We start from the raw sequence: 57671 nt of genomic DNA, 5'->3' as shown, positions 1-57671 counted from the left end.
TGCGGGATCGAGGCGGCGGTCTGCGATCGCTGCGCGCGCGCCTGTTCGGCATCGAGCGAGGAGACCAGGCCCGCCTGCACCCGCCACTGCGCGATCTGGAGATTCTCGTCCTGGATGGCGAGGCTTTCCCGCGCGTTGGCGAGCTGCGCCTGGGAGAGCCGTGCCTGCACATAGTTGCGCGCGGTTTCGGACTCGACCGACAGCAGCACCGCCGCCCGGTTGAACCCGGCCGCCTCGAAACTGGCCCGAGCGCTGCGGACGCCGCTGCGCACCCCGCCGAACAGATCGGCCTGGTAGCTCGCGTCGAGACCCAGCGAAAAGTTGCTGCTGCCGCCCTGCGAGAAGGAACCGATGGTGCCGTCGGGCAGCTGCGTGGTGATGCTGCCGCCACGCAGCGGCTCGTTGCGCGAATACCCCGCCGAACCGCGCACCGTCGGCAGCAGCGCCGAGCGCGACTGGACCAGCGACTCGCGCGCCTGGCGCAGCCGGATCACCGCCTGGGCAATATCGAGATTGGCGGTCTGCGCCTGGCCGATCAGCTGACCGAGCATCGGATCGTCGAACCTGTCCCACCAGCGCGCCAGATCCTCGCGCGCCTGCTGCTGCGGGTCGACCGAGAAGCGATCTGGCAGATCGATCGGCGCTGGGCTCTGTTGCGGGCGGGCGGAACCGGTGGAGCAGGCTGCAAGCGGCAGTGCCGCACAGAGCAACAGAGCAAGCGCAGGTCGTGCCATAGCGTTTTATATGGCTGATACGGTTTCGTACTTCCACTGAAATATGTTCGCAAAATGTAACGATGTTGCAACGTCGGGTGCCTTGCCTAGCCACCCCTTGCGCTCCTAGATGCCCGCCGACCAGGAGGGGTCTTGATGAGCGAGAATCTGTATCCGGTGCCGGAAAGCTGGGCGAAGACCGCCCGCGTCGATGCCGCAGCGTATGAACGTCTCCACGCCCAGTCGCTGTCCGATCCGGACGGGTTCTGGCTGGAACAGGCCCGGCGGCTCGACTGGATCGTCCCGCCGGCCACTGCCGGCGACTGGTCCTTCGACGAGGCCGATTTCCGCATTCGCTGGTTCGCCGACGGCAAGCTCAACGTCGCCGCCAACTGCCTCGACCGCCATCTCGCGACGCGCGGCGACCAGACTGCGATCCTGTGGGAGCCGGACGATCCCAGGGAAGATCCGCGCCGGATCACCTACCGCGAACTCCACGAACAGGTCTGCCGCTTCGCCAATGTGCTGAAGGCGGAAGGCGTGCGGAAGGGGGACCGGGTCACCGTCTACATGCCGATGATCCCCGAGGCGGCGGTGGCGCTGCTCGCCTGCGCGCGGATCGGCGCGATCCATTCGGTGGTGTTCGGCGGCTTCTCGCCCGAGGCCCTCGCCGGCCGCATCGTCGATTGCGACAGCCGCATCGTCATCACCGCCGACGAGGGCCGGCGCGGCGGCAAGCGCGTGCCGCTCAAGGCCAATGTCGACGCTGCGCAGAAGCATGCGCCCGTGCTCGAAAAGGTCATCGTCGTGCAGGCGACCGGCGGCGACGTCGTGATGCAACCCGGCCGCGACCTCTGGTACCACGAGGCGGCCGCCAAGGTCTCCGCCGACTGCCCAGCCGAGCCGATGGGTGCCGAGGACCCGCTGTTCATCCTCTACACCTCGGGTTCGACCGGCAAGCCCAAGGGCGTGCTCCATTCGAGCGGCGGCTATCTGCTGTGGGCGGCGTACACCCATGAGGTGGTGTTCGACTACCGGCCGGGGCAGGTCTATTGGTGCGCGGCGGACATCGGCTGGGTCACCGGGCACAGCTATATCGTCTACGGCCCGCTGGCCAATGGCGGGATCACGCTGATGTTCGAAGGCGTGCCGACCTGGCCCGATGCCGGCCGCATGTGGCAGGTGGTCGATCGGCACCAGGTCGAGATCCTCTACACCGCGCCCACCGCGCTCCGCGCGCTGATGAAGGAAGGCGACGGCTACGTCACCGCGACCAGCCGGACGTCGCTCAAGCTGCTCGGCTCGGTCGGCGAGCCGATCAACCCGGAGGCGTGGCGCTGGTATCATGACGTGGTGGGCGAGGGGCGCTGCCCGATCGTCGATACCTGGTGGCAGACCGAGACCGGCGGTCACATGATCACCCCGCTGCCGGGCGCCACCGCGCTCAAGCCGGGGTCTGCGTCGATGCCGTTCTTCGGTATCGAGCCGCAGCTGGTCGACGGCGACGGCGCGCTGCTCGAAGGTGCCACCGAGGGCAATCTCGTCATCGCGCGGAGCTGGCCGGGGCAGATGCGCACCGTCTGGGGTGATCACGAGCGTTTCTTCCAGACCTATTTCACCACCTATCGCGGCAAATACTTCACCGGCGACGGATGCCGCCGCGACGGTGATGGCTATTACTGGATCACCGGCCGGGTGGACGACGTGATCAACGTCTCGGGCCACCGCATGGGTACTGCCGAGGTGGAGAGCGCGCTGGTGCTCCACGACAAAGTGGCCGAAGCGGCCGTGGTCGGCATGCCGCACGACATCAAGGGGCAGGGCATCTATGCCTATGTGACGCTCAATGCCGGCGAGGAAGCGAGCGAGGCGCTCCGCAAGGAGCTGCGCGACTGGGTGCGCGGCGAGATCGGCCCGATCGCCACGCCCGACGCGCTCCAGTTCGCCCCCGGCCTGCCCAAGACCCGTTCGGGCAAGATCATGCGCCGCATCCTGCGCAAGATCGCCGAGGGCGATGTGAGTAGCCTGGGCGACACCTCGACGCTGGCCGATCCCGCGGTGGTCGACGATCTGGTCGCCAACCGAGTTGGGTGATCCGGCTCCCCCTCCCGCGCTCCGCGGGAGGGGGAATGCCCATGCGTACAGTTTCGCTTGTAACAAAATTCCATTGCGACGCCCCGCACCCCCCGTTACACTTGCCTAACACACACCGTGGTGGGGAAGCCTAACATCATGAAATTGCGTCGTTCCTTGTTGCTGACCAGCGCCGTTGCGCTGCTCGTCGCGTCGCCTGCGCTCGCCCAGGGCGGCAAGCCCAAATATGGCAGCTTCGGCGTCGACCTGACCGCGCAGCAGGCGGGCGTGAAGCCCGGCGATGACTTCTGGACCTTCGCCAATGGCGGCTGGGCCGCGCGCACCGAGATCGCCGCCGACCGCACCTCGGCCGGTCCGTTCGTCGATCTGGCGCTCGCCGCCGAGAACAATGTCCGCGCGCTGCTCGACGACATGGCCAAGAACCCTGCCGCTTACGGCGCGAGCGGCAAGCAGGTCGGCGATTTCTACGCCAGCTGGATGGACGAGGCCGGCATCGAGGCGCGCGGCACCGCGCCGCTCAAGCCCTATCTCGGCCGCATCGCGGCGGTGCAGGACAAGGGCGCGCTGCAGGTGCTGTTTGCCAGCGTCGGCTATGCCACGCCGGTCGAGGTGGAGATCACCCCCAGCCTCGCCGATCCGACCAAGTATACCGCGGCGGTGGGCCAGGGCGGCCTGGGCATGCCGCGCGACTATTTTCTGAACCAGGGCGCGAAGTTCGATGCGGCGCGCACCGCCTATCGCGCCTATGTGCAGAAGATCCAGGAACTGGCGGGCATCCCCGATGCCAGCGCCAAGGCCGATGCGATCGTCGCGCTCGAGACCGCGATGGCCAAGGTCCAGTGGTCGCCCGAGCAGAGCCGCGACATCGCCAAGCTCAACGACCCGCAGACCATCGCCGGGCTCACCGCCAAGGCGCCCGAGTTCGACTGGGCGCTGATGCTGAAGACTGCCGGGCTGGACAGTTCGCCGCAGATCCTGATGACCCAGAACACCGCGCTGATCGCGCTGGGCAAGATCTTCGCTGCGACGCCCTTGCAGACGTGGAAGGACTATCTCGCCTATCGCTTCGTGAGCGATCACGCGACCTATCTGCCCAAGGCGTTCGACCAGGCGCGGTTCGACTTCTATTCGAAGACGCTGTCCGGCGTGCAGGTACAGCGCGAGCGTTGGAAGCGCGGCGTGCAGATCGTCAACGGCGCGCTCGGCGAGGCGGTGGGCAAGGCCTATGTCGCCAAATATTATCCGCCCGAAGCCGAAAAGCAGATGGCCGAGCTGATCGAGAATCTACGCGATTCCTATCGCGAGCGGATCGAGGCTTCGACCTGGATGGACGACGCGACCCGCAAGGCCGCACTCGCCAAGCTCGCCGCGTTCGAGCCGCGCATCGGCCATCCGGAGAAGTATATCGACTATTCGGCGCTCAAGGTGGAGCGGGGCGATCTGCTCGGCAACGTGATGCGCTCGGGGGAGTTCGAGCATCAATTGGCGCTGTCGCGCTTCCCCAAGCCGGTCGATCGCAGCCTGTGGGCGATGACGCCGCAGACGGTGAACGCCTATTATAACCCGCTGTCGAACCAGATCACCTTCCCGGCGGCGATCCTGCAGCCGCCCTTCTTCGACCCCTATGCCGATCCGGCGGTCAATTACGGCGCAATCGGCGCGGTGATCGGCCATGAGATGGGCCATGGCTTCGACGATCAGGGCAGCATGTTCGGCCCCACCGGCAAGTTCGAGAACTGGTGGACGCCCAAGGCCAAGGAAGACTTCGCCGCACGCACCAAAGCGCTGGCCGGCCAGTACGACACCTATGAGCCGGTGCCGGGCACCAAGATCAACGGCCGGCTGACGCTGGGCGAAAATATCGGCGATCTCGGCGGCGTCGAGGCGGCGTACGGTGCATACCAGAAGTATCAGGCGAAGCACGGCAAGGCGAAGCCGGTCGGCGGGCTGACCGGCGACCAGCGCTTTTTCCTGGCCTATGCCCAGGCCTGGCGGGTGAAGGTGCGCGAGGATGCGCAGCGCCAGCAGCTGCTCACCGATCCGCACTCGCCGGCGACTGCGCGCGTCAACGGCATCGTTCGTAACGTCGATGCCTGGTACAAGGCGTTCGACATCAAGCCGGGCGACAAGCTGTACCTCGCACCGGAGCAGCGCGTGCACATCTGGTAAGCGCACCCCGTATCTTTACGGAAAAGGCCCGGCAGCGATGCCGGGCCTTTTTGCATTCTGCGAGAGAAAACGTTCGCACTTGCAGCGACTGCAACTGTGGCGGAGGGGCTTTGCAGTTGCGGACTCAGCCGACGACAACCAGATGCGGCGCCCGCGCTGCATTGCAGCAAAGCTGTTTCGAGGTAGTCATGTTTTCGCTGATCGCGCTTTATTTCGCCCATCGCCGTATGGCTGCTACGGGCCAGCTGATTCCGGCGAATGTCCGCGCGCTTGCGGCAGCCAACGAGCAGGAAGCGCTGGCCGTTCTGCCGCTCGCGGCCTGACTTCGAGACTCGTTCGCCTACTCCCCCTCGGGCGAACGACAGGGGCGCCGCTGTCCCCCCATTTCCGCGGCGCCCCGTCCCTCTTTCGGTGACGGTGCTTATTTGACGCCGTGCATCCAGCGCTTGAGCGGCCAGCTGAGCAGCAGCAGCAGAAGCCCAAGCCCGATCGCCCATTCCGAGATCAGCGTGAACACGCTGAGATAGGTCTCCAGGCTGACCTTGAGATTGGTCACCTGGCCGCCCACCGTCTCGACGCTGGCGAACTGCGCGATCACGCCCGCGACATATTGCGCGACCGAGATCGACAGGAACCACACGCCCATCATCATGCCGACGATCCGTGCGATCGAAAGCTTGGTGATCATGCTGAGGCCGACCGGCGAGATGCACAGCTCGGCGAAGCTGTGGATGAAGTAGAGCCCGGCGATCCACCAGACCGAGACCTTGAAGCTGCTGTCGGCCCAGTTGGCGCCCCAGACCAGGAACAGGAAGCCGCAGCCGACCGCGACCAGCGCGATGCCGAACTTCACCGGGATGCTCGGCTCCAGCCCGCGCTTGGCGAGGCCCGCCCACAGCATCGACATCAGCGGTGCCAGCAGCACGATGAACAGCGCGTTGAAGCTTTGCGTCTGCCCTGCGGTCATGGTGAACCAGCCGAAGATCGACAGGTTGGTATTGCGATCGGCGAACAGGGTGAGCGAGGAGCCCGCCTGCTCGAACAGCGTCCAGAACACGACGTTGAACACGATCAGCACCATCGCCGCCATCATCATCTGGAACTCGCGGCGATCGCCCGCGAAGAACGACCAGACGAGGATCGCCGGTACGCCGATCAGGAAGGTGCCGAACAGCAGCTTGCCCATCAGCGACAGCGACGCGACATAGCCGAGCAGGCCCGAACCGGCCGGCGCGGGCTCTGCCGCCATCAGGTTGATGTAGAGCAGATAAAAGAGCGGGATGACGCACAGCGCGCCGATATAGATCAGGATCTGCTGGCGGCCGGTGGCGGCCTTGGCGGGCGGTTCGCCGATGCCGTTGAGCTTGCCCCCGTCCAACTGGATCAGCGCCCAGGAGCAGAGCATGCCGATGGCGGCAAGGCCGAAGCCCGCCCACCAGCCGACCGCGACGGCCAGCCATGGGCAGAGCGCCTGCGACAGCATCGAGCCCAGGTTGATGCCCATGTAGAAGATGGTGAAGCCGGCATCCCGCCGGCTGTCGCCGGGGCGGTAGAGCTCGCCCACCATGGTCGAGATATTCGGCTTGAAGAAGCCGTTGCCCACCGACACCATCGACAGCGCGATCAGCATCACCATCACGTAGAAGGGGCTGCGATCGGCTTCGGATTCGAACCCGCCCTTGGCGATGGTGCGCACCGTCTGGCCATTCTCGCTGAGGGTGATCGAGCCGTCGTCATTGCCCTTGATCAGCTGCTTGTGGCCGGCATCGAGCACATAGCGCTGCTCGCCCGCGGCGGTCTTCTCGATTGCGACTTCATAGCGCTGCCCGTCGATCTTGGCATAGGGCGTCGCGGTCTGGCCGCCGAAGCACAGCACGAAATAGCCGATCGACATCAGGATCGCGCCGAACTTCACCGCGCGCTTGGAGCCGAGGAACTGGTCCGCCAGATAGCCGCCGACCAGCGGGGTGAGATAGACCAGGGCGGTGTACCCGCCATAGAGGCCGGTTGCCTCGCGATCACCGAACAGGAAATGCTGGGTGAGGTACAGCGTCAGCAGCGCCCGCATGCCGTAGAAGCCGAAGCGCTCCCACATCTCGGTGGAGAAGAGGCGCGCCAGCTGGCGGGGATGGCCGAACCAGGTCTTTTCGTCGGCGGGGTTTACGTGGGAGATATCCGGTTCTGCCGGGGAATCGGCAGTGGGTGTGTCGACCATGCAGGTTTACGTCCTAAAGGTGGGATCCGGGCGCATGGGCCCGGTGCATGGGCGCGCAGACTAGAGCCTGCATCGCCGCTGTAAAGTCGCCCGGCTTGGCGGGGGCGGGACAGCACCCTAGATGGCGCGCATGACCTTCAACGATCGCGCCACGCCGCTCCGCCTCCTCCAGACCCGCCGATCAGGCAAGCCGCGCGACCTGGTGGCGCCGGGGCCCAGCGACGAGCAGCTCGACCAGATGGCGGCGATCGCTGCGCGGACGCCCGATCACGGCAAGCTCGCCCCTTGGCGCTTCGTGATCGTGCCGGACGACGCGCGGCCTGCGCTGGCGCTGAAGCTGGTCGAGATCCTGCGCGCCGAAAAGCCCGACGCCACCGCACGCGACGAAGAGGCTGCCGCGCAGTTCGCGACGCAGGCACCGGCGCTGGTGGTGGTGCTCTCCGCCCCCGTCCAGCCGCACAAGGTGCCGCTGTGGGAGCAGGAGCTGTCGGCAGGCGCCGCCTGCATGAACCTGCTCCATGCCGCGCACGCGATGGGCTTTGCCGGCGGCTGGCTGACCGGCTGGCCTGCTTATTCCGACGCGGTGCGCGACCTGTTCGGCAGCGAGGGCCAGCGCATCGCCGGCTTCGTCTTCCTCGGCACGCCCGGCCGTCCGCTCGAGGAGCGCCCGCGCGGCGAACTGTCCCAGATCGTCCATCGGTGGAATCCCTGAGTATGGACTCGAAGGGCATCTGCTGTATTATGGCAGCATGACAGCCCTGGAGCACGAAGACAGCCCGGTCTACCTCAAGCTGCGCGCGATCATCGCCGCGGCGATCCTGCGCGGCCAGTACCGCGCGGGGGACCAGCTTCCCTCGGTCCGCGCGCTCGCCGCCGAGCATGGCGCGAACCCGTTGACCGTGGCCAAGGCCTATCAGAGCTTCCAGGACGACGGCTATGTCGAGGTCCGCCGCGGCGTCGGCATGTTCGTCGTGCCCGGTGCGGTCGAGCGGCTGCGCACGGCGGAGCGCGAACGCTTCCTCACCGGCTTCTGGCCGCGGGTGAGGGACCATATCGCGCTGCTCGGCCTCGATGCGCGCGCGCTGCTCGATGGCAGCCACGAGATCGCCTGAGGCCATGGCCGAGCCCAAGCCGGGCTGGAAGCGCACGCTGGCCGGCTGGGCGGCGACGCTGGGCATCTTCTTCCTGTTCCAGAGCGCGGTGGCGCGGCCCTATTACATCCCCTCGGGATCGATGATGCCCGCGCTGCGCACCGGCGACCGGCTGGTCGCCACCAAATTCCCCTATGGCTTCTCGCAGGCCTCGCTGATGGTTCATGGCAAGAGCATTTCGCCCGTGCGGCTGTTCGGCGGCACGCCGGCGCGCGGGGACATCGTCATCGTCGTCCGGCGCGGCGACGGCGAGGATCTGATCAAGCGGGTGATCGGGCTGCCCGGCGATACGGTGGCGGTGCGCCACGGCGTGGTGATCCTCAACGGCAAACCCGTGCCGCGAGTCGCCGAGGGGCGAGCCCGGATCCCGGTCGACGCGGCGGTGCCGTGCGACGAGGGCCCGATCGCCGCGTTCCGTACGCGGGAAGCGGACGGCAAGCTCTATTGCGAACCCCCGCTCTATCGCGAGACGCTGCCGAACGGGGCGAGCTATAACGTGCTCGACCTGGGGGACACCATGCTGCCGAACGGTTTTCTCAGCCCCGGCGACAATTATGGGCCGATCACCGTACCCGCGGGCCATGTGTTCCTGATGGGCGACAATCGCGACCAGTCCGCCGACAGCCGTTTCGGTTCGGATGAACTGGGGCTGGGCGGTCCGGTGCCGCTGGAGACGATCGCCGGCCGCGCCGAACTGGTGACGCACAGCTTCGACGGCGAGGGGTCGTGGTTCAACCCGCTCGCCTATGTGACCGCGATCCGCTGGGACCGCAGCGTCACCAGCCTGCGGCCCAAGCACGCCGATTGAGCACGATGCTGCAATGGGTCGTCGCGGCGGCGATCGTGGTGGCGATACCGCTGCTGGTCCGCTGGGGCCTTGGCCGCACGCGGGGCAAGGCGGGTGCCGCGGCGCTGATGCTCGGCCTCGCCTTCGGGCATCTGTTCGATCCTGCCCGGGCAGAGGCCACCGAGTCGCTGCAGAAGCGCCGCGAGCAGGGCGAGGCGGCTGGCGAAGAAGCCGGTGCCGCGTCATTGGGTACTTCCCCTAAGCACCTCTCCGAATAGGGGGTTCGCAGGTCCGGGCGCATGCCTCCCGCCGACAGGGTTTCGGATGGAGGAAGCGATGTTCGAACAGGCAATCCAGACCGTGCGGACGCAAGGGCACCAGCCCGCCCGCTATGGCAATTTCATCGGCGGCCGCTGGGTGGATCCCATCGAGGGCCACTGGTTCACCGATCACAGCCCGATCAACACCAGGCCGCTGGCCGAGATCGCCCAGTCCACGCCCGCCGATGTCGAGGCGGCACTCGACGCCGCGCATGCCGCACGGGTGCGCTGGGCCGCCGTCTCGCCGCAGGAGCGCGCGCTGATCCTCAACCGAGTCGCCGATCGGCTCGAGGCGAACCTGGAGCTGCTCGCGCTCGCCGAGACGATGGATAACGGCAAGCCGATCCGCGAGACCCGCGGCGCCGACGTGCCGTTGGCGATCGACCATTTCCGCTATTTCGCCGGCTGCGTCCGCGCGTCCGAAGGCACGATCTCGACGATCGACGAGAAGACCATCGCCTATCACTTCAAGGAGCCGATCGGCGTGGTCGGCCAGATCATCCCGTGGAACTTCCCGCTGCTGATGGCGGCGTGGAAGATCGCCCCGGCGCTGGCGGCGGGCAATTGCACCGTGATCAAGCCCGCCTCGCAGACCCCGCTCAGCCTGCTGCTTTTCGCCGAGCTGACCGCGGACATCCTGCCGCCGGGCGTGGTCAACATCGTCACCGGGCCGGGCGCCTCGGTGGGCCGGGCGATCGCCGCCAATCCGCGCATCGGCAAGGTGAGCTTCACCGGCGAGACCACCACCGGCCGCCAGATCATGCAGTACGCCGCCGAGCATCTGATCCCGCAGACCATGGAGCTGGGCGGCAAGTCGCCCAACATCTTCCTGGCCGACGTGATGCAGGAGGACGACGCGTTCCTCGACAAGGCGCTGGAAGGCTTCGCGCTGTTCGCCTTCAACAAGGGCGAGGTGTGCACCTGCCCGAGCCGCGCGCTGGTGCAGGAATCGATCTTCGAGACGTTCATGGAGCGCGCCGTCAAGCGTGTCGGCGCGATCAAGGTCGGCGATCCGCTCGACCCCACCACGCAGATGGGGCCGCAGGCCTCCGAGGACCAACTCCACAAGATCCTCGGCTATATCGATGTGGGGCGCAGCGAGCTTGCCGAGTGCGTGACCGGCGGCACGCGGGCGCTGCCGGGCGGCGCGCTCGACCAGGGCTATTTCGTCGAACCCACGGTGTTCGTCGGCCACAACAAGATGCGGATCTTCCAGGAGGAGATCTTCGGGCCCGTCCTCTCTGTTACCACCTTCAAGACGGTGGAAGAGGCGATCGAGATCGCCAACGACACCCCCTATGGCTTGGGTGGCGGCGTGTGGAGCCGCAACGGCATCCAGGCCTATCAGATCGGCCGCGCGATCGAGGCCGGCCGCGTCTGGACCAATTGCTACCATGTCTATCCCGCGCATGCGGCGTTCGGCGGGTACAAGGAGTCGGGCTTCGGCCGCGAGACGCACAAGATGATGCTCGACCATTATCAGCAGACCAAGAACCTGCTGGTCAGCTACGACACCGCCGCGCGCGGCCTGTTCTGAAAAGCGGAGAGGAATCCCATGCGCAAGACCATGAAAGCCGCCGTCGTCCGCGAATTTGGCAAGCCGCTGGTGATCGAGGAAGTGCCGGTGCCGCAGGTGGGGCCTGGCCAGATCCTGGTGAAGATCGCGGCGAGCGGCGTGTGCCACACCGATCTCCACGCCGCGGAAGGCGACTGGCCGGTCAAGCCCAAGCCGCCCTTCATTCCCGGCCATGAAGGCGTCGGCCATGTCGCCGCGGTGGGGGCGGGCGTCACCCATGTGAAGGAAGGCGACCGGGTAGGCGTGCCCTGGCTCTACACCGCCTGCGGCCATTGCATGCACTGCCTGGGCGGTTGGGAGACGCTCTGCGAGAGCCAGCAGAACACCGGCTATTCGGTGAATGGCGGGTTTGCCGACTATGTGCTGGCGGACCCCAACTATGTCGGCATCCTGCCCGACACTGTCGGCTTCGTGGAGATCGCGCCGGTGCTGTGCGCGGGCGTGACGGTCTACAAGGGTCTCAAGGTCACGGATACCAAACCGGGCGACTGGGTGGCGATCTCCGGCATCGGCGGGCTGGGGCATATGGCGGTGCAATATGCCAAGGCGATGGGGCTCAATGTCATCGCGGTCGACATCGACGACGACAAACTGGCACTGGGGCGGAAGCTGGGCGCCGAACTGACCGTCAACGCGCTGCACGAGGACCCGGCGGCATTCGTGAAGAAGGCGATTGGCGGCGCGCGGGGCGTGCTGGTGACCGCAGTTTCGACCAAGGCATTCCAGCAGGCGCTGGGCATGGTCGGGCGCGGCGGCACCGTTTCGCTCAACGGCCTGCCGCCGGGGGACTTCCCGCTCTCGATCTTCGACACGGTGCTCAACGGCATCACCGTGCGCGGCTCGATCGTCGGCACCCGGCTCGACCTGCAGGAGGCGCTCGATTTCGCCGGGCAGGGCAAGGTCCATGCGACCGTCGCCACCGAGCGCCTGGAAAACGTCAACAGCGTGTTCGATCGGATGCGCAAGGGCGAGATCGAAGGGCGGATCGTGCTCGACATGGCCTGAAGCGCCATCGACAGGGGCGGCGGCGGTTCCTAAGCTGCCGCGCATGCAGGACAATCTCACGGCCGCGCGGCCGAGCTTCGTCACCCATCTCGAATGCTCGATGACGGGCGAGACCTATGCGGCGGACCAGCTGCACGGGCTCTCGCGCGTCGGGCGGCCGCTGCTGGTGCGCTATGATCTGGCGGGGGTGGGCGCGGCGCTGACTCGCGAGGCGCTGGCGGCGCGGCCGACGGATCTGTGGCGCTGGCGCGAACTGCTGCCGGTGCGGCGGGCGGAGAGCATCGTCTCGCTCGGCGAGATCGAGACGCCGCTGATCGACATTCCCAAGTCCGGGGGGCCGGGTGCGATCGTCAAGGACGAAGGCCGGCTGCCGACCGGCTCGTTCAAGGCGCGCGGGCTGGTGATGGCGGTGAGCATGGCGCGCGAGCTGGGCGTCACGCGCATTGCGATGCCGACCAACGGCAATGCCGGCGCGGCACTCGCCGCCTATGCCGCGCGCTGCGGCATCGAGACGGTGATCCTCTGCCCGGAAGAGACGCCGGAAGTGAACGTCCGCGAGATCGCCGCGCAGGGGGCGCGGGTCTACCGGGTCAACGGCCAGATCGACGAGTGCGGGGCGATCGTCGGGCGCGGGGCGGCGGAGGGGCGCTGGTTCGATTTCTCGACGCTCAAGGAGCCGTACCGGATCGAGGGCAAGAAGACGATGGGGCTGGAGCTCGCCGCGCAGTGCGGCTGGGAGCTGCCCGACGCGATCTTCTATCCCACCGGCGGCGGCACCGGGCTGATCGGCATGTGGAAGGCGTTCGACGAGCTGGAGCGGCTCGGCTGGATCGGATCGAAGCGGCCGCGGATGTATGCGGTCCAGGCATCGGGCTGCGCGCCGATCGTCCGCGCCTTCGAGGCGGGCGAGGAGCATGCCGAGCGCTGGGAAAATGCCGCGACGGTCGCGGCGGGCATCCGCGTGCCGCGCGCGGTGGGTGACTTCCTGATCCTGCGCGCGGTGCGCGAGTCCGGCGGGCGGGCGCTGGCGGTGGGCGATCCCGCAATCCTGCAGGCGGTGGACGACTGCGCGCGCAAGGACGGGCTGCTGCTCTGCCCCGAGGGCGGAGCGACGCTGGCGGCCTATCGGCAGGCGATGCGGGACGGGCTGGTCGATCCGAAGGAGCGGACCGTGCTGTTCAACTGCGCGACCGGGTTGAAATACCCGTTGCCGGAGGCGGGGACGTGGCTGGACAAGGATGCGGTGGGGGATCTGGCGGCGTTGTGAGGAGATGAAGCCCTTTTGCCTGAAGGGCGTGTAGTGTCATGGCAGCGTGCACAGGTGTACGAACGCTATGAGCCTCCGTCAGACTTCTTGAAGGGCATTATCGCGGAAGAGGTGACGCTTGCCGACGGCCCCCTTGCGCAGGCCAACCTCAATCTCCTCATCGAACTCACGCGGGATGCGGATCGCGCAAACCGCGACTGGGCCACCATGCTCCTGAGCCAGGAGGGAGGCGATACGCCTGCGGTGCGAGCGGTTCTTCTTGTTGCTGCGAGAGACGAAGACGCAGTCATCCGAGCGGAGGCCGCGCTGGGGCTGGCAAGCCGCGATCCCGGACTCGCATTGCCGTTCGTGCAGGAAGCCCTGCGCGGGAACACCATTACCCCACCCATGCTGGAGGCGGCCGCGCTTTGCGCGCATCCCTCGCTGATCGAGGATCTGCGCGTCTGGGCGGAACCGTCCGACAACGCGTTCGCGGACAAGCTTGCCGCCGACGCATTGGCGGCCTGCCTGCGCGCTGAGCCGAGAGCGAATCTCTGACCTCCCCCTCCGTCAGGCCTGCGGCGGCACCTCCCCCTGGCGGTGGAGGATTACTCCACCAAGCCCCTCAAGCCGCGAAAGCCTCCGCCTCCATCGCGTACAGCACCGCCGCCTTCGCCATCGCCGCCGCGCGCAGACCGAGCGCCTCGGGCACGATCTGTTCGACATAGAAGCGGGCTGCGGCCTGCTTCATCTTCAGGAAACCGGGCTCGCCGTCGCTCTGCGCCGCCAGCCGGCCGCTCTTCTCCATCAGCCAGCCGCACACCGCGACCGACAGCATCGTCAGGAACGGATAGCTCGCCGCCAGCCGGTCGTCGGCATCGCTGCCCAGCAGGTTGCGGCCGACGTCCTCGCAGGCGTCGATCAGCGACCGCAGGCCCGCATCCTCGGCCTCGGCGCGCATGTCCGCCAGCAGGCCGAGCAATGTCGCGCCATTGTCCATGCTCAGCTTGCGGCCGACCAGGTCGGCGGCCTGGATGCCGTTGGTGCCCTCGTAGATCGGGGTGATGCGGGCGTCGCGGAAATGCTGGGCGGCGCCGGTCTCCTCGATATAGCCCATCCCGCCATGCACCTGCACGCCGAGGCTCGCGACCTCGTTGCCGAGGTCGGTCGCGTGCGCCTTGGCGAGCGGGGTGAGCAGCTCGACGCGCTTGTCCGCCTCCGCGTCCCCGGCGCGGCCGCGATCGAGCTGGCCGAAGGCGTAATAGACCAGCGCCCGCGCCGCCTGGGTCTGCGCCTTCATCCGCAGCAGCATGCGGCGGACGTCGGGATGCTCGATGATCGCGGCGGGGGCACCGCCGCGATAGCCCTGCACCCGTTCGCGGGCATAGGCGACCGCGCGCTGGGTGGCGCGCTCGGCGACCTGGACGCCCTGCAGGCCGACGTTGAGGCGGGCGTTGTTCATCATCGTGAACATCGCGCGGATCCCGCCCAGCTCGGGGCCGATCAGCTCGCCGATGCAATCGTCATGGTCGCCGAAGCTCAGCACGCAGGTGGGCGAGGCATGCAGGCCCATCTTGTGCTCGATCGAGACGACCTTGATGTCGTTGAAATCGCCCGGCGTGCCGTCGTCCTTGAGCCGGTATTTGGGCACCAGGAACAGTGACAGGCCCTTGGTGCCCGCCGGCGCACCCGGGGTGCGGGCCAGCACCAGATGGACAATATTGTCGGCCATGTCGTGGTCGCCGAACGAAATGTAGATCTTGGTGCCCTTGATCTTCCATGTGCCGTCGCCCGCCGGTTCGGCCCTGGTCTTCACTGCGCCGACATCCGAGCCCGCTTGGGGCTCGGTGAGGTTCATCGTGCCGGTCCATTCGCCGGTCGCCAGTTTCGGCAGATACTGCGCCTGCTGCTCGGGCGAGCCGTGGTGGTGCAGCGCCTCGACCGCCCCGACGGTCAGCACCGGGCAGAGGCAGAAGCCCATGTTCGCGGTGCCCAGCGTCTCGAGGACGGCCACCGACAGGCTCACCGGCAGCCCCTGGCCGCCATGCTCGGCGGGCGAGCCGATCGTGCCCCAGCCACCCTCGACATAGGCGCGATAGGCGGCGGCGAAGCCTTCCGGCATCGTCACGCCCTGCTCGGTCCAGCGTGCGCCCTCCGTGTCGCCCAAGCGTTCGAGCGGTGCCCATTCGCCCGCGGCGAACTGGCCGGCGCCGTCGAGCACGGCATCGAGCAGGTCGGGCGTGGCCTCTGCGCTGATCTCGGACAGGCGGACGATATGGTCGAGCACGAAGCGCTGCTCGGCGGTGGCGGGGGTGAACATCAGGCCTCTCTCTTGTGATCTTGTTGCTAGCACTATAGCGCCTTGCCGGTGACCCCAGCAAATCCGCGCATCTTACCCTACGGCGAGGCCGCGCTCGGCGAAGCGGCGGCGCTGATTCGCGCACGTCAATGCGTCGCGGTGCCGACCGAAACCGTCTACGGGCTCGCCGCCGACGCGACCGATTCGGATGCCGTCGCGGGGATTTACGCGGCCAAGGGGCGCCCCTCGTTCAACCCGCTGATCGTGCACGTTGCCGACATGGCGATGGCCGAGACGATCGCGCGGTTCGGCGACGAAGCCCGGGCGCTGGCGGCGCGCTTCTGGCCGGGGCCGCTGACCATGGTGCTGCCGCTGGCGGAGGGCTCGCCGGTCGCCAGCCTGGTCACCGCCGGGCTCGCGACGGTGGCGCTGCGCATGCCCGATCACCGCGCGATGCAGGGGCTGATCCGCGCGAGCGGGCGCCCGCTCGCCGCGCCGTCGGCCAATGCCAGTGGCGGAATCAGCCCGACGCGGGCCGCCCATGTCGCGGCGAGCCTTGCCGGCCGCATCCCGCTGGTGATCGACGACGGCGCGACCACGGACGGCATCGAGTCCACCATCGTCGACCCGGCCACGCGGCGCATCCTGCGGCCGGGGCCGGTCACTGCCGAGCAGCTCCCTGGCTATAGTAGCGGCGCGACGCCGGGGGCAATCACCGCGCCGGGGCAACTCGCCAGCCACTATGCGCCGTCCAAGCCGGTGCGGCTGGGTGCCGTGCGTGCCGAGGCGGGAGAATGGCTGATCGGCTTCGGCGTGATCGTCGGCGACGACACGCTCTCCGCCACGGGCGACCTGCGCGAAGCGGCCGCGCGGCTGTTCGATGCGCTCCACCGCGCCGACGCGTCCAATCGGCCGCGGATCGCCATTGCGGCGGTGCCGCTGCACGGTCTTGGTCTGGCCATTCAGGATCGCCTGGCGCGTGCGGCGCACCCACGACCATAAGCCCGCCGCCACTTCATCTTGTCGGACTAGATACTGGTAAGATACGGAACTTCAACAGATCGGTATACGATCATCCGCTAAAATAGGGCTTTCGCGCGGCGCAAGAGGTGAAGTTGGTCATGACTGGACTGACCTGATCGGCCTGACCCGTCAGCCAATCGTTTGTCTTCGGCATTGTCGATCCAAACTGGATGATTATGCAATAAAGTCTCATTTTGGGTAGGCTGTATACGATCTTGCCTTTACAGGCGCCGCGAAGCGTCTAGGTTCCGGCGCGTCGTATAGCTTGCGCAACAAAGACGAGCGACGCGGCAACTGCTGGACGATCGTCCGCGCCGCCGTCGCCCGTTCCGGTCCGCGCGCAGGAGGGCCGGGCCAGCAGACGAGAGCGGAACCCGAATGGCGTAGAACTGCCCCCGCAGCACCGCGCCTTCGTTCCGCGGCCAGCCTCGCAAGCCGGCCGCGGTCTCGAACACCCCCGTGGGAGGGCGCGGCCTTACGCGGCTGCGCCCTCTTTCGTGCGGTTGGCGAAGCTCTTGCGCAGCTTGCGGAGCTTGGGCGGGATCACCGCCAGGCAATAGGGGTTCCGCTGGCCTTCGCCCTGCCAATATTCCTGGTGATACGCCTCGGCCGGCCACCATTCGCCCAGCGGCTCGATCGACGTGACGATTGGCTGCGGCCAGTCGGGACGGGCACGCTCGATCGCGTCCAGCGCCTCGCGCTCCTGCTCGGCCGAATGCGGGAAGATCGCCGAGCGATACTGGGTGCCGATGTCGTTGCCCTGGCGGTTGAGCTGGGTCGGGTCGTGCGTGGCGAGGAAGATGTCGAGGATCTCGCCATAGCTGACCACATCGGTATCGAAGCTGACGCGGATCGCCTCGGCGTGGCCGGTCTCGCCGGTGCAGACTTCCTTGTAGGTCGGGTTTTCCTTGGTGCCGCCGATATAGCCGCTTTCGACGCCCTGCACGCCGATCACGTCGTTGAACACCGCTTCCGTGCACCAGAAGCAACCCCCGGCCAGCGTCGCCGTTTCGATTGTCATTACCAGGAACTCCTTGCTTGAACCGCCAAGATAGGGTGGAGCCGGGGCGGAACAAAGAGGATGACGTGATGCGCGACGGTGCGGTGATGGTGACGGGTGGGGCAGGCTATATCGGCAGCCATGCGGTGCTGGCCTTGCTCGACGCCGGCTGGCGCGTGGTGGTGGTCGACAATCTGGTGACCGGCTTCGACTGGGCGGTGGATCCGCGCGCGGCGCTGGTGGTGGCGAACATCGACGATGCCGAGGCGGTGCGCGGCGCGATCCGCGAGCATGGCGTGATCGCGGTGATGCACTTCGCCGGATCGGTGGTGGTGCCCGAATCGGTGAGCGACCCGCTCAAATATTATCGCAACAACACCGTTGCCAGCCGTGCGCTGCTCGAAAGCGTGGTGGCGGAAGGCGTGCGCCACTTCATCTTCTCGTCCACCGCGGCGACCTATGGCATCCCCGACCAGGTGCCGATCCGGGAGGATGCGCCCAAGCAGCCGATCAATCCGTACGGCATGTCCAAGCTGATGACCGAGATCATGCTCAAGGACGTCGCCGCCGCGCATCCGCTCAATTACTGCGCGCTGCGCTATTTCAACGTCGCGGGTGCCGATCCGAAGGGGCGCAGCGGCCAGTCGACCGCGGGCGCCACCCACCTGATCAAGGTCGCGGTGGAAGCGGCGACCGGCAAGCGCGACCATGTCAGCGTGTTCGGCACCGACTTCGCGACCGCGGACGGCACCGGGGTGCGCGACTATATCCATGTCAGCGACCTCGCCGCCGCGCATGTCGACGCGCTCGATCTGCTGATCGCGCGGCCGCAGGAAAGCCACACAATGAACTGCGGCTATGGCCGTGGCTTCTCGGTGCTCGAGGTGCTCGACGCGGTGGATCGTGTGACCAACCTTCATATCGAGCGCAAGCTGGAAGGACGCCGCGCCGGCGATCCCGACGCGCTGGTGGCGGACAACAGCGCGATCCTCGCGGCGCTGCCCTGGCGGCCCAAGCACGCTGATCTGGGCGAGATCGTCCGCGATGCGCTCGCCTGGGAGCGGAAGCTCGCCGAACGGGGGCGATAGGCAGCGGCCTTCGCGGCTGCTATTTGCCGGCGACGCCCCGCTGCTCGTCCGGTGTCGCCGCGCGGTGGCCGTAGCTGAGCACGGTCGTGATCCGCCAAGCGCCGTCTTGCTTGGCCCAGACCATCACGAACTTGGCGATGCCTTCGCAGCGGCCTGTCGCCAGTTCGCAGAAGCGATGCTCGCCTTCCTCGATCGCACCATAGTCCTTGATCGGATGTACGCGGAACGAGGTGTCGATCCGCTCGCGCCGCACCTTGCCGCAGATATAGTTGCGCACGCCGTCGACCATCGCCTCGCGGCCGAAGGTCGCCCGCCATTGTCGTGGTAGAAGGCGACCTTGGGATCGAAATAGCTGGAGAAAGCGGGCAGGTCGCAGCGGTTGTACGCGTCGAAGACCCTTGTATCGAGCGCGCTGATTTCCGCCGTCAGTGCATCGGCAGCGGATGGGTCCGTTGCCGCGAGCAGCACGGCGATCAGTGCGATGGCGGTCATGCGTTTCCCCCGATGCACGCCTGACGCGCGCGTGGCGGGAGCCTAGCCCCTGTCGTTCCGCACACAAACAACGCAATTGGCCCGGGGGATCGCTCCCCCGGGCCGATACTGTTTCCCGAAGCGGGGAAGGCTCAGACGTCCGCCGGCGCTTCCTTCTTGCCCTTTTTGGGCTTCTTCGGTGCGGCCGGCGTGATCTCGAACGCCAGCGCATTGTCCTTCAGCTTCACGTTCACCTCGCCGCCATGGACGAGCTTGCCGAACAGCAGCTCCTCGGCGAGCGGCTGCTTGATCTTCTCCTGGATCAGGCGGCCCATCGGGCGGGCACCGTACAGCTTGTCGTAGCCGCGCTTGGTCATCCAGGCCTTGGCCTCCTCGTCGAGCTGGATGTGCACGCCGCGATCGGTGAGCTGCAGCTCGAGCTGGAGGATGAACTTGTCGACCACGCGGGCGACCACTTCGGTCGGCAGATAGCCGAACGGCACGATCGCATCGAGGCGGTTGCGGAATTCCGGCGTGAAGAGATTCTTCACCGCCTCTTCCTGCACGTCCTCGCGGCTGAGGTCGCCGAAGCCCACGCTTTCCTTCGCCATGTCCGACGCACCGGCATTGGTGGTCATGATGAGGATGGTGTTGCGGAAGTCGACGGTCTTGCCGTGGTGGTCGGTCAGCTTGCCATTGTCCATCACCTGCAACAGGATGTTGAACAGATCCGGATGCGCCTTTTCGATTTCGTCGAGCAGCAGCACCGAATGCGGGTTCTGGTCGACCGCGTCGGTCAGCAGGCCGCCCTGGTCATAGCCGACATAGCCCGGAGGGGCGCCGATCAGCCGGCTGACCGAGTGGCGTTCCATGTACTCGGACATGTCGAAGCGCTGGAGCGGGATACCGAGCAGCGTCGCGAGCTGCTTCGCCACCTCGGTCTTGCCGACGCCCGTGGGCCCCGAGAACAGATAGTTGCCGATCGGCTTGTCCGGATCGCGCAGGCCCGCACGGCTCAGTTTGATCGCCGAGGACAGCACCTCGATCGCCTTGTCCTGGCCGAACACGACGCGCTTCAGATCCTGCTCGATATTGGCGAGCACGCGGGTGTCGTCGGACGAGACGGTCTTGGCCGGGATCCGCGCCATGGTCGCGATGACCTGCTCGATCTCCTTGGGGGTGATCACCTTCTTGCGCTTGGACGGCGCCACCAGCATCTGCATTGCGCCAACCTCGTCGATCACGTCGATCGCCTTGTCGGGCAGCTTGCGGTCATTGATGTAGCGCGCCGACAGCTCCACCGCCGACTTGATCGCGTCGGGGGTGTACTTCACCGAATGGTGCTGCTCGAACGCCGAGCGCAGGCCCGCGAGGATCTTTACCGTGTCCTCGACCGACGGCTCGTTGACGTCGATCTTCTGGAAGCGGCGGAGCAGCGCGCGGTCCTTCTCGAAATGGTTGCGGAACTCCTTGTAGGTGGTCGAGCCGATGCAGCGGATCGAACCGCCGGACAGTGCGGGTTTCAGCAGGTTCGACGCATCCATCGCGCCGCCGCTGGTGGCGCCGGCGCCGATCACGGTGTGGATCTCGTCGATGAACAGCACCGCGTGCGGCAGCTTCTCGAGCTCCGAGACGACCTGCTTCAGGCGTTCTTCGAAATCGCCGCGATATCGCGTGCCGGCGAGCAGCGCGCCCATGTCGAGCGAGTAGATCACCGCTTCCTTCAGCACGTCGGGCACTTCGCCCTCGACGATCTTGCGGGCGAGGCCTTCGGCGATGGCGGTCTTGCCGACGCCGGGATCGCCCACATAGAGCGGGTTGTTCTTGCTGCGCCGGCAGAGAATCTGGACGGTGCGGTCGACTTCGGCGGCGCGGCCGATCAGCGGATCGACCTTGCCGATCTTCGCCTTCTCGTTGAGATCGACGGTGAATTGCTTGAGCGCGCTCTCACCCTTGCCCGTCTTCGCCTCCTGCTTGTTCGACTTCTCTTCCTCGGCAGCGCCCTTGGGGGTGCTCGCCTCGGTGGGCGTGGTGCCGCCCTTGCCGACGCCGTGGCTGATGAAGCTGACGGCATCGAGCCGGCTCATGTCCTGCTGCTGCAGGAAATAGACCGCATAGCTCTCGCGCTCGCTGAACAGCGCGACCAGCACGTTGGCGCCGGTCACTTCGTCGCGGCCCGAGGACTGGACGTGGAGGATCGCGCGCTGGACGACGCGCTGAAACCCGCTGGTGGGGGAGGGATCGGTGGCGTTGTCCACCTTCAGCGCTTCCAGCTCGGTATCGAGATAATGCGCGACGGTGGTCTTCAGTTCGCCCAGGTCCACCCCGCACGCGCCCATCACCTTCGACGCATGTTCGTCGTCGATCAGCGCGAGCAGGAGATGCTCGAGCGTCGCATATTCGTGCCGGCGCGAGGACGCAGCCTCGAGCGCCTTGTGGAGGGTGGCTTCGAGAGCGGAGGCGAAACTAGGCATTCGGATACAACTCCAGTCGGGCCGAAAGGGTGCTGAGCCCGTCTTCCCCTATGTCGGGAGTGGCAGGCCCCGCATCAAGCGCTGCGGCCCCGCACCGGAGGATCGTGGCGTATCGCCCGAGTTCCGGTGCCTTGACGCTCATCTCTTAAATAGAGCGTCAGCGCTTGCACGATGGTGAACGGCGCGTTGAATCTTTTCGCGACATCGGACGATCTCGGCTTCGAGCACCAGGATTCGCGCCTCTAGTTCGGCCACCGAAAAGGGGTCGAGGTCCTGGCTGGCCAGCTGCACCGCGAGATCGTCGGATCGACGCGGAAGATTTTCGTCGGCGTCCATGCGACGAAACGTTGACCCTGGGGAGGTCGATGTCAATAAGGCCTCGAAGTTCCCCTTAGGCCAAAAAGCGACGAACCGAATGATCGCAGCCGAAATGATGCTGGCCATCGACCCCGATGCGCCGGGCGGCCCCGAAGTCCTTGTCCCCGTGGCACGACCGATCCCCAAGCCTGGCCCCGGCGAGGTGCTGGTGCGAGTCGCGGCGGCGGGCGTGAACCGGCCGGAAGTGCTGCAGCGACAGGGGAAATATCCGCCCCCGCCGGGTGCGCCCTCGATCCTCGGTATGGAGATCGCCGGCACGGTGATCGCGCTGGGGGAGAGTGTCGACGACTCGCTGCTGGGCAAACAGGTGTGCGCGCTGATCGCCGGCGGGGCCTATGCCGAATACGCGGTCGCGCCGGCTGGCCAGTGCCTCGACGTGCCCGAGGGGCTGAGCCTCGTCGAGGCGGCGGCGCTGCCCGAGACGCTGTTCACCGTCTGGTCGAACCTGTTCGATCGCGGCTGGGCGCAGCCGGGCGAGACCGTGCTCGTCCATGGCGGCACCAGCGGCATCGGCACGATGGCGATCGCGCTCGCCAAGCTGTTCGGGCTGACGATCCTAGTTACCGCCGGATCGGATGAGAAGTGCGCGGCAGCCCGCAAACTCGGCGCCGACCTCGCGATCAACTACAAGACCCAGGATTTCGTCGAGGCGGTAAAGACCTTCACCGACGGCAAGGGCGTGCAGATCGTGATCGACATGGTCGGCGGCGACTATGTCGCGCGCAACCTCCAGTGCCTGGCCGAGGATGGCCGCCACGTCTCGATCGCGGTGCAGGGCGGGGCGACCGCGACGATTCCCGTCTGGGACGTGATGCGCCGGCGGCTGACGCTGACCGGCTCGACGCTGCGGCCGCGCTCGGTGGAGTTCAAGTCGCTGCTCGCGGATGAGCTGCGCCGCCATGTCTGGCCGCTGGTCGCCGAGGGCAAGCTCAGGCCGATCATCGACCGAACCTATCCTCTCGACGAGGCGCCCGAGGCGCACCGGCGGATGGAAGCGGGCGAGCATGTCGGCAAGATCGTGCTGACGATTCCCGACCAGCCCGCCTGATCAGGCGGCGAGAGGGCGCTGCTGCAGCGCTTCCTCGGCCATCGGCAGCAGCAGTTGCTCCTGGTGCGCGGCGCGGCGCTCGCACAGCCGCAGCAGGCGCTGGGCGGCGGCGCGGTGGCCGTGGGGGTCGGCGAGGATCTTGCGCAGCGTCCACGCCGCGCAATGGTCGAGCGTGCGCTGCCGCCACTCCAGGTCCTGCTCGGTGGTGCGGCGGGCCATTGCCTGATGCGCGCAATCGTCGCTCTCGCGGAGCGTGGCGAGCAACAGGCGGTCCTTGGTGAGGGTGTGGACGCGCATCGCATCGAGCAGGCGCTCGCGCGCGGCGTTGAGCGCGGCGGCGGTCGGGCGGGGGTCTAGCTGAGAAAGCGCCTTGGCGGCTTCGGTGAGATCCTGGGTGGCGGCGAACAGCGATTGGAATGGCATGACGCCATTCTAGCGGCGTTTCAGGCGCTTGATCGTTTTAGCGACGAAATGAGTCTGGCGAGCGCGGTGGGGTCGCCGATTCGATCTGCGCCGCTATCAGTACGCAGTCCTTCTTGCCCCCTCCCATTGCGGCCAGGGGATTACGGCGCGTCGCTTCCGATTTCGCTTCATTCCACCGTCCGGCGCGGCTAGCCTTTGCGAGGGATCGGGAGGGGAAAGTGCTCGAGGTCATTACTGCGCCGGGCAGCGTTGCCTTCGTCACGGCGATCGTGCTGATGCTGCTGATCGGCATCGTCCAGCTTCTGGGGCTGGGCGGCGAATGGGCCGAGCTGTCGCCGGAGCTGGACGTCGATGCCGACGCGTCGTTCGACGCGCTCGCCTGGCTGGGCGTCGGGCGTGTGCCGCTGCTGGTCTCGCTGATCCTGTATCTCGCCAGCTTCGGGCTCCTAGGCCTGCTGGGCCAGCAACTTGCGCATGACTGGAGCGGCGCGGCGCTGAGCGGCTGGATCGCGGCGCCCGCCGCGGCGCTGGCGGCACTGCCGCTGTCCGCCTTGGCGGCGCGCGGGGTGGCGCGGATCCTGCCGCGCGATCACAGCACGGCGGTGCCGATCGAGAGCCTGGTCGGCGCCACCGCCCAGATCGTGATCGGCCGGGCGGTGGCCGGGTCCCCCGCACGCGCCCGCACGCAGGATGCCCATGGCCAGGTCCATTATGTGATGGTCGAGCCCGACGGGTCCGGCCAGCAATTCGAGGAGGGCGAACGCGTCCTCCTGATTCGGCGCGAGGGCGACGGCTTTCGTGCCATTTCCTGGGGCGACCATCGTCTGCCCCGTCTGGAGGGGTGAAACCCATGCAAGCCATCGTTCCCCAGGGCGCTACCTCGGTGCTGCCCTATCTCGTCTATGCCGGCATCGTGCTGGTCGCACTGCTGGTGATCGGCATCACCTTCGCGAAGCTCTACAAGCGCGCTTCCAAGGAGGTCGGCTTCGTGCGCACCGGCGCGGGCGGCGAGAAGGTGGTAATCAACGGCGGCGCGCTGGTGCTGCCGGTGTTCCACGAGACCATGCCGGTCAATCTCAACACCGTCCGCCTCGCCGTCGAGCGCAAGAATTCGGATGCGCTGATTACGCTGGATCGCCTGCGGATCGATGTGAAGGCCGAATTCTACGTGCGGGTAAAGCCCGACGCGCAGTCGATCGCGATCGCCGCGCAGACGCTGGGCCTGCGGACGATGAACCCGGAGGCGCTGAAGGAGTTGGTCGAGGGCAAGTTCGTCGATGCGCTCCGCTCGGTCGCCGCGGGCATGACGATGGCGCAGCTGCATGAGCAGCGCAGCGATTTCGTGCAGAAGGTGCAGCAGGTCAGCTCCGCCGATCTGGCGATGAACGGGCTGGAGCTGGAGAGCGTCTCGCTGACCGGTCTCGACCAGACCTCGATCGAGCATTTCAACGCCAACAACGCTTTCGATGCCGAGGGCCTTACCAAGCTTACCGAGCAGATCGAGCTGCGCAAGAAGGCGCGCAACGACATCGAGCAGGATACGCGGGTGCAGATCGAGACCAAGAATCTCGAGGCGCAGCGCCAGTCCTTCCTGATCGGACGCGACACCGAGTTCGCCCGGCTGGAGCAGGAGCGGGAGCTGGAAGTGCGCCGCGCCGAACAGGCCTCCGAGGTCGCGCGCGAGCAGGCGGCGCGGCAGCGCGAGGCCGAGCAGGCGCGGATCGAGGCCAAGCGCCAGATCGACGCGCAGCAGATCGAGGCCGATCGCGCGATCCAGGAAGCGAAGATCGCGCAGGCCCAGGCGCTCGAGCTCGCCCGGCAGGAGCAGCAGATCGCGGTGCAGAACAAGAGCCGCGAAGAGAGCCAGGCCAAGGCGGTCGCCGATCAGGCGCGTGCCCAGGCCGTCGTGGCCGAGGAAGCGGTGCGCACCGCCCGCGATGCCGAGGTCGCCGAGCGCCAGAAGCGGATCGAGCTGATCGACGCGGCGCGCGAGGCGGAACGCGCCGCCATTGCCATCAAGACCCAGGCCGAGGCCGAGAAGGCTGCCGCGGCCGATCGCGCCGAAGCCGCTCGGCTCGCGGCCGAAGGCGAGGCGGAAGCGGCCAAGTTGCGCGCCGACGCCGATCGCGTGCGGTTCGAGGTGGAGGCGGCCGGGCAGCGCGCTGTCAACGAAGCGGCGAACCTGCTCTCGTCCGACCAGGTTTCGCTGCAGACCAAGCTCGCATTGCTCAAGGTGCTGCCGGAACTGGTGCGCGAGGCGGCCAAGCCGATGGAGGCGATCGATTCGATCCGGATCGTCCAGGTCGACGGGCTTTCGGGCGGCGGGGCCGGGGCCGCGGGGGGCGTCGCTAACGACGGCGGCGGGGATCGCAATCTCGCCAACGCCGCGGTTTCGGCGGCGCTGCGCTACCGCGCGCAGGCGCCGGTGATCGACGGGCTGATGCGCGAACTCGGCTTCGAGGGCGGGACGCTCGACGCACTGGTGTCGGGCGCCGCAGCGGGCGCGGCCGAGCAGCCGGCGCGGCCCGCAGCGGCGGAATGACATTGAACGGGCCGGCGGCGGCTGCCGTCGCCGGTCGACTATGACAGTCCGGTGAAATCCCAGGGATTCGATTTGTAACAATGCCGCGCCATAGGCGAGTCCCGGTACAGGCAGCTGCACGGGAACTTGGGCATGGCCACGATCACCAGGCTTTCGTTTGACGTCGCGGGTCTCGCGGACTTCCATGCGACGACTCCCACGATTCCGGAAAGACCGATCGACAAGCGACGCAAGTATCGGGCGATCTGGATCTCCGACGTCCATCTCGGCACGCGCGGCTGCAATGCAGAAATGCTGATCGACTTTCTCGATCATGTCGACAGCGACATCATGTATCTGGTGGGCGACATCATCGACGGCTGGGCAATGAAGAAGCGGCTGTACTGGCCGGCGACGCACAACGACATCGTCTGGCGCGTGCTCAAGCGGGCGAAGCGCGGCACCGAGATCGTCTATATTCCCGGCAATCATGACGAGATGTTCCGCCAGTTCACCGGGCTCGACTTCGGCGGCGTGAAGATCAAGCGCCAGGCGATCCACACCACCGCCGACGGGCGTCGCCTGCTGGTGCTGCACGGCGACGAATTCGACGCGATCACCATGTCGCACCGCTGGCTCGCGCACCTGGGCGACGCGGCGTACGAGATGATGATGACGCTCAACCGCTGGTTGAACGCGGTGCGCCGCTGGATGGGGCTGCCCTATTGGTCGCTGTCCAAATACGCCAAGCAGAAGGTGAAGAACGCGGTGTCCTTCATCTCCAAGTTCGAGGAAATCGTCGCGCGCGAAGCCGGCGCGCGGGGTGTCGACGGCGTGATCGCCGGGCACATCCACAAGGCCGAGATCCGGCCGATCGACGGGATCGAATATTATAACGACGGCGATTGGGTAGAGGGTTGCACGGCGCTGGTGGAGCAGTACGACGGGTCCATGGAAATTCTCCACTGGGCCGACGAGATGGCAGCGCGCGAGTCGCAACCGGAGTCCGAGGCCAGACTGGCGGCGGCGTGACGGCGGCAGGGGAGACTGACGCCGTGCGTATCGCAATCGTGACCGACGCCTGGGAGCCCCAGGTGAACGGGGTCGTCCGCACGCTCCAATCGGTGCGGCGGGTGCTGGAGAGCCAGGGGCACCAGGTGCTGGTGGTCTCGCCGGACAAATTCTACTCGCTGCCCTGCCCGACCTATCCGGAGATCCGGCTGGCGATCACCAGCGTGGCGGCGGTGGGCGCGATGCTCGAGGAATTCGCCCCCAACGCGATTCACCTCGCGACCGAGGGGCCGCTGTGCGTCGCTGCACGCCGCTGGTGCCTGCGCCAGAAGCGGCCGTTCACCACCGCCTATCACACCCAGTTCCCCGACTATGTCTCGGCGCGCTCGGGCGTGCCGGCCGAGTGGATCTGGCGCTATATCCGCTGGTTCCACACGCCGAGCGCGACGATCCTCGCCTCCACCGCGTCGATCCGCCAGTCGCTGGTCGATCACGGCCTGCCCCAGGTGCGGCATTGGGGGCGGGGCGTCGACCTCGCCAATTTCCATCCGGACCTGCCGCCGCACCCGCGCATGGCGGACCTGCCCGGGCCGGTGATGCTCTATGTCGGCCGCGTGGCGGTAGAGAAGAATCTCGAGGCGTTCCTCGGCGTCGATCGCCCCGGCACCAAGGTGGTGGTGGGCGACGGCCCGGCGCGGGCGATGCTGGAGGCCAAATATCCCGACGCGGTGTTCCTCGGCGCGCAGTTCGGCACCGATCTGGCGAGCGCCTATGCCGCGGCGGACGTGTTCGTCTTCCCCAGCCGCACCGATACCTTCGGGCTGGTGATGATCGAGGCGCTGGCCTGCGGCACCCCGGTCGCCGCCTATCCGGTCACCGGGCCGGTCGACGTGCTGACGCCGGAGACCGGCGCGATGGACGAGGACCTGGGCGCGGCGATCGACAAGGCGCTCACGCTCGACCGCGCCGCCTGCGCCGCCTATGGTCGCAGCTTCACCTGGGAGGCGAGTGCCCGGCAGTTCCTCACCGCGCTGGTGCCGATCGGTTGCGAGAAGGCGGCCGCCTGAATCGCGGAAACGCTTGCTCCCACGGGCAAGCTCCCCTACATCAAGACCATGTGTGGCCGCCCGTGATGGGCGGCCCTTATTGTTTCAAGTTCCGGAGATCCACCGTGGCCCAGCCGCTGATGCCGCACGCGACCGCTTCCTGGCTGGTCGACAACACGTCGCTGTCGTTCGAGCAGATCGCCGAGTTCTGCGGTCTCCACATCCTCGAAGTGCAGGCGATCGCCGACGATACCGCCGCGACCAAGCTCACCGGTCGCGATCCGGTGCGCGCGCACGAACTGACGATGGACGAGATCGAGAAGGGGCAGGCGAACCCCAATTACGTGCTCAAGATGCAGAAGGGCCCCGAGCAGGTCCGCCGCACCAAGGGTCCGCGCTACACGCCGGTCTCGAAGCGCCAGGACAAGCCGGACGGCATCGCCTGGATCCTGCGCAACCATCCGGAAGTGTCGGATGGCGCGATCGGCAAGCTGATCGGTACCACCCGCACCACCATCGCGGCGATCCGCGACCGTACCCACTGGAACATCGCCAACATCGTGCCGAAGGATCCGGTGACGCTCGGCCTGTGCTCGCAGCGCGAGCTCGACGCGCTGGTGGCCAAGGCCGCCAAGGCCGCCGGCATCGAGGCGCCGACCGACACCCGCCTGGAAGGCGACCGCGAGGCGCTGATCGAGCAACTCCGCGCCGAGCGCTATGCCGCGAGCCACGTCCAGGAGGACGAGCAGGGCCCGATCGAGCACACCGCGGAAAGCCTGTTCAAGCACTGATTTCGCCTTCCCGGGCGTAAACGAGCGGGCCTCGGCGCATCCAGCGCCGGGGCCCGTTCTGCTTCTTGGGGCAGCTTTGCGGAGGCGATCGGGTGGGGTATCAAGCGTTTGGGTGGTGGACCTGTGCCACCTTCACCCTTCCGGCGCTCCGCGCCTCCTTCCCTTTCCCGCCTGCGGGAGAGGGAGGGGGCCCGCCGCCGAAGGTGGTGGGGAGGGTGAGTGGTGTCGGAGAACGCCCGAACGGAGGAGGATCGCCATGTGTGACGAACATACCGCAGCCGACAACGACCGCGCCCTGGGCGGCCTCACCCGCCGCGGCTTCACCGCCGCCGCCGCCGCGACCGGCATGCTGGCGATTCTGCCCAGCCCCGCCAACGCCGCGACCGTGCAGGGCCGCGACGTCACGATCAAGACGGCGGGCGGCACCGCCGACGCCTATTTTGTCGCGCCGACCAGCGGCAAGCACCCCGCCGTGCTGGTCTGGCCCGACATCATGGGCCTGCGCCCCGCCTTCCGGCAGATGGCCGATCGGCTGGCGCAATCGGGCTATGCGGTGCTGACGGTCAACCAGTTCTACCGCTCGACCAAGGCGCCCTTCCTCAAGCCCGGCCAGTCGTTTGACCAGCCCGAGGTGCGGGCGATGATCATGCCGTGGCGCGAACCGCTCACTCCCGCCGCGATCACCGCCGACGCGAAGACCTTCGCTGCCTTCCTCGATGGCCAGCCCGAGGTGGACGGCAAGCGTGGCATGGGCAGCACCGGCTATTGCATGGGCGGCCCGTTCGTCGTGCGCACCGCCGCCGCGCTGCCGGGCCGGGTGAAGGCCGGGGGCAGCTTCCACGGCACGCCGCTGGTGACCGAGGCGGCCGACAGCCCGCACAAGCTGGTGCCGCAGCTGCAGGGCCGCTACCTGTTCGCCATCGCCGAGAATGATGACGCGCGTGCGCCGGGGGACAAGGAAGCGCTGCGTACCGCCTTCGCCGCCGCCAAGGTGCCGGCCGAGATCGAGGTCTATGCCGGCACGATGCATGGCTGGTGCCCGCCGGACAGCCGCGTCTACAACGCCGCCCAGGCCGACCGTGCCTGGGACCGTCTGCTCGCGATCTTCGCCAGCCTCTGATCGGCTTCTGATCGGTTGACCGGCCGGTCGTTTCGTGTTCCCTTCTTGTTCCCGGCGAGGCGAGTCGGGAACAACAGGGGTGGACGGCCATGGCAGATGAACTGATTCTCTATACCAACCCGCAGTCGCGGGGCCGGATCGCGCGCTGGATGCTCGAGGAAGTCGGCGCGACCTACCGGGTCGAGGTGCTCGACTATGCCTCGACGATGAAGGGCGACACCTATCTGGCGATCAACCCGATGGGGAAGGTGCCGGCGATCGTCCATGGCGGCAAGGTCGTCACCGAATGCGCGGCGATCTGCGCCTATCTGGCGGAAGCCTTTCCCGATGCGGGCCTCGCGCCGCTGCCGCAAGAGCGCGCCGACTATTATCGCTGGCTGTTCTATGCGGCAGGCCCGGTGGAACAGGCGACGACCAACAATTTCGCCAAGTTCGAGTCGGGCGAGCAGTCGCGCATGTTCGGCTATGGCAACTATGATCTGGTGGTCGACGTGCTCGACGGGTTGCTCTCGTCGCGCGCCTATGTGACCGGCGACCGCTTCACCGCGGCGGACGTGTATCTCGGCTCGCAGATCGGCTGGACGACGCTGTTCGGCATGCTGCCCAAGCGCGACTCGTTCCTGGCCTATCTCGAACGCGTGCAGAGCCGCGAGGCGTACAAGCGCGCCTGGGCGCTCGACGACGCGGACGCGGAGGCGCAGAAGGCGGCCGAGCCGGCCTGATCGGCATAGCGGCGGGGTTGCGCGCTGGCCGGGCGCAGGGCGGGGCTGCAGATCCGTCCTTGCCGCCCGGGACGAAGCCCGGCGCATTGCGCGATCCACGGGCGGGGATCACGGCTTCGCAGCCGGGTACGGGAGATGGATATGGCCTTTGGGGGTAGTTGCCACTGTGGTGCAGTCGTCTTCGAGATCGCGGCGGAGGCGCCGAAGGAAGCGATGAGTTGCAATTGCTCGCATTGCCGACGCAAGGGCTTCCTGCTGTCGTTCGTGCCAGGCGATGCGCTGTCGATCGTGCAGGGCGAAGCGGCGCTCACCGACTATCGCTTCAACCAGCACAATATCGCCCATCGCTTCTGTTCGGTCTGTGGGTGCCAACCCTTCGGCATGGGCAAGGGGCCGGGGGGCGCCGCGATGGCGGCGATCAATCTGCGCTGCGTACCTACGATCGATCCGGACGACCTTGCCATCCAGAAGGTAGACGGCGCCAGCTTCTGAGCGCTGCCGCGGTGGCGGCGATGGCGCGCGTTTTGGGCGGGTGCGGAAGCCTTCGGCGCGAGTGCCGCGCGCCTGGGTGCCGCCAGCGTCGGGGCGTCGCGCTGCTGCTGCGATGTCGGCCGCGCGGTTACGATGAAGCGGGGGGCGTGCCGGCGCCAATTGGGTGAGTTCCGGGTGCACCCAGCTCCGGTGTGCGGCACCGAGCAAGGCGCGGACCATGTCGCTCGCTCTTCGTCCCGGCGTTGCAGCCCCGGCACGCCCTTCCACATGGGTTGGTCGGTGCCGGGGACGGCGCTGCTCGAAGCCGCGATCCGGCTATCGGTGCGGGTTCAGCCCTCGATCACGTAGTTGAGGAAGTCCGGGATCGGGCCGTTCCAGCCCTCGTCCGGGCCGTCGTCCTGGTCGCGGCGGCGGCGGCGGTCGTCCCGGACCGGGCGCTCCTCACGGACCGGGCGCTCGTCGCGCTGCGGGCGGGCGCGGCTTTCCTCGCGCGGTGCGGGGGCCGCAGGCGCTTCCTCGCGCGCCGGGGCCGCGCGACGCGACCTGGGCTTGGCCGGGGCTTCTGCTGCGGCTTCCTCGCGGCGCGGCTCGGCCTTCTTGGTGTCGCGCTTGCCGCCGCGCGTACGCTTCGGTGCCGGCGCGTCCTCGGCGCCGTCGACCGCGACCGGGCTCGGTACGCGCTCGATCTTGTGGCCGGTCAGCTTCTCGATCTCGGCGATGTTCTCGGCATCCTCGGGGGTCACCAGCGTGTAGGCGGTGCCGGTGGCGCCGCCGCGGCCGGTGCGGCCGATCCGGTGGACATAATCGTCCGGGTGCCAGGGCGCATCGAAGTTGAAGACGTGGCTCACGCCCTTCACGTCGATGCCGCGCGCCGCGACGTCCGAGGCGACGAGGATGTTGACGTCGCCGTTCTTGAACCGGTCCAGCTCGGCGATGCGGGCCGACTGGTCCATGTCGCCATGGATCTCGGCTGAGCGGAAGCCGTGCTTCTTCAGGCTCTTGTTCAGGTCGCGCACGGTCGTCTTGCGGTTGCAGAAGATGATCGCGTTGGACACTTCATCCTGCTGCAGCAGGCGGCGCAGCACGTCGCGCTTCACATGCGCGGTCGCCGACACCTGGACGATGCGCTGGGTGATGTTGGTGTTGGTGCTGGCGGGACGCGCCACTTCGATCGTCTTGGGATCGGAGAGGAAGCGATCCGCCAGTTTCTTGATCGGCGGCGGCATCGTCGCCGAGAACAGCAGCGTCTGGCGCACCTTGGGCAGCTTGGTGCAGATTTCCTCGATATCGGGGATGAACCCCATGTCGAGCATCCGGTCCGCCTCGTCGATCACCAGCAGGCTGCAGCCGGTGAGCAGGATCTTGCCGCGGCCGTAGAGGTCCATCAGCCGGCCCGGCGTGGCGATGAGCACGTCGACGCCCTTTTCCAGCGCCTTGACCTGATCGCCCATCTGCACGCCGCCGATCAGCAGCGCCATCGAGAGCTTGTGGTTGACGCCGTACTTTTCGAAATTCTCCGCGACCTGCGCCGCCAGTTCGCGCGTCGGCTCGAGGATCAGCGAGCGCGGCATCAGCGCGCGGGTGCGTCCTTCGCCGAGCACGTCGATCATCGGCAGCACGAAAGCGGCGGTCTTGCCGGTGCCCGTCTGGGCGATGCCGATCAGGTCCTTGCCCATCAGCACCGACGGGATCGCCTGGCGCTGGATCGGAGTCGGCTCGGTATAGCCGGCGTCGGTCACCGCGCGGAGAAGGTCGTCAGAAAGGCCGAGATCGGCAAAGCTCATGCAAATGTCCGGAAATAGGGCGCGTTGCTAGGCACCTTTACAGAAGGCATGGCGCTTGCGGATTCAGCCGCAAAAGTCAAGCTCAGCGTGCGCGAACGAGGTTCTTGAACGCCTGAACGGGGCAGGTCCTACCCGATCTGGAACGCAGCGCGTCGCGCCCGGCGCAGAACTTGGCGTCCTTGGTCGGCTTCAGATAGGCGCCCGAGTAGAAGCCGAGCGCCGGGCATTCGGCGCCGAGCTTGGCGCGGAGCAGCGATCCGTCCTCCAGGATCAGGTCGACGCTGTCGGCGGCGTTGACGGTGAAGCCCTGGATGCGGCCGACTGCGACGCAGCTCTTCGCGCGGCGCTCCACCACCGCCGGCGATTCGCGGACGACGATCGTGGTGGTCGTCACCGTCATGCGGGGCACGTGGATCGAGACATGCTGCTGGAAGGACGGCGCGATGGCGGCATCGACGGCCATGGCCGGGCGCGCCGCAGGGGCGGCGAGCAGCAGCGCAAGGCCGGCAGCGGCGATCGGCAGTTTCAACATGGTGGGATCGGACGGTAGATGCATCGGCTTGAACGGTGGATGAACTGCCGCACGCCATGCTAGTGCGCAACCATCATGATGACTCCCGAGCAGCAGCGCATCACCGCCTTTGCCGCCGAACGCTTCGGCCCCAAGGCGGTCACCACCGATCCGCACGATATCGAGCCCTGGCTTATCGACTGGCGTCGGCGCTACCAGGGCGCGGCGCCCGCGATTCTCTCGCCCGGCTCGACCGAGGAGGTGAGCGCGCTGGTGGCGCTGGCCAATGATCTCGGCGTCGCGCTGGTGCCGCAGGGCGGCAATACCGGTATGGTCGGCGGGGCGATCCCGCCAGCGGACGGATCGGCGCTGCTGGTCTCGACGCGCCGGATGCACCGCATTCGCCGCATGGATGCCGATGCCAATCTGGCCGTGGCCGAGGCCGGCGTGATCCTCGGCACCTTTCGCGAGGCGGCCGAGGCGGCGGGGCGCCGCTTTCCGCTCGATCTCGGCGCGCGGGGGAGTGCCACGATCGGCGGTCTCGTCTCCACCAATGCCGGCGGCGTGCAGGTGCTGCGCTTCGGCACGATGCGCGCGCTGGTCGCGGGCGTCGAGGCGGTGCTGCCCGACGGGTCGGTGCATGACGGGCTGTCGGCGCTTAAGAAGGACAATCGCGGCTACGATCTCAACCAGTTGCTGGTCGGCGCCGAGGGTACGCTGGGCATCGTCACCGCCGCGACGCTGCGGCTGGTGCCGGCGGCGGCGGCGCGGGCGGTCGCCTGGGTGGGGCTGGAGAGCCCGGCCAAGGCGCTCAGCCTGCTGCGCCGGCTGCAGGCCGCGACCGACATGGTCGAGAGCTTCGAGATCATGCCCGACGACACCGTCGCGCTGGTGCTCGCGCATGTGCCGGGCACGCGGCTGCCGCTCGCCGGTACGCATCGCTGGCATGTGTTGATCGAAGCGGTGACGAGCGATCCGGCTGCCGAGGCGCCGGCGACGGTGCTGGAGCGGATGTTGGCCGAGGCCTTCGAGGCGGGGCTGGCCGAGGACGCCGTGATCGCGGCAAGCGAAGCGCAGGCCGAAAGCTTTTGGCGTATTCGGCACGCGATTTCCGAGGCCGAGCGCTCGGCCGGGCCAGCGGTGCAGCACGACATCTCGGTGCCGGTGGAGGACATGCCGCGCTTCATGGTCGAAGGGGGCGCCGAGGCCGAGGCGCGCTTCCCCGGAACGCATGCGATCGCCTATGGCCATCTCGGCGACGGCAATGTCCATTTCCACGTCCGCGCGCCCAAGGGGGTGGACCGCAACCGCTGGTATGCCGAGGACGCGCCGCACATCACCCGTCTGGTGCACGACATGGTGGTCGCCGCCGGCGGGTCGATTTCGGCCGAGCACGGCATCGGGCAGATGAAGCGGGACGAACTCGCGCGCCTGTCTACGCCGGCGCGGATGGCGGCACTGCGCGCTATCAAGACCGCGCTCGATCCCAAGCTGATTCTCAATCCGGGAAAGCTGGTCGCGCTTGCGCCTGAAACATTGAGCAAATAGACCCCGGCGCGGTTGAAACGCCTTTCGACGAATAAAGTTCTCAGGAGATCCTCATGGCCAGCGCGCCGCAGCAGTCGCTTCCCTTGTTCTACAATCAGCTCGAACCGCTTTCGAGCCAGGTCCATGCCGATTTCCGCACGCGTTCGACCGACCGCGCTGCCTTCCTCGCCAACCAGCACGCGGTGCCGGTGACCGTCGAGGAATTCCCGCTGGTGCAGCGCTTCATGCCGATCGTCTTCTCGGTGGGCGAGGATCCCGTGCCGCTGGCGCTGATGGGCCTGAACGAAGGCGTGAACACCTTCTTCGACGCCGAAGGCAAGCTGGTCGACCCGAACTTCTACGTGCCGGCCTATATCCGCCGCTATCCGTTCCTGCTCGCGCGCCTGCGCCCGGAGAGCGACGAGCTGTCGCTGTGCTTCGATCCGACCTCGGACGTGATCGGCAAGTTCGAGGAGGGCGAGGCCCTGTTCGAGAATGGCGAGCCGAGCGAGATCACCAAGAACATCCTGCAGTTCAACGAGCAGTTCGAAACCGCCGGTGCCCGCACCAGCCAGTTCATGCGCGAGCTGAAGGACATGAACCTGCTGATCGACGGCGAAGTCTCGATCCAGCCGGACGGCGCGGCGCAGCCCTTCATCTACCGCGGCTTCATGATGGTCGACGAGAACAAGCTGAACGAGATGCGCGGCGACCAGCTGCGCAAGATCGTCCAGAACGGCATGCTGCCGCTGATCTACGCCCACCTCTTCTCGCTGGCGCAGATGCGCGAGCTGTTCGCCCGCCAGATGCGCGCAGGCTGGCAGCCCGAGGTCCAGCTGGTCGGCTGATACTACTTAATCCTCTCCTCCTTGGAGGAGGGGATTGGGCGGAAGGATTTCAGACCAGAAGTCGGTCTCGGTGAGACCCTGCCCACCCCAACCCCTCCCCTTGAGGGGAGGGGCTTAGAGCCTGTTTGGAAATTTGCTCTTTCGCGAATTTCCAAACGGTCTCTTAGATGCTGCGATGATCCGGCATCTCCGGCCGCCTGGCGGCCCCCAAAAAACCACCCCGCCGTTCAATCGAAGAACTTCTGCGATGAGTTGCCTTGAACTCGGTCGCCTGCTCTCTATATCTTGTAGGTACGGCTCGTGTCCCCCCTTTCGCGATGCCGTGCGACGCGCCTTCGGGCGTGTCTCCTCCCTGAACCTTGGCCACCTCGTGGGTAACCACGGGGTGGTTTTTTTACGTGGCGATTACTCGGCGGCGAGCGCGCCGGGCAGGGTCTCGTCGGCGAGCGCGTCGATGATCGCGCGCAGCAGCGCCGCCACTGTCTCGGCACCGGGGCCGAGTTGGTCCAGCTGCGCATCCAGATAGAGCGACCGATCGATTTCGAGCTGCAGCGCATGCACGCCGCGGCGCGGGTCGCCGTGCCGCTCGAGGATATGGCCGCCGGCATAGGGCGTGTTGGCGGCGACCGCGATGCCGTGCTGCCGCGCGACGGCCTCCACCCGCGCCCCGAAGCGCGCGGCGGCGGCACGGCCGAAGCGATCGCCGATCACCAGCCGCGGCGCGCTTTCGGGCGACCCCAGCGGCGGCATCGAGTGGATGTCGAGCAGCAGCGCGATGCCGAAGCGCGCCCGCGCCGCCGCCAGCGCCTCGGCGAGCGCGAGATGATAGGGGCGGTGGTCGGCATGGATGCGCGCGGTCACGTCCTCGGCGGCGAAGCGCCCGCGCCACAGCTGGCCGAGCGTGCCCACCCGCCGCGGCACCAGCCCCAGCCCGCTGCGCACCTTGGCCGACAAGGGGCGCCCGAGCAGATGCGCGCCCTCGTCGATCTGGGGGTCGCGTTCGTGCTCGGCGCGGTTGAGGTCGATCCAGGCACGGGCGCGGGTGGCGACGAACAAGGTCTCGTCGCGCCGTGCGCCCAGCGCCAGCGAATCGACATGCCGGTCCTCCAGCGCGCGCAGCACGGCGGGGGAAACGCGCAGGGCTGCAAGCAGCGACTCCGGATAGTCGCGCCCGCCATGGGGGGCGGAGAGCAGCACGGGGCTTTCCGGCGGTACCGGCCCGTAGCGATCGAAGCTGGCGGCGCTAGTCACCCGGGTAGCCTAGGCGCGCGCGCGCGTACGGGCAAATGATAGGGTGGCGGCGGCTGGAAAATCTTAAGGCCTTGCCGCATAAGGAGCGGGCGGTTGGTACCTAATGGGGTGAAGATGATCCGGATTCTGCTGGCCGAGGACGACCGCGTGATGCGCGAATACCTCACCCGCGCGCTGGAGCGCTCGGGCTATGCGGTCAGCGCTGTCGATCGCGGCACGGCGGCAGTGCCGCTGCTCGAGACCGAGCGATTCGACCTGCTCCTCACCGACATCGTGATGCCCGAAATGGACGGGATCGAGCTCGCCCAGCGTGCCGCCGAGATCGCGCCGGAGATGCGGGTGATGTTCATCACCGGCTTCGCCGCGGTGACGCTGCGCGCCGGCAAGCAGGTGCCGCAGGCGCGCGTGCTGTCCAAGCCGTTCCACCTGCGGGACTTGGTGCTGGAGGTCGATCGGATGTTCGAATCGGAAAATGTGGGGCTGAACTGAAAATTAGCGCTTGCGCGGGGGGCAGACCCCCGCTAGAGGCGCGCTTCCCGAGTTTCGGGCGCGTAGCTCAGTGGTAGAGCACTGTGTTGACATCGCAGGGGTCGCAAGTTCAATCCTTGCCGCGCCCACCATCAAAAACCCCGCCAAGCCACCGGCTTGGCGGGGTTTTTGATTTTGTGGCGGTTTTGATTCGCGTCTCGACGCAAGCCGGCGATTCGCGGCTGGTGTGCTGGCATCCTGACCGCGCTTGCAGCTTGGCGTGGCGGGTGTTCCGGCGTATCGGCCCCGATGCCGACCGTGGCGCCCGCAGAATTTTTTCCGCTTGTGGTGCGGATCCCGCAGGTCCGCGTCGTCGAAGGGCGTGGATTGTTGTTGCGCAACGTGTCGCCGGCGGAGGCCAACGTTTCGGAGCATGCGGGGTGCTCCGGAGTGTCCGGGTCGAACAAAAGCTGGCAAGTTGGCGGGACGATCGCAATGATGACAAGGGGATCCGCGATTGTCGCCACATTATAGCAGCGGACGAATCCGCGTTCTCACCTTCCTCCACAGCTTCGCGCCGGGCGGCGTGGAGCGTGTGGCGCTGCGGCTGGTCCGGCACTGGCGCGCGATGGGCGTGGACGCGCCGCTGTTCCTCGGCCGCGAGGACGGGGCGATGCGCGACGAGTTCGCCGATGTCGCCTATGAAATGCCGCGCCAGCCGCGCAGGCACCAGGGCGGCTGGGAAACGCTGTGGATGATCCTCACGCTGCCCGCTGCGATTCGGCGGCTGCGGCCCGACGTGCTGTTCGTCGCCGGTTCCACCTACACGATCGTCGCAGTGGCGATGACGCTGCTGCTCGGGCGGCGCTGCCCGCCAATCGTCGTCAAGGTCAGCAACGATCTCGCGCGGCGCGACCTCAATCCGCTTGGTCGCTTTTTCTGGCGCGCATGGCTGCGAATCCAGGCGCGGTGCGCGCGCAGCTGGGTGGTGATGGACGAGGCGATGCTCCCCGAACTGCCGCCGGTGATGGCGCAGCGCGGCCATGTCGTTCACGATCCGGCGATCTGCGCGATGCAGTTGCTGCCCGAGCGCGCCCAGCGCCCCGCCGGGCCGCGCCGCTTCGTGGCGATCGGCCGGCTGGCGCCGCAGAAGCATTTCGCGTTGATGCTGCGCGCCTTCGCCCGCGCGGTGCAGCCGGGCGAGACGCTGACGATCTTCGGCGACGGCGCCGAACGGCCCATGCTGGAAGCGCTCGCCGCATCGCTGGGCATCGCCGATCGCGTCCGCTTCGCCGGCCATGTCGCCGATGCGCCCGCGCATCTGCACGACTATGACGTGCTGCTGATGTCCTCGCGCTACGAGGGCGTGCCGGCGGTGGTGATCGAGGCGCTGGCCGCGGGCCTCGCCGTCGTTTCCACCGATTGCGGGGCGGGCCTGCGCAGCCTGCTCAGCCAGGGCCGTTTCGGCATGATCGTGCCGCAGAACGAAGCGCTGCTCGCCGAGGCGATCCGTACCGCACCCTGTGCGACTCCGGATCGGCCGGCGCTGCTCGCCTCGCTGCGGCGTTTCACCATCGAACGTTCGGCGCAGGATTATCTTGCGCTGTTCGTCGCGGCAGCGGAAGCGCATGCCGCCCGCCGGCCGATGCCGGTGGAGCAAGAGGTTCCTGCATGAAGTCTCCCGTGCAGGCGGTCCGCACCGCCTATGCATCGCTTTCGACGACCACCCGGGAACGGCTGCTCGCGATCATCGGCCTCGCCTTCTCGGCGGCCATCCTAGTCGCGGTGTTCTGGCAGCTCGACGGGATCGATTTCTCCGTACTTACCCAGACGCCGACCAATCCGTTGTTCTGGCTGTGCTTCGTCGCGACCTATGTGCTGTCGCCGTTCATGGACTGGCTGATCCTGCGCCGGATCTGGGGGCTGGGCGCCGCTGCCTTTCCCGCGCTGCTGCGCAAGCAGGCGGCCAATGAAGTCGTGCTCGGCTATTCGGGCGACGCGCAGCTCTATGTCTGGGCGCGGCGGACGCTGGGCCCCGAGGGTCGGCCGTTCGAGACGCTGCGGGACGTGGCGGTCACCTCGGCGCTGGCGGGCAATCTCGTCACCTTGGCGATGCTGGTGCTCAATGCGCCGATCGTCCATGGGCTCGCCAAGGGCGCGCTGTTCACTACGCTGCTGATCTCGACCGCGACGATCGTGCTCTCGTCGCTGGCGATCTTCTTCTTCCGCCGCTTCGTCTTCGCGCTGCCGCCGCGGCAGCTGGCGGTGACGATCGGCATCCATACCGCCCGGATCCTGCTCAGCCTGGTGCTCACCGCATTACTGTGGAAGCTGCTGCTGCCCTCGGTGTCGGTGGCGGCGCTGTTTCTGGTCGGCACGCTGCGGATGATGATGTCGCGGCTGCCCTTCGTGCCTGCCCGCGAGGCGCTGCTCGCACCGCTGATCGTTGCGCTGCTCGGCGACGCTGCCGGGCTGGCGGGCGCGGTGCTGTTCGTCGCCACGCTGATGCTGGCGGCGCATGTCGTGGTCGGCGGCGTTTCGGCGCTCGCCGACTTCGTCGCGCGTCCCCGGCCGCGCCTGGCCTGAGTCGCGCAAAAAGACGCTGGCGCCCGCGTGCCGCAGCCGCCATCAGCCGCGCCGGTATCAAGGATGAGGGACGGGTGATGGCGAAGACGGCGCTGGTGATCGGCGCGCTGCTGGCGGGGGTGCTGCTCGGCTTTGCCGCGCGCTGGCCCGCGGGCGCGTTCCTGGTGCCGTGGATCGACCTGGTCGCGCCGATCGGCGCCTTCTGGATCCGCGCGCTGACCATGACCCTGGTGCCGCTGGTGTTCGCGCTGGTGGTGAGCGGCGTGGTCAACGCGGTGCGCCACGGCCAGGGCGGGCGGCTGCTTGCGACCAGCTTCGCGGTATTCCTGCCGATGCTGGTGCTTGCCGCGCTGCTTGCCTGGGGGGCGCTGGAGATCGTGCTGTGGCTGTTCCCGTTGGGGCCGGACCCGCTCGCCGGGCTCCTCACCGCGGGCCCGCCGGCGGTGCCGCACGTGCCGAGCGCCTCCGAACAGATCCTCGCCATCCTGCCCGAAAACCCGATCGCGGCGGCGGCCAGCGGCGCGATGCTGCCCTTGGTGGTGTTTGCGATGCTGCTGGGCGTGGCGATCGCCCGCACCGAGGGCAACGGCCTGGCGGGGGTGATCGACGAACTGGCCAAGGCGATGACGCGGATCGTCGACTGGATCCTGCTCGCCGCGCCGATCGGCATCTTCGTGCTGGCGATGGGGGCGGGCAAGGCGGCGGGGGCGAGCGTCGCCGGCGTGCTGGCGCGCGACGTGGCGGCGGAGATCCTGTTCTGCCTGCTCGCGATCGGGATGTGCTATCTGCTCGTCTTCGGGCTACGGGCGATGCCGCTCGGGCGGTTCGCGCGCGGCATCGTGCCCGCGCAGGCGACCGCGGCGGGGACCTGCTCGTCGATGGCGACCGCGCCGGTCTCGATGGACGTGGCGCTCAACGGGCTGCAATTGCCGCGGGAAGTGGCGGGCACCACGCTGCCGCTTGCCATCTCCACGTTCCGATTGGCGACGACGGGGGTCACCGTGATCGAGGTATTCCTGGCGGCGCATGCGGCGGGCGTACACGCCTCGCCGGTGCAATGGGTGCTGGCGGGGCTGTCGGCGGTGATCGCGGGCATCGCCACGCCGGGGCTGCCGGGGGCGGCGATCCTCTATGCCTGCGACGCGCCGGGCATGCAGATCCTCGGCGCGCCGCTGGCGATGATCCCGCTCTACATCGCGGTATCGGCGATCCCGGACATGTTCATCACCACCGCCAGCGTCACCGGCCAGGTGACCGCGACGACCCTGGTCGCGCGGCTGGTCAGGCGAGGGAGCTGAGACCGGGCAGGGTGCCTGCGGCGATCGTCATGCTGCGACCGCCGATCCAGGCCTCGCCGTCTGCATCGTAATCGACGAAGATGCGCCCGCGCCGATCCAGCCTTGTGCCTTGTGCGGCGACATAGCTGCCGGTCACGCGGCCGCTGTCGTACAACCACTGCGCCGCCGAGGCGTTGAAGCTGCCGGTCACCGGATCCTCGATCACCGTGCCGAACGCGCCGCTGAAGATGGTGCGGATTTCCCAATCCACGGGTCTCCCCGCCGGGTGCGCGCCGATCAGGCCGATCTCGATCCGGTCGTCGGAGTGCCGCACCGGCTCTACGGCGAGGACGGCTTCCGCCGAGTCGAGCAGTACCGCAACCCAGCCGGGCCCGTTGTCCGCCCAGGCAGCATCGACGATCGCTTCCGGAGCGATCCGCAGCGCCGCCGCGAGCGTTGCGCGGGTCTCCGCATCCACGGGCCCGCTCCGCAGCAGCGGCGGCGCCGCGAAGGCGAGGCGGTCGCCCTCGGGGCGGATCGGGATCAGCCCGGCGCCGCATTGCTGGACGATCCGGTCCGCTGCCGCCGCCGCGCCGCCCGCCGCCAGCCAGGCGTGGCAGGCGCCCAGCGTCGGATGGCCGGCAAAGGGCAGTTCGCGATCGAGGGTGAAGATGCGGGCGTGATAGTCGGCGCCCGGCACGCTCGGGGGCAGCAGGAACACCGTCTCGCTCAGGTTGAACCAGCGGGTGATCGCCTGCATCGTCTCGGTGTCGAGATCGCCGCCGCCCTGCACCACCGCCAGCGGATTGCCGGTGAACGGGCCGTCATGGAACACGTCGACCAGCGAAAAGGGCGTCGTCATCTGCTGCATCTCCCCCGCCGCGCGTGCGGCACGCGGCGGGAGATTGCCGATTGTCGCGCGCATGGCAAGCGGATGCCGAACGGCCTTGCGGCCGCCGCTCCCCTGGGAGCGACGGCCGTGCAGCCTGGTTCGATCGGATCAGAAGGTGATGCCGAAGCCGGCGCTGATCGTCTCGCCGCTGTCCTTGCCGGTGAATGAGCCGGTGCGGTTGTTGGTCTTCCAGTGGATCAGGTTCAGCTGAACGCGGATGATGCTGTCCAGATACCAGTTGGTGCCGATCGTCGCGGCCTCGCCCTTGGTGGCGTTCGGGATGCCGGAATATTCGAGATTCTCGTACCGGGCGAGGATCTCGATCGCGCCCGGGCCGCCGTCGAACACCGGCCGCAGCACGCGCGGCTGGGCGAAGGTGCCGAGGCGCGGGTTGTACGGCGGCAGGTCGCCGGTGACGAAGAAGCCGGTCGACAGGCTCCAGGCCTTGCTCTCGAAGTCCGGGCGGCCGGCGTTGAGATGCGCGACGCGCTTGCCGGCCTCGCCCATCACCCAGAACGGGCCGGCATAGCCGCCCAGTTCGGCGCCATAGCCGGTGGTGCCGGTGCCGCCGACCAGCGTGCCGGTCTGCACGCGCAGATTGCCGTTGAAGCGGCCGCCGATCACGGTGTTGCGGGTCAGCGTGCCGGGTCCGCGCGACGACAGCGCCTCGTCGAAGCCCCACAGGCCGACATGGACGAGCGAGCGACCGGTCTTGTAGGGATTCCAGTGCGCGCGGGCCATCACGGTGCGGCTGTCATTGGTGGCCTGGGTGGCATCGACGCTGTCGCCGCTGAGCGTGATCGAGGCGTGGCCGGTATTCCAGAACAGGCGCGACATCAGCGCGATGCCATAGAAACCGCGCTGCGGAATGATCGAGGTGCCGACGACGTTGCGTTCCAGGAAGGGCGGCGCATCCGACCCGCCCGAACCTTCGAACCCGCGATCGTTGAACATGTTGCCGAAGCGGACGTCGTAGGAAACCTTGCCGATGTCGTTGCGCCAGCCGACGAACATCGTGCCGACGTCCGAGGTGTTGTCGGCGAAGTCGTTTTCGAACTGGTAGAAGAAGTGCGGGCCGACCGCGCCTTCGATACCGATACGCAGCGCGCGCGCGCCGGTGGTCGTGATGTTGCGGGTGTCGTAGTTCGAGCCGAAGGTCGAGCTGGCATGGTTGATGATACGGCCGCGCATCTTGAACAGGAACTTGCCGTCGGCGGAGCGGAAGATCGGCAGGCCCCCGCGCCATTCGGTGTTGACGTTCGAGACGTTCTCCAGCGCACGCGCCTGGGCGACGGTCTGATCGGCGAGATCGGCAGCCGCGAGCTGCGGCGCAAAGGAATCGGCGACCATCTCGTCATTGGCGACGCTGACGCGCCGCTGCGGCGCTGCCTGCTGCTGCGTCGGCGCGGCAGCGGAGGCGCTGGCGGTGGGCGCGACGGGCCGGGCGCTTTCGATCTTGTCGAGACGGGCGCGCAGCGCGGCGATCTCTTCGGCCTGCGCCTTGAGCAGTTTGATCAGCTCGGCCTGATCTCCCGGCGTGTTCTGGGCGAGCGCCGGCGTGGCGAAGAGCAGCGCCGAAAGCGCCGCGCCCGCCAGGAACTTCGTCTTCATCGTGACAACCCCGTTTGTTGGTCCTGTGTCGCCAAGGGCAACTGAGTACCAGTATAGGACGGGACTATCGCAATGATCCGGCAATGAAATGAAAGATACGGGTTTACGTAGAAATGCAATGGTGGCGTGTAAGGCGAATAAACCGACCGTCTTTTGGTTATCGGTACGTGAAAGTGGACGTATTTTCCGTTATTGCGTTTGCACTTGTTCGCCGTTCCTGATGATCTGCTAGTGCGTTATATCCAATTTGATTACTCAGGTGTTGTGCCTGGCCTAGGTGTTTTCCCGAGAGCCTCGATGTGATCGTCACAGGGCCTTGTCCATTCGCACCAGCGGCACGCACACGCCGTCGATCGCGGTGGGCAGGATCGGCTCCACCTGGGCATAGCCGCAGGCTTCGTAGAGCGGCACGCCGGCCATGGTCGCCATCATTTCGGCGCGCGTGAAACCGGCGGCGCGGGCGGCCTCCTCGCATAGGCCGAGTATGCGGCGACCGATGCCACGGCGGGTGAAATCGGGATTGGTGTACATCGCCCGGATCTTGGCGGCGTCGTGGGCGGGATCGAGCCTTTGCGGCGCGCGGGCGACGATGCTCGCGTCGCCGCCATAGAGCGTCGCGCGGAACGACCAGCCGCCGCAACCGGCGATCGTGCCCGCGCCGTCCTCGACAAGGAAATAGGTCTGGTCGGCGATCAGCTGGGTGTCGAGACCCATCACCTGGTGGCTGGCGGCGATCTGCTCGGGGGTGAGGAAATCGTGCTGGAGCTGCGCGATCGCGCGGGCCATCACCGCCCGCAGCGCCTCCAGGTCGTCTGGCTGGGCGAGGCGGTGGGGGAAGTCGGGCATCGGCGAGTTCCTGCGCATTCCTCCCCGTTCCGCAGGGCTATCGCATTTGAACCCGAAGGATATCGGCGCATCGAAAACCATCGTTATCCCGGCTTCCGCCGGGATGACGGGAGTCCTTGGCCATATGCGATTGCCCACCCGGCACGGGGAGGGGTGTTGCCATTCTTAGTGGTTGTCGCGCGGGATGCCGTGCGTCTGGGCGATGCGCTGGAACTGCTCGGCGCCCTCCAGGATCGCGCCGGTGTTCATCTGGCCGACCACCGCGCGCTGGATCGCCTGCCACGGCGTCTGCGAGGCCGGATAGGCATAGCCGCCCGCCTCGGCCAGCACGCGGCGGCGCTCGGCGAGCTCGTCGGCCGGGATCAGCACGTCGGCGGTGCCGCGCTTGAGGTCGATCCGCACCCGGTCGCCGGTCTTGAGCAGCGCCAGGCCGCCCATCGCCGCCGCCTCGGGCGAGGCGTTGAGGATCGAGGGCGAGGCCGAGGTGCCCGACTGGCGGCCGTCGCCGATGCACGGCAGCGCATGCACGCCCTCGCGGATCAGATAGGCCGGCGCGCGCATGTTCACGACCTCGGCCGCACCCGGATAACCGATCGGGCCGGCGCCGCGCATCACCAGCAGCGTGTCGGTGGTGATGCCGACGGCGGGGTCGTCGATGCGGTGGTGGTAATCCTCGGGGCCGTCGAACACCACGACCGGGCCTTCGAACGCCTCCGGGTCGTTCGGGTTGGAGAGGTAGCGGTCGCGGAATTCGGGGCCGATCACGCTGGTCTTCATGATCGCCGCGTCGAACAGGTTGCCGCGCAGCACGATAAAGCCGGCTTCCTCGACCAGCGGCTCCTCGAAGCGGCGGATGACCTTCTCGTCCTCGATCGTCGCATGGCGGCAATTCTCGCCGATGGTCTTGCCGTTGGCGGTGATCGCATTCTCGTGGATCAGGCCCTGCTGCATCAGCTGGGCGACCACCGCGGGCACACCGCCGGCGCGGTAATAATCCTCGCCGAGATACTCGCCCGCAGGCTGCAGGTTGACCAGCAGCGGCACCTTGTGGCCGTGGGTCTGCCAATCGTCGAGCGCGAGCTCGGCGCCGACATGGCGTGCAATCGCGGCCAAGTGGATCGGGGCGTTGGTCGAGCCGCCGATCGCCGAGTTGACGACGATCGCGTTGAGGAATGCCTCGCGCGTCAGGATGTCGGAGGGCTTGAGGTCTTCCGCCACCATGTCGACGATGCGCTTGCCGGTGCGATAGGCGACTTCCTGGCGGTCACGGTACGGCGCGGGGATCGCCGCCGAACCCGGCAGCATCATGCCCAGCGCCTCGGCGAGGCTGTTCATCGTCGTCGCGGTGCCCATGGTGTTGCAATAGCCAGTCGACGGCGCCGAGGAGCTGACCAGACGGATAAAGCCTTCGTCATCGATCTCGCCGGCGGCGAGCAGCTCGCGTGCCTTCCACACGATCGTGCCGGAGCCAGTGCGCTCGCCGCGGTGCCAGCCGTTGAGCATCGGCCCGACCGACAGCGCGATCGCCGGGATGTTGACGGTGGCCGCCGCCATCAGGCAGGCCGGGGTGGTCTTGTCGCAGCCGGTGGTCAGCACCACGCCGTCGATCGGATAGCCGTAGAGCAGCTCGACCAGACCGAGATAGGCGAGGTTGCGATCGAGTCCCGCGGTCGGGCGCTTGCCGGTTTCCTGGATCGGGTGGACCGGAAACTCGATCGCGATGCCGCCGGCCTCGCGGATGCCTTCGCGGATGCGCTCGGCCAGCACCAGGTGGTGGCGGTTGCAGGGGCTCAGGTCCGAACCCGTCTGGGCGATCCCGATGATCGGCTTGCCCGAGCGCAGTTCCTCCAGGCTCAGCCCATAGTTGAGATAGCGCTCGAGATAGAGCGCCGTCATATCAACGTTGTCAGGGTTATCGAACCAGGCGCGGCTGCGCAGCTTGGGGGCAGAGTCGGTCATCGGAAAAGCCTTGCGGGAGGGGTAAGGTCAGTTGGTCGTCGAGAAGCGATAGACGATCAGGTTGCGGTACGTCTGCCCCGGATCGAGCCGCGCCGAGCCGAGCGCCGGCTGGTTGGGCGTATCCGGGAAGACCTGGGGTTCGAGGGCGAGGGCGTCGCCCTGGCGATAGGCATGGTTGGACTTGCCGATCGCGGTGCCATCGAGAAAGTTGCCGGTATAGAATTGGACGCCCGGCTGGTTGGAGAGGATCTCCATCACCCGGCCGCTCGACGGATCCTCGACGCGGGCATGGAGCACCGGCTGGGCCGAGGGAGCCTTGGCGATCACGAAATTCTCGTCATAGCCCTGGCCGAACACGATCTGCGGATCGCGGCCATCGCGGATGCGGCTGCCGATCACGGTCGGCTTGCGGAAGTCGAACGGGGTGCCTTCGACCGGGCGGAGCTGGCCGGTGGGGATCAGCGTCTTGTCGACAGGCGTCGTGGTCTCGGCGGGAATCGTCACGACATGGTCGTAGATCGAGCGCTGCGAGGCTTCGCCGGCGAGGTTGAAGAAGCTGTGGTTGGTGATGTTGACGATGGTCGGCTTGGTCGTGGTGGCGGTATATTCGACCGACAGCTCGTTCTTCTCGTTCAGCGCATAGGTGGCGGTGACGGTGAGCTGGCCGGGATAGCCTTCCTCGCCATCGGCGGAGACATAGCGGAGCGTCACGCTCGACGTCTCGCCGCTCGTCACCTTCTCGACGGTCCACAGCCGCTTGTCGAAGCCCTTGGGGCCGCCGTGGAGCGCGTTGGGGCCGTTGTTCTTGGCGAGCGTATAGGTCTGGCCGTCGATGCTGAAGGTGCCGCCCTTGATGCGGTTGGCGTAGCGGCCGACGGTGGCGCCGAAATAGTTGGGGGCGACCAGATAGCCCTGCATGTCGTTATAGCCGAGCGTCACGTCCTCGGACTTGCCGTTGCGGTCGGGTGCCGAGAGCGACTGGAGGATCGCGCCGTAGCTGATAATCGTGGCGCGCATGCCATGGCCGTTGGTGAGGGTGATGGCCTCTACCTTCTGGCCGTCGGCGGTGGTGCCGAAGGCGGCACGCGTGGCTTCGCCGGCCTGTGCGGACAGCGGAATCATCGCGGTGGCGAGCAGCGCGCCCTTGATAAGATAATTCATGCAATGCCTCTCCCTATCGGTTATCGCTGCTGCAAGCGGCGACGCGGCCGTTGACGCTGGACATCGGGTTGAATACTCCGACTAGAAAGCGAAGAGCAACCCCGCCGCGCCTGCCCGTGGCAAAAAACGAGAGGATCATACCAGCATGGCGGTCATGCCAACGTCAAAGGCTGCTCCGGCGGGGGCCGGGCAAGCCTCTCCCCCAACGCAATATGGACGCGCATTGGCCCTGCTGGCCACGCTGTTCTTCATGTGGGGCTTCATCACCGTGATCAACGGCACGCTGCTGCCGCATCTGCGCAGCGTGTTCGAACTCAGCTATTTCCAGGCGGCGCTGATCGAGAGCGTCTGGTTCATCGCCTATTTCTTCGCCTCGATTCCCTCGGCCAAGCTGATCGAGCGGATCGGCTACCAGAAGTCGCTGGTCGTCGGGCTGCTGATCATGGCGGCGGGCGCGCTGGGCATGACGCTGGCGGCGAGCCTGCCCTCCTACGGCGTGACGCTGTTCATGCTGTTCGTGATCGCCAGCGGCATCACGCTGCTGCAGGTCGCGGCCAACCCCTATGTCGCGGTGATCGGCCCGTCGGAGACCGCCTCGTCGCGGCTCAACCTCGTGCAGGCGATGAACTCGGCCGGCACGATGCTCGCGCCGCTGTTCGGTGCTTATCTGATCCTCGGCCGCTCGAAGGGCGGCACGGCGGAGGCGGGCGCGACGCTCACCCAGGCCGAGCGCCTGGCCGACGCGCATGCGGTGATCCTGCCGTACGTGCTGGTCGCCGTCGTGCTGTTGGTGCTGGCGATCGTGATCGCGCGCTTCCCGCTGCCGGCGATGGGCTCTGCGACGAGCCGCGTCGCCAAGGAGGAGCGCAAGCACCATTCCTTGTGGAACCACCGCAACCTGGTGTTCGGCATCGGCGCGATCTTCATCTACCTGATCGCCGAGATCGGCGTCGGCAACCTGTTCGTGAATTTCGTCAGCCGTCCCGAGATCGGCAACATGACGACCGAGCAGGCGGGCCGCTACCTCACCCTGCTCTGGGGCGGGATGATGGTCGGCCGCTTCGTCGGTTCGGCGATCATGCAGAAGGTGGATGCGGGGATCGTGCTCGCCGCCTTCTCGATCGCCGCGTTCATCGTGATGATGGTCACCGTGTTCACCCAGGGCGAAGTGGCGATGTGGTCGCTGATCCTGGTGGGCCTGTTCCACTCGATCATGTTCCCGACGATCTTCACCCTCGGCATCAAGGGCCTCGGCCCGCTGACCGAAGAGGGCTCGGGCCTGCTGATCATGGCGATCGCCGGCGGCGCGCTGGTGGCGGTGCAGGGCTGGCTGGCCGACCAGTACGGCCTGCAGCACTCGTTCCTGCTGACCGCGATCTGCGAGCTGTACATCCTGTTCTATGCGCTGTGGGGCTCCAAGCCGACCAACGCGATCGAGGACTGATCCGGTGCCCGCCTCCTCCGGCTCGGCTCGGGGGAGGCGGCGCTGATCCACGCGGCAGCCCCCCGCATCGAGGGCGAGATCGATGCCCGAAAGTTCCGAAAGTTCCGGGAAGGCGACACAAACCCGATCCTCCGTGACGATTCGCGATCGACCGAAGTGGAACAAATCATAAACAAGATGTGTAGGAAAGCAGCTTTCGTCGCGGCAGGACGCGCGGCTCGACGGAAGCCGACGCTTTGCCCTCACATCGAGAGGCGGGTGTCTTCCAGCGCCAGGTCGACCAGCGTGCGCATCGCTGCCGCCGCCGCATCCGGATCGCCGGCCGCGATCGCATCGAATACCTTGATGTGATCGGGCACCGGATCGCGCGGCAAAGCGCGGGCGCGCTGCTTGTACTTGGTCGTCCAGCTCACCGCCGCGCCGATGCTGGCGCTCAGCGCGACCAGTGCGTTGTTGTGCGTGGCTTCCAGCAGCGCATCGTGGAAGTCGCGGTCCGCCGCCCGGCCGGCATCAGTGGCGAGCGTGTGCCGGCGCATCTGGGTGAGCGCGTCGCGCATCGCCTTCACGTCGTCGCGGTCGCGGCGTTCGGCCGCAAGGCGGGCGGCGGCGGGCTCGACCACGGCGCGCAGCTCGAACAGGTCGCGGACGAAATCGGTGTCGGGCTCGCCCGAAAACGCCCAGGCGAGCACCTGCGGATCGAGCATGTTCCAGCGGCTGCGCGGCAGCACGCGGGTGCCGGCCTTGGGACGGCTCTCGACCAGCCCCTTGGCGGTGAGCACCTGCACCGCCTCGCGATAGGCGCTGCGCGACACGTCGAGCGCCTCGGCATTGGCCACCTCGCCGGTCAGCTTCTCGCCGGGCGCGATCGCGCCGGAGACGATCTGGATGCCGAGATAATGCGCGATCGCGCCCCGCAGGCGGCGGCCCGAGCCCTTGGGCGTGCGGGTGATCGGCTGCACGCCTGCCTCGTCCACGCCGTCCGCCTGATCGTCCACTGCCATCCGCTCGCTCTCCTGCATGTTTTCCCGTGTAGCGCGAAGCTGGGCCCTCCGGCAAACGATGCGCGATTGCCAAGTGGGACAGAGCCGAATAAGTCCGACTAAACCGAGACAAGGAGTGGTTCGATGGCGTTGCGGCTGATGCAGTATCGAGGGGCGGACGGGCAGCGGCGGGTGATCGCCGCCGACGAGAGCGGCGCGCGCTTCGTCCGCGGCGTTGCCGATGTCCGCAGCCTGGCGCTGCACGCGATTCAAGCGGGCCAGTCGCTCGCCGAGGCGGTAGCGGCGGCGGGCAGCGACGGCGACGCCGATCCGGCGGCGGCGCTGGCGGCGGGTCAGCTGCTCGCGCCGATCGACCATCCCGATGCCGCGCACCTGGTGCTGACCGGCACCGGTCTCACCCATCTCGGCTCGGCCGAGGGCCGCGACAAGATGCACCGCGATGCCGCCGCCGCCGAGCACAAGACCGATTCGATGCGGATGTTCCTCGAAGGCGTCGAGGGCGGCAAGCCGGGCGCGGGCGCGATCGGGCAGCAGCCCGAATGGTTCTACAAGGGCAATGGCCATCATCTCGTCGGCCCCGGCGAGACGCTGGCGATGCCCGGCTTCGCGCAGGATGGCGGGGAGGAGCCGGAGCTGGCCGGCATCTATCTGATCGGTCCGGACGGCACGCCGTTCCGTCTCGGCCTGTGTCTCGCCAACGAGTTCAGCGACCATGTGACCGAGCGGCACAATTACCTCTGGCTCGCGCATTCCAAGCTGCGCCAGGCCGCACTCGGCCCGGAGCTGCTCGTGGGTGAGGCGCCGAGCGACGTCCGCGGCACCAGCCGGATCGTGCGCGACGGCGCCACGCTGTGGGAAAAGCCGTTCCTCTCGGGCGAGAGGAACATGTCGCACAGCCTCGCCAATCTCGAGCATCACCATTTCAAATACGGCCTGTTCCGCCAGCCGGGCGACGTCCATGTCCATTTCTTCGGCACCGCGACGCTGTCGTTCAGCGACGGGGTGAAGACGGAAGTGGGCGACACGTTCGAGATCGAGGCGGCGCCGTTCACCCTGCCGCTGCGGAATCCGCTGGCGCAGGTGGAAGACGCTGGGATCGCGGCGGTGAAGCTACTTTGACCTGAAAATCCTCCCCGGCACGGGGAGGGGGACCATGCGCAGCATGGTGGAGGGGCCGCGCCGCAGGCGCGGTTGTCCTGTCCAAGTGATGAAGGGCAACCGCCGCTCGCGCGGCGGCCCCTCCACGACGCCGCTGTCGCGGCGTGGTCCCCCTCCCCGTGCCGGGGAGGATCTTCAGCCCTCTATCGCCACCACCGCGACCGACTTGGCCGGAAGCTCCAGCGTCACCGCACCCTTGGCAACGCTGCCGCGGATCGGCTTCGGCACCACCGCATTCGGCGCCTCGAAGCTGTTGACCGCATCCACCTTCGCCGCGGTCAGCACCTCGCCGGACGCGCGCTTCGCCGTGATCCCGGCGAACGTCACCGCCACCCGCGCCGGCTTGCCGGCATCGAGGTTGGTCACCGCCAGCCACAGCTTGCCGTCCTTGCCCCGCGCCGCGATCGCATCGACGCGCGGCATCGACACGCCGCCCTGGGTGTAGGTCCCCGCATCGAACGCCACCGGCACCACCTGCGCATCCTGGAACGGCACGTACATGCGGAACACATGATAGGTGGGCGTGAGGACCATCTTCTCCTTGTCGGTGAGGATCATCGCCTGGAGCACGTTGATCATCTGCGCGATGTTGGTCATCCGCACCCGGTCGGCATGGCGCGCGAAGATGTTGAGGTGCAGCGCGGCGATGATCGCGTCGCGGAGCGAGTTCTGCTGGTAGAGGAAGCCCGGGTTGGTGCCCGGCAGCGGCGCCAACCACACGCCCCATTCGTCGACGATCAGCGGCACCTTCTTGTCGGGGTCGTACTTGTCCATGATCGCCGCATGCTTGGCGATCATCCCGTCCATCGCCAGCGCGGCCTTGACCAGCTTGGCATAGCCGGTCTCGTCGAAGCCGACGCTCGGATAGGAGGGCGGCCAGCCGCCGGTGGTATAGGCGTGCATGGACAGGCCTTCGATGTTCCACGCCCAGTCATGGCCCTTCCATGCCGCCATCACCGCTTCGGTGTACGTCGTGTCGTTATCATTGGGGCCGACGGCGATGCGCTGCATCGGCTCGGCGCCCTTCTCGCCCTGCACCGGATCGAGATTGTGGGTGAAGCGGGCGAAGCGCTTCATCAGGTCGATATAGGCGTCCGGCCGCATCGATCCGCCGCAGCCCCAGCTTTCGTTGCCCAGGCCCAGCCACTTGACCTTGTACGGCGCGACATGGCCGTTGGCCGCGCGCTCCTTGCCGGCGGTGGTGGAGGGGTCGGCGGTCATGTACGCAAGCCAGTCGGCCGCCTCCTGGATCGTGCCCGAGCCGACATTGACCGAGACATAGGCTTCGGCGCCCACCTGGTCGGCAAAGTCCATGAACTCGTCGGTGCCGAAGCTGTTGGGTTCGCCCGATCCGCCCCAGTTGGTGTTGACGCTGCTGCGGCGCTGCGCCTGCGGGCCGATGCCGTCGCGCCAGTGATATTCGTCGGCGAAGCAGCCGCCCGGCCAGCGCACCACCGGCACCTTGATCGCGCGGAGTGCCGCGACGACGTCCTTGCGGATGCCGCGGGTGTTGGGGATCGGCGACTCCTTCCCCACCCAGATGCCGCCATAGATGCCGCTGCCGAGATGCTCGGCGAACTGGCCGAAGATATGGCGGTCGATCACCGGCCCCGGCTTGGCGGCGGCGTCGACGGTGACGGTCACGTCCTGTGCAAGGACGGGGGCGGGCGCGAGCAGCAGTGCCGCGCTGCCAAGCAGTGTCTTTCGAAGCATGGATCCTCCCTGATCTTTTCTCAGGTGCGCCATGCCACGAATTCTACTCCGACTAAAGAGGCAGCGTTCAGAGCGGTGGCAGCGCCGGCGGCAGGACCCAGCGGGCGATAATCACCACCGCTGCGACCGCCGCGACGCCGAGCACCGCGACCAGCACGCGATTCGGCGACGGCCGGGTGCCGCTGGCGGCGAGCAGCGCCAGCCCGGCGGCGAGCATGCCCCAGACATGGTAGCGATAGTCCGAGGCGACGCCGACCACGCCGAACGCCAGCTCGGTGAGGATCGCGGAGAGCGCCAGCGTCACCGCGACGCCGCCCGCGCCGTCGCGTGCCGGCCAGCTGCAGAACAGCACGCCGAACGCCGCTGCGAACCACAGGATCGGCGCCCCCGCCGCGCTGCTCGCCAGCGTATAGCCCAGCTTCTGGAACCCGTTGACTCGTTTGTCGGGCGAGCCGAGGCCGAGCGTGTTGGGCTCGGAGCGCGCGAGCGGCCCGGTGCCGGGCATGGTGGCGGGCATCCACAGCCGCATTTCGCTGTTCCAATGCGCGATCCGGTGCCGGGCATAGGCGATCGGATGGGTGGCGATGGTCTCGATCCAGACGTTGCGCAGCCTGGCGCCGGGCGCGGCGCGCTGGAGGGTGTCGACGATATAGCCGCACGCCTTGTCGTCGCCGAGCGGATCCCACAGGATCGGGGTGAGGCAGCCCTTGGCCTCGGCGCGGCGCCACAGCTTTGCGGGCACCTGGGGTACCGCCTGCGGGCCGGCATGGTGGGCGATGCCGGCGAGATCGAACAGCGGCAGCGAGCGCTCGACGCCGCTAGGCGCGGCTTGGAGCAGGCGCTGGTTGATCGGCGCCAGCACGGCGATCACGGCGCCGGTCGCGGCGATGACCAGCACCAGCTGGAAGCGCGGCCGATCCCAGCGCCAGCCGCCGAGCAGCCCGAAGGCGAGCGGCACGGTGGCGAAGGCGGCGTTGAAGCGCACCAGCGTGGCATAGCCGAGCAGCACCAGCACCAGCGCTGCCGCCCAGAGCGGCAGCCGCCGGTCGTCGAGCCGCCACCAGCTCGCCAGCCCCACCGCGGCGAGGATCGCGCCCGCCATCTGCCCGTCCTTGAGCACCGCGATCTGCCAGCCGAGCACCGGCGGCCAGATGCCCAGCAGCAGCACGACCAGCGCCGCGATCGATTGCCTGCGCCGGGCGAGCGCCCCGGCGAACAGCGCCAGGCCGCTCCAGTAGAGCAGGACCTGCACCACGAACAACGGCGCCTGCCCGCGCCAGCCCAGCCCGTGGAAGATCGCCCAGAGCCGCGCCATCGCCGGCGGGTGCCAGTCGTCATACTGGCCGCGCAGCACCTGCTGATATTGCACCACGCTGTCATAGCTGGCGACGCCGGGCCAGAAGAAGGCGAGGGTCACGCCCGCCAGCAGCACCGCGACGATCACCGCCGACAATGCCTTGCGCCGGGTGCCGACCGGCCTGCGCTGCAACGCTCGCCCGCCCCGGCCACGCGGCGATCCGCCAAAGGCCTGGGAACGCGAGCGGTACATGGTCATCGAGCGGTTTTCCTGGCGGGCAAGGGCGGAGTGCGGCGCGACTCTAGGAGCGAACGCCGTGCGACGCCAGCGCACCCGCTCGCGCAACGAGGGCAGTTCGTCGGTCGAGCAAGTACATTGCCCAGAGTATACCGATAGATGTTTCCCTGTGATGTGAAGTGCGAAACGTGCTTGTTGCGAAGTAATGCAAGTAGAGTACAATGAATATGCGGAAGCGAGTCGTCGGTTCCGCGAGGTGGCATAACAACGATATAACAACCGTTAGGAGCAGGTTTGGCGATATTCGCCAGTCTGTTTGCATTCGTTTGCATTTCGTCCCGTCAATGCGCGGCAAGCGCTGGGGAAATGTATAATCTGGCAGGAGAGGAACAATGACGGTCTATGCGATCCAGAATCAATGGGGCGGCAGCGGCGCGCCCTGGCATGAAGGCGGCATCTTCAACATCGGCAACCGCACCGATCAGCGCCCGATCGCGCTGAAGATCCAGTCGGGCGACGGCGGGCAAAGCTTCACCGGCACGATGACCTATCAGGGCGAGGGCCCGATCGGTGTCCGCGCGACGCTGGTGACGACCAACAGCTATCGCGTCGAGAACCAGTGGGGCGGGCCCAATGCGCCCTGGCACGATGCCGGCCTGTTCCTGCTCGGTGCGCGCAACGGCCAGAACGCGGTCGCCTTCGATCTCCACTCGAACGACCAGGGGCAGACGCTCAGCGGCACGATGCGCTACCAGGGCGAGGGCGATATCGGCGTCAAGGCGGCCGTGTCCGATGGCGTCGCCTATGATGCGCAGAACCAGTGGGGTGGCGACCAGGCGCCGCTGCATCCGGGCGGCCAATGGGTGCTCGGTTGCCGGCCGGACCAGCCGGTCGTCGCGCTCGACCTGTCGAGCGGCGATGCCGGCAAGACGCTGGCAGGCACGATTACCTACAAGGGCGAGGGCCCGATCGGCTTCCGCGGCACGCTGATCATGGCCAACACCTATAGCGTGGTGAACCAATGGGGCGGCAACGACCAGCCCTGGCATCCGGGCGGCACCTGGGTGCTGGGCTGCCGCACCAACCAGGGCGTGGTGGCGATCAACGCCAAGGGCAACGGCGTCGAGATCGACGGCACCATGACCTATCAGGGCGAGGGCCCGATCGGGCTGGAGTTGGAGCGCGCGTCGCAGCAGGCGCTCGCCGAGGCCTGAGGGCCGCGCCCGGCTTTCAAGTCGGGCTTGTCTCGGTGTGATCCCCCGCATCGAGGCCAGCAGGGCGGCGCGACGGCGCGGCCTGGAACGGCTCCGGCCCGGTGAGTGCCCGGGCCGGGGCTTGTTTTTTGGAAGGCGGGCGGCGCAAGGGGCGCCGCCGCCAGGTCAGATGTGCAATGCGCGGCCGTAGGCGCCGAGCACCGACTCGTGCATTGCCTCGCTGATCGTCGGGTGCGGGAACACCGTTTCCATCAGCTCGGCCTCGGTCAGCTCGCCGGTCTTGCCGATCGTGTAGCCCTGGATCATCTCGGTCACTTCCGCGCCGATCATGTGGGCGCCGAGCAGCTCGCCGGTCTTGGCGTCGAACACGGTCTTCACGAAGCCTTCCGGCTCGCCGAGCGCGATCGCCTTGCCGTTGCCGATGAACGGGAAATTGCCGACCTTGACCTGGTAGCCCGCTTCCTTGGCCTTGGCCTCGGTGAGGCCGACGCTGGCGATCTGCGGGTGGCAATAGGTGCAGCCCGGGATGTTGCGGACGTCCATCGCGTGCGGATGGCCGCCGTTGATCGCTTCCACCGCGATCACGCCCTCATGGCTGGCCTTGTGTGCGAGCCACGGCGGCGCGGTGACGTCGCCGATCGCCCAGAGACCGTCGACATTGGTGCGGCAGGCTGCGTCGGTGACGATATGGCCGCGCTCGGTCTTCACGCCCAGCGTCTCGAGGCCGATATTCTCGGTGTTCGGCACGATGCCGATCGCGACGATGACGTGGCTGAATTCCTCGACGGTGACCTTGCCGTCCTTGCCCTTGATCGACGCCTTCACGCCGCTCGCCGTCACGTCGAGCTTCTCGACGCCGGTCTGGGTGAGGATGGTCATCCCCTGCTTCTTGAACGCCTTCTCCAGATGCGCGGAGATATCCTTGTCTTCCACCGGCACGATCCGGTCGAGCATCTCGACGATCGTCACCTGCGAGCCCATGTCGTTGTAGAAGCTGGCGAACTCCACGCCGATCGCGCCCGAGCCGATGACCAGCAGCTTGGTTGGCATCTCGGACGGGGTCATCGCGTGGCGATAGGTCCAGATGCGCTTGCCGTCGGCCTTGGCGAAGGGCAGGTCGCGGGCGCGGGCGCCGGTCGCGACGATGATGTTCTTCGCCTCCAGGTCGGTCTTCTTGCCGTCCGCCGCGGTGACGGTCAGCTTGCCCTTCGCGGTGAGCACGCCGGTGCCCATGTGGACGGCAATCTTGTTCTTCTTCATCAGGTGCGTGACGCCCTGATTCAGCTGCTTGGCGACGCCGCGCGAGCGCTTCACCACCGCGTCCAGATCGGCGCTGATCTGGTTGGCGATCAGGCCGTAGTCCTTGGCGTGCTGCATGTAATGGAAGATCTCCGCCGAGCGCAGCAGTGCCTTGGTGGGGATGCAGCCCCAGTTGAGGCAGATGCCGCCGAGCAGCTCGCGCTCGACGATGGCGGTCTTCAGGCCCAGCTGGGCCGCCCGGATCGCCGCGACATAGCCGCCGGGGCCCGAGCCGAGAACGATGACGTCGTAGGATTCAGCCAAGACTTGCTTCCTTCTGCTCCCTTCCCATCGGCAGGGGAGGGCTGGGGAGTACATAATGAGGGGCCGGCGGATTGCATGGGCCGCCCGGCGTCCGCGGGTAGGTTACGCGATCTGTTCCACCGGCCGCGGGCGCTTCTCGG

52 protein-coding genes and 1 tRNA gene (2 of these 53 running past the window's edge) are annotated in these 57671 nt (G+C 67.5%); 32 read left to right on the top strand and 21 right to left on the bottom strand.

The features are described 5' to 3' along the window. Nucleotides 1-734: the 5' portion of an efflux transporter outer membrane subunit gene (locus CA234_RS04315; RefSeq protein WP_125976279.1), read on the bottom strand. It extends 748 nt beyond the left edge of the window; only the first 734 of its 1482 coding nucleotides appear in the window; its start codon is at nt 732-734; its stop codon lies off the left edge, out of view. Nucleotides 735-869: 135 nt separating this feature from the next. On the opposite strand from CA234_RS04315, the gene acs reads away from it, so the two are divergent. From acs to CA234_RS25140, 3 genes are all read left to right on the top strand, one after another. Further along, nucleotides 870-2807, top strand: coding sequence for an acetate--CoA ligase (gene acs, locus CA234_RS04310; RefSeq protein WP_126000991.1), 1938 nt, complete (start codon nt 870-872; stop codon nt 2805-2807). Between the two features lie 138 nt (nt 2808-2945). Beyond that, a complete protein-coding gene (locus CA234_RS04305) occupies nt 2946-4976 on the top strand; it encodes a M13 family metallopeptidase (protein WP_206431082.1) in 2031 nt (676 codons plus the stop codon). A gap of 188 nt (nt 4977-5164) precedes the next feature. Then, on the top strand, nt 5165-5299 hold the full coding sequence (locus CA234_RS25140) for a hypothetical protein (RefSeq protein ID WP_277600108.1): 135 nt from the start codon (nt 5165-5167) through the stop codon (nt 5297-5299). Between the two features lie 98 nt (nt 5300-5397). Here the strand turns inward: CA234_RS25140 and CA234_RS04300 are convergent, their stop codons facing one another. Beyond that, on the bottom strand, nt 5398-7191 hold the full coding sequence (locus CA234_RS04300; protein WP_126000990.1) for a peptide MFS transporter: 1794 nt from the start codon (nt 7189-7191) through the stop codon (nt 5398-5400). Nucleotides 7192-7321: 130 nt separating this feature from the next. On the opposite strand from CA234_RS04300, the gene CA234_RS04295 reads away from it, so the two are divergent. From CA234_RS04295 to CA234_RS04260, 8 genes are read left to right on the top strand one after another with little or no spacing between them, the layout of a single operon-like run. Next, nucleotides 7322-7903: a nitroreductase gene (locus CA234_RS04295; RefSeq protein WP_125976364.1), complete on the top strand. Its 582-nt coding sequence runs from the start codon at nt 7322-7324 to the stop codon at nt 7901-7903. 37 nt (nt 7904-7940) lie between these two features. Next, entirely contained in the window at nt 7941-8303 is a 363-nt protein-coding gene (locus tag CA234_RS04290; RefSeq protein ID WP_125976284.1) for a GntR family transcriptional regulator, read from the top strand. Continuing rightward, complete coding sequence (lepB, locus tag CA234_RS04285; RefSeq protein WP_241213231.1) at nt 8281-9150, top strand: signal peptidase I; 870 nt, start codon at nt 8281-8283, stop codon at nt 9148-9150. Before CA234_RS04290 ends, lepB begins: the two co-directional genes overlap by 23 nt. Beyond that, entirely contained in the window at nt 9147-9407 is a 261-nt protein-coding gene (locus CA234_RS04280) for a hypothetical protein (RefSeq protein ID WP_125976286.1), read from the top strand. The genes lepB and CA234_RS04280 overlap by 4 nt, the downstream gene beginning before the upstream one ends. A gap of 58 nt (nt 9408-9465) precedes the next feature. Then, on the top strand, nt 9466-10986 hold the full coding sequence (locus tag CA234_RS04275; protein WP_125976288.1) for an aldehyde dehydrogenase family protein: 1521 nt from the start codon (nt 9466-9468) through the stop codon (nt 10984-10986). A gap of 18 nt (nt 10987-11004) precedes the next feature. Then, entirely contained in the window at nt 11005-12030 is a 1026-nt protein-coding gene (adhP, locus tag CA234_RS04270; RefSeq protein WP_126000988.1) for an alcohol dehydrogenase AdhP, read from the top strand. Nucleotides 12031-12073: 43 nt separating this feature from the next. Continuing rightward, nucleotides 12074-13297 carry a threonine synthase gene (locus tag CA234_RS04265; RefSeq protein WP_125976292.1) on the top strand — a complete coding sequence of 408 codons (1224 nt, stop codon included), beginning with the start codon at nt 12074-12076 and terminating at the stop codon, nt 13295-13297. Between the two features lie 54 nt (nt 13298-13351). Further along, nucleotides 13352-13834: a lyase gene (locus CA234_RS04260; protein ID WP_126000987.1), complete on the top strand. Its 483-nt coding sequence runs from the start codon at nt 13352-13354 to the stop codon at nt 13832-13834. 67 nt (nt 13835-13901) lie between these two features. Here CA234_RS04260 and CA234_RS04255 read toward each other — a convergent pair whose 3' ends face one another. After that, nucleotides 13902-15596, bottom strand: coding sequence for an acyl-CoA dehydrogenase (locus CA234_RS04255; RefSeq protein ID WP_125976296.1), 1695 nt, complete (start codon nt 15594-15596; stop codon nt 13902-13904). A gap of 48 nt (nt 15597-15644) precedes the next feature. On the opposite strand from CA234_RS04255, the gene CA234_RS04250 reads away from it, so the two are divergent. Continuing rightward, a complete protein-coding gene (locus CA234_RS04250) occupies nt 15645-16577 on the top strand; it encodes an L-threonylcarbamoyladenylate synthase (RefSeq protein WP_125976298.1) in 933 nt (310 codons plus the stop codon). Nucleotides 16578-17073: 496 nt separating this feature from the next. Here the strand turns inward: CA234_RS04250 and msrA are convergent, their stop codons facing one another. Continuing rightward, a complete protein-coding gene (msrA, locus tag CA234_RS04245; RefSeq protein ID WP_125976300.1) occupies nt 17074-17619 on the bottom strand; it encodes a peptide-methionine (S)-S-oxide reductase MsrA in 546 nt (181 codons plus the stop codon). 68 nt (nt 17620-17687) lie between these two features. Between msrA and galE the strand changes: the two genes are divergently transcribed. After that, the gene (gene galE, locus CA234_RS04240; RefSeq protein ID WP_125976302.1) at nt 17688-18686 is read left to right on the top strand and encodes a UDP-glucose 4-epimerase GalE; all 999 of its coding nucleotides are present in this window, start codon (nt 17688-17690) and stop codon (nt 18684-18686) included. Nucleotides 18687-18705: 19 nt separating this feature from the next. Here galE and CA234_RS25310 read toward each other — a convergent pair whose 3' ends face one another. From CA234_RS25310 to CA234_RS04225, 3 genes are all read right to left on the bottom strand, one after another. Next, entirely contained in the window at nt 18706-18975 is a 270-nt protein-coding gene (locus CA234_RS25310; RefSeq protein ID WP_342449848.1) for a hypothetical protein, read from the bottom strand. A 334-nt stretch (nt 18976-19309) separates the two neighbouring features. After that, entirely contained in the window at nt 19310-21631 is a 2322-nt protein-coding gene (clpA, locus tag CA234_RS04230; protein WP_125976304.1) for an ATP-dependent Clp protease ATP-binding subunit ClpA, read from the bottom strand. A 138-nt stretch (nt 21632-21769) separates the two neighbouring features. Then, nucleotides 21770-21967 (bottom strand): DUF1192 domain-containing protein, encoded by a 198-nt coding sequence (locus CA234_RS04225; protein WP_125976307.1) that lies wholly within the window; start codon nt 21965-21967, stop codon nt 21770-21772. Between the two features lie 79 nt (nt 21968-22046). Here CA234_RS04225 and CA234_RS04220 point away from each other — a divergent pair, with 79 nt between their 5' ends. After that, nucleotides 22047-23057: an NAD(P)H-quinone oxidoreductase gene (locus CA234_RS04220; RefSeq protein ID WP_206431080.1), complete on the top strand. Its 1011-nt coding sequence runs from the start codon at nt 22047-22049 to the stop codon at nt 23055-23057. Here the strand turns inward: CA234_RS04220 and CA234_RS04215 are convergent, their stop codons facing one another. Further along, nucleotides 23058-23480 (bottom strand): hypothetical protein, encoded by a 423-nt coding sequence (locus CA234_RS04215; protein WP_125976309.1) that lies wholly within the window; start codon nt 23478-23480, stop codon nt 23058-23060. 218 nt (nt 23481-23698) lie between these two features. On the opposite strand from CA234_RS04215, the gene CA234_RS04210 reads away from it, so the two are divergent. The 8 genes from CA234_RS04210 (at nt 23699) to CA234_RS24725 (ending at nt 31183) form a co-directional block, all read left to right on the top strand. Continuing rightward, nucleotides 23699-24325, top strand: coding sequence for an OB-fold-containig protein (locus tag CA234_RS04210; protein WP_126000986.1), 627 nt, complete (start codon nt 23699-23701; stop codon nt 24323-24325). A gap of 5 nt (nt 24326-24330) precedes the next feature. Continuing rightward, entirely contained in the window at nt 24331-26022 is a 1692-nt protein-coding gene (locus CA234_RS04205; protein ID WP_125976313.1) for a flotillin domain-containing protein, read from the top strand. Between the two features lie 132 nt (nt 26023-26154). Beyond that, nucleotides 26155-27033, top strand: a complete 879-nt coding sequence (locus tag CA234_RS04200; RefSeq protein ID WP_125976315.1) for a UDP-2,3-diacylglucosamine diphosphatase — start codon at nt 26155-26157, stop codon at nt 27031-27033. A gap of 23 nt (nt 27034-27056) precedes the next feature. After that, on the top strand, nt 27057-28079 hold the full coding sequence (locus CA234_RS04195) for a glycosyltransferase family 1 protein (protein ID WP_126000985.1): 1023 nt from the start codon (nt 27057-27059) through the stop codon (nt 28077-28079). A 119-nt stretch (nt 28080-28198) separates the two neighbouring features. Then, entirely contained in the window at nt 28199-28849 is a 651-nt protein-coding gene (locus CA234_RS04190; RefSeq protein WP_126001005.1) for a DUF1013 domain-containing protein, read from the top strand. Nucleotides 28850-29105: 256 nt separating this feature from the next. Then, nucleotides 29106-29969: a dienelactone hydrolase family protein gene (locus CA234_RS04185; protein WP_125976319.1), complete on the top strand. Its 864-nt coding sequence runs from the start codon at nt 29106-29108 to the stop codon at nt 29967-29969. Nucleotides 29970-30058: 89 nt separating this feature from the next. Beyond that, entirely contained in the window at nt 30059-30691 is a 633-nt protein-coding gene (locus CA234_RS04180) for a glutathione S-transferase family protein (protein WP_125976321.1), read from the top strand. 135 nt (nt 30692-30826) lie between these two features. Then, nucleotides 30827-31183, top strand: a complete 357-nt coding sequence (locus CA234_RS24725) for a GFA family protein (RefSeq protein WP_346962884.1) — start codon at nt 30827-30829, stop codon at nt 31181-31183. Nucleotides 31184-31512: 329 nt separating this feature from the next. Here CA234_RS24725 and CA234_RS04170 read toward each other — a convergent pair whose 3' ends face one another. Next, entirely contained in the window at nt 31513-32967 is a 1455-nt protein-coding gene (locus CA234_RS04170; protein WP_126000984.1) for a DEAD/DEAH box helicase, read from the bottom strand. 82 nt (nt 32968-33049) lie between these two features. Next, nucleotides 33050-33499 (bottom strand): hypothetical protein, encoded by a 450-nt coding sequence (locus tag CA234_RS04165; protein ID WP_125976372.1) that lies wholly within the window; start codon nt 33497-33499, stop codon nt 33050-33052. A 78-nt stretch (nt 33500-33577) separates the two neighbouring features. Between CA234_RS04165 and CA234_RS04160 the strand changes: the two genes are divergently transcribed. Beyond that, nucleotides 33578-35026, top strand: coding sequence for an FAD-binding oxidoreductase (locus CA234_RS04160; RefSeq protein WP_125976374.1), 1449 nt, complete (start codon nt 33578-33580; stop codon nt 35024-35026). Between the two features lie 53 nt (nt 35027-35079). Then, nucleotides 35080-35853, top strand: a complete 774-nt coding sequence (locus CA234_RS04155; protein ID WP_125976326.1) for a SapC family protein — start codon at nt 35080-35082, stop codon at nt 35851-35853. A 405-nt stretch (nt 35854-36258) separates the two neighbouring features. On the opposite strand, the gene CA234_RS04150 is transcribed toward CA234_RS04155, so the two are convergent. Beyond that, a complete protein-coding gene (locus tag CA234_RS04150; RefSeq protein ID WP_125976328.1) occupies nt 36259-37104 on the bottom strand; it encodes an N-formylglutamate amidohydrolase in 846 nt (281 codons plus the stop codon). 114 nt (nt 37105-37218) lie between these two features. Here CA234_RS04150 and CA234_RS04145 point away from each other — a divergent pair, with 114 nt between their 5' ends. The 5 genes from CA234_RS04145 to CA234_RS04125 all read left to right on the top strand — a co-directional run bounded on the left by CA234_RS04145 (nt 37219) and on the right by CA234_RS04125 (nt 41456). Further along, nucleotides 37219-37593, top strand: coding sequence for a response regulator (locus tag CA234_RS04145; RefSeq protein ID WP_066726103.1), 375 nt, complete (start codon nt 37219-37221; stop codon nt 37591-37593). A gap of 56 nt (nt 37594-37649) precedes the next feature. Beyond that, nucleotides 37650-37724 (top strand) — tRNA-Val (locus CA234_RS04140). 365 nt (nt 37725-38089) lie between these two features. Next, nucleotides 38090-39247: a glycosyltransferase gene (locus tag CA234_RS04135; RefSeq protein WP_209092276.1), complete on the top strand. Its 1158-nt coding sequence runs from the start codon at nt 38090-38092 to the stop codon at nt 39245-39247. Then, on the top strand, nt 39244-40158 hold the full coding sequence (locus CA234_RS04130; protein ID WP_125976329.1) for a hypothetical protein: 915 nt from the start codon (nt 39244-39246) through the stop codon (nt 40156-40158). Before CA234_RS04135 ends, CA234_RS04130 begins: the two co-directional genes overlap by 4 nt. Before the next feature lie 77 nt (nt 40159-40235). Further along, on the top strand, nt 40236-41456 hold the full coding sequence (locus tag CA234_RS04125; protein WP_125976331.1) for a cation:dicarboxylase symporter family transporter: 1221 nt from the start codon (nt 40236-40238) through the stop codon (nt 41454-41456). Here the strand turns inward: CA234_RS04125 and CA234_RS04120 are convergent. The 5 genes from CA234_RS04120 to CA234_RS04100 all read right to left on the bottom strand — a co-directional run bounded on the left by CA234_RS04120 (nt 41440) and on the right by CA234_RS04100 (nt 47904). Continuing rightward, entirely contained in the window at nt 41440-42297 is an 858-nt protein-coding gene (locus CA234_RS04120) for a PhzF family phenazine biosynthesis protein (protein ID WP_125976333.1), read from the bottom strand. The genes CA234_RS04125 and CA234_RS04120 overlap by 17 nt on opposite strands. A 138-nt stretch (nt 42298-42435) precedes the next feature. Next, nucleotides 42436-43938, bottom strand: a complete 1503-nt coding sequence (locus tag CA234_RS04115) for a porin (RefSeq protein WP_126000983.1) — start codon at nt 43936-43938, stop codon at nt 42436-42438. 306 nt (nt 43939-44244) lie between these two features. Next, nucleotides 44245-44784, bottom strand: a complete 540-nt coding sequence (locus CA234_RS04110) for a GNAT family N-acetyltransferase (protein WP_126000982.1) — start codon at nt 44782-44784, stop codon at nt 44245-44247. A 165-nt stretch (nt 44785-44949) separates the two neighbouring features. Beyond that, complete coding sequence (locus CA234_RS04105) at nt 44950-46743, bottom strand: IlvD/Edd family dehydratase (protein WP_126000981.1); 1794 nt, start codon at nt 46741-46743, stop codon at nt 44950-44952. 27 nt (nt 46744-46770) lie between these two features. Next, nucleotides 46771-47904, bottom strand: a complete 1134-nt coding sequence (locus CA234_RS04100) for an aldose epimerase family protein (RefSeq protein ID WP_126000980.1) — start codon at nt 47902-47904, stop codon at nt 46771-46773. Nucleotides 47905-48049: 145 nt separating this feature from the next. Between CA234_RS04100 and CA234_RS04095 the strand changes: the two genes are divergently transcribed. After that, on the top strand, nt 48050-49348 hold the full coding sequence (locus tag CA234_RS04095; protein WP_125976344.1) for a sugar MFS transporter: 1299 nt from the start codon (nt 48050-48052) through the stop codon (nt 49346-49348). 242 nt (nt 49349-49590) lie between these two features. Here CA234_RS04095 and CA234_RS04090 read toward each other — a convergent pair whose 3' ends face one another. Then, complete coding sequence (locus CA234_RS04090) at nt 49591-50349, bottom strand: FCD domain-containing protein (protein ID WP_126000979.1); 759 nt, start codon at nt 50347-50349, stop codon at nt 49591-49593. Between the two features lie 123 nt (nt 50350-50472). Here CA234_RS04090 and araD1 point away from each other — a divergent pair, with 123 nt between their 5' ends. Then, a complete protein-coding gene (gene araD1, locus CA234_RS04085; protein ID WP_126000978.1) occupies nt 50473-51468 on the top strand; it encodes an AraD1 family protein in 996 nt (331 codons plus the stop codon). Nucleotides 51469-51642: 174 nt separating this feature from the next. Here the strand turns inward: araD1 and CA234_RS04080 are convergent, their stop codons facing one another. Further along, nucleotides 51643-53220, bottom strand: a complete 1578-nt coding sequence (locus CA234_RS04080; protein WP_126000977.1) for an alpha-L-arabinofuranosidase C-terminal domain-containing protein — start codon at nt 53218-53220, stop codon at nt 51643-51645. Nucleotides 53221-53287: 67 nt separating this feature from the next. Continuing rightward, the gene (locus tag CA234_RS04075; RefSeq protein ID WP_241213228.1) at nt 53288-54709 is read right to left on the bottom strand and encodes a hypothetical protein; all 1422 of its coding nucleotides are present in this window, start codon (nt 54707-54709) and stop codon (nt 53288-53290) included. Between the two features lie 437 nt (nt 54710-55146). Here CA234_RS04075 and CA234_RS04070 point away from each other — a divergent pair, with 437 nt between their 5' ends. Beyond that, entirely contained in the window at nt 55147-55968 is an 822-nt protein-coding gene (locus CA234_RS04070; RefSeq protein ID WP_125976352.1) for a lectin ESA-2, read from the top strand. A gap of 165 nt (nt 55969-56133) precedes the next feature. Here the strand turns inward: CA234_RS04070 and lpdA are convergent, their stop codons facing one another. After that, complete coding sequence (lpdA, locus tag CA234_RS04065) at nt 56134-57531, bottom strand: dihydrolipoyl dehydrogenase (protein ID WP_125976354.1); 1398 nt, start codon at nt 57529-57531, stop codon at nt 56134-56136. 102 nt (nt 57532-57633) lie between these two features. Next, nucleotides 57634-57671 carry the end of an acyl-CoA thioesterase gene (locus CA234_RS04060; RefSeq protein WP_125976356.1) on the bottom strand. It continues 358 nt past the right edge of the window, so the window shows 38 of its 396 coding nt (coding positions 359-396); its start codon lies off the right edge, out of view; the stop codon is at nt 57634-57636.

This window comes from Sphingomonas sp. ABOLE, assembly GCF_003950455.1.
GTDB lineage: Bacteria > Pseudomonadota > Alphaproteobacteria > Sphingomonadales > Sphingomonadaceae > Sphingomonas > Sphingomonas trueperi.
The sequence above is the reverse complement of the archived record's forward strand: the minus strand, read 5'-3'. Positions and strand labels throughout refer to the sequence as shown.

Coding starts and splice junctions, on each gene's coding strand:
- acs (WP_126000991.1), top strand. CDS start 870: ATGAGCGAGAATCTGTATCCGGTGCCGGAAAGCTGGGCGAAGACCGCC.
- CA234_RS04305 (WP_206431082.1), top strand. CDS start 2,946: ATGAAATTGCGTCGTTCCTTGTTGCTGACCAGCGCCGTTGCGCTGCTC.
- CA234_RS25140 (WP_277600108.1), top strand. CDS start 5,165: ATGTTTTCGCTGATCGCGCTTTATTTCGCCCATCGCCGTATGGCTGCT.
- CA234_RS04300 (WP_126000990.1), bottom strand. CDS start 7,191: ATGGTCGACACACCCACTGCCGATTCCCCGGCAGAACCGGATATCTCC.
- CA234_RS04295 (WP_125976364.1), top strand. CDS start 7,322: ATGACCTTCAACGATCGCGCCACGCCGCTCCGCCTCCTCCAGACCCGC.
- CA234_RS04290 (WP_125976284.1), top strand. CDS start 7,941: ATGACAGCCCTGGAGCACGAAGACAGCCCGGTCTACCTCAAGCTGCGC.
- lepB (WP_241213231.1), top strand. CDS start 8,281: ATGGCAGCCACGAGATCGCCTGAGGCCATGGCCGAGCCCAAGCCGGGC.
- CA234_RS04275 (WP_125976288.1), top strand. CDS start 9,466: ATGTTCGAACAGGCAATCCAGACCGTGCGGACGCAAGGGCACCAGCCC.
- adhP (WP_126000988.1), top strand. CDS start 11,005: ATGCGCAAGACCATGAAAGCCGCCGTCGTCCGCGAATTTGGCAAGCCG.
- CA234_RS04265 (WP_125976292.1), top strand. CDS start 12,074: ATGCAGGACAATCTCACGGCCGCGCGGCCGAGCTTCGTCACCCATCTC.
- CA234_RS04255 (WP_125976296.1), bottom strand. CDS start 15,596: ATGTTCACCCCCGCCACCGCCGAGCAGCGCTTCGTGCTCGACCATATC.
- msrA (WP_125976300.1), bottom strand. CDS start 17,619: ATGACAATCGAAACGGCGACGCTGGCCGGGGGTTGCTTCTGGTGCACG.
- galE (WP_125976302.1), top strand. CDS start 17,688: ATGCGCGACGGTGCGGTGATGGTGACGGGTGGGGCAGGCTATATCGGC.
- CA234_RS25310 (WP_342449848.1), bottom strand. CDS start 18,975: ATGGTCGACGGCGTGCGCAACTATATCTGCGGCAAGGTGCGGCGCGAG.
- clpA (WP_125976304.1), bottom strand. CDS start 21,631: ATGCCTAGTTTCGCCTCCGCTCTCGAAGCCACCCTCCACAAGGCGCTC.
- CA234_RS04225 (WP_125976307.1), bottom strand. CDS start 21,967: ATGGACGCCGACGAAAATCTTCCGCGTCGATCCGACGATCTCGCGGTG.
- CA234_RS04220 (WP_206431080.1), top strand. CDS start 22,047: ATGATCGCAGCCGAAATGATGCTGGCCATCGACCCCGATGCGCCGGGC.
- CA234_RS04215 (WP_125976309.1), bottom strand. CDS start 23,480: ATGCCATTCCAATCGCTGTTCGCCGCCACCCAGGATCTCACCGAAGCC.
- CA234_RS04205 (WP_125976313.1), top strand. CDS start 24,331: ATGCAAGCCATCGTTCCCCAGGGCGCTACCTCGGTGCTGCCCTATCTC.
- CA234_RS04200 (WP_125976315.1), top strand. CDS start 26,155: ATGGCCACGATCACCAGGCTTTCGTTTGACGTCGCGGGTCTCGCGGAC.
- CA234_RS04190 (WP_126001005.1), top strand. CDS start 28,199: ATGCCGCACGCGACCGCTTCCTGGCTGGTCGACAACACGTCGCTGTCG.
- CA234_RS04185 (WP_125976319.1), top strand. CDS start 29,106: ATGTGTGACGAACATACCGCAGCCGACAACGACCGCGCCCTGGGCGGC.
- CA234_RS04180 (WP_125976321.1), top strand. CDS start 30,059: ATGGCAGATGAACTGATTCTCTATACCAACCCGCAGTCGCGGGGCCGG.
- CA234_RS24725 (WP_346962884.1), top strand. CDS start 30,827: ATGGATATGGCCTTTGGGGGTAGTTGCCACTGTGGTGCAGTCGTCTTC.
- CA234_RS04170 (WP_126000984.1), bottom strand. CDS start 32,967: ATGAGCTTTGCCGATCTCGGCCTTTCTGACGACCTTCTCCGCGCGGTG.
- CA234_RS04165 (WP_125976372.1), bottom strand. CDS start 33,499: ATGTTGAAACTGCCGATCGCCGCTGCCGGCCTTGCGCTGCTGCTCGCC.
- CA234_RS04160 (WP_125976374.1), top strand. CDS start 33,578: ATGACTCCCGAGCAGCAGCGCATCACCGCCTTTGCCGCCGAACGCTTC.
- CA234_RS04155 (WP_125976326.1), top strand. CDS start 35,080: ATGGCCAGCGCGCCGCAGCAGTCGCTTCCCTTGTTCTACAATCAGCTC.
- CA234_RS04145 (WP_066726103.1), top strand. CDS start 37,219: ATGATCCGGATTCTGCTGGCCGAGGACGACCGCGTGATGCGCGAATAC.
- CA234_RS04130 (WP_125976329.1), top strand. CDS start 39,244: ATGAAGTCTCCCGTGCAGGCGGTCCGCACCGCCTATGCATCGCTTTCG.
- CA234_RS04125 (WP_125976331.1), top strand. CDS start 40,236: ATGGCGAAGACGGCGCTGGTGATCGGCGCGCTGCTGGCGGGGGTGCTG.
- CA234_RS04120 (WP_125976333.1), bottom strand. CDS start 42,297: ATGACGACGCCCTTTTCGCTGGTCGACGTGTTCCATGACGGCCCGTTC.
- CA234_RS04115 (WP_126000983.1), bottom strand. CDS start 43,938: ATGAAGACGAAGTTCCTGGCGGGCGCGGCGCTTTCGGCGCTGCTCTTC.
- CA234_RS04110 (WP_126000982.1), bottom strand. CDS start 44,784: ATGCCCGACTTCCCCCACCGCCTCGCCCAGCCAGACGACCTGGAGGCG.
- CA234_RS04105 (WP_126000981.1), bottom strand. CDS start 46,743: ATGACCGACTCTGCCCCCAAGCTGCGCAGCCGCGCCTGGTTCGATAAC.
- CA234_RS04100 (WP_126000980.1), bottom strand. CDS start 47,904: ATGAATTATCTTATCAAGGGCGCGCTGCTCGCCACCGCGATGATTCCG.
- CA234_RS04095 (WP_125976344.1), top strand. CDS start 48,050: ATGGCGGTCATGCCAACGTCAAAGGCTGCTCCGGCGGGGGCCGGGCAA.
- CA234_RS04090 (WP_126000979.1), bottom strand. CDS start 50,349: ATGGCAGTGGACGATCAGGCGGACGGCGTGGACGAGGCAGGCGTGCAG.
- araD1 (WP_126000978.1), top strand. CDS start 50,473: ATGGCGTTGCGGCTGATGCAGTATCGAGGGGCGGACGGGCAGCGGCGG.
- CA234_RS04080 (WP_126000977.1), bottom strand. CDS start 53,220: ATGCTTCGAAAGACACTGCTTGGCAGCGCGGCACTGCTGCTCGCGCCC.
- CA234_RS04070 (WP_125976352.1), top strand. CDS start 55,147: ATGACGGTCTATGCGATCCAGAATCAATGGGGCGGCAGCGGCGCGCCC.